We start from the raw sequence: 57,671 nt of genomic DNA, 5'->3' as shown, positions 1-57,671 counted from the left end.
CAAGCCGTACCGCTCGTGGTCGTCCAATCGTTAATATTTTACCGCTTGATAAAGGTGAACATATTACGGCTATTTTACCCGTACGCGAATACGAAGAAGATAAATACATTATTATGGCAACAGCGTCAGGTACGGTGAAGAAAACCGCTTTGACCGCTTATAAAAATCAACGTGCTAATGGTATTATTGCACTGAATTTACGTGATGATGATACTCTCATTGGCGTTGCCATTACTGACGGAACTAACGACATCATGTTGTTTTCTGACGCAGGTAAAGTGGTTCGTTTTAATGAAAAAAGACGTGACAGTGAAACAGGCGAAATAAAAATCGATCCTGAAACAGGTCTAGAGCAATGGGCATTAAAACCTATTGGTCGTACAGGTACTGGTGTTCGTGGTATTAAGTTAGAGGGTGAACAAAAAGTCGTTTCTTTAATTGTACCTACCAATGATGGTCCAATCATGACCATTACTGAAAATGGCTACGGTAAGCGTACGGCATTAGATGAGTATCCTGCGAAGAGTCGTGCAACTAAAGGTGTTGTTTCAATTAAAGTCAGCGAACGCAACGGCCCGGTTGTTGGCGCGGTGCAAGTTGAAGAACAAGACGAAATCATGCTGATCACAGATAATGGTACCCTAGTGCGTACTCGTGTTAGTGAAGTTAGTGTTATTGGTCGTAATACTCAAGGTGTTCGTATCATTCGTACCATTGAAGGTGAACATGTTGTGGCCTTACAACGTATCGATGAAATAGCAGAAGTTGAAGTATTTGAAGAAAACGAAGATGGTGAGCTAGTGCCAACTCAAGTCATAGAGGGTGAGCAAGTAAACACGCCTGAAACTGATATTGATACAGAGAGCGAAGGCGAGGAGCCAACACTTAATAATGACGATACTCCAGAGTAACTGTCGTTAATTTAAAAAAAGGCGGTTATAACCGCCTTTTTTTATGCGTAAAATTTAGCCATTTACTTAGCTTGATAATGGTTATATCAAATTCTATTTTTGAATTGATGCTACGTACCAAAAAGGTATGCTAGTAGCGGTGAAATTTCATGGTGGTTATCATAGTAATTTGATTAATTAAGTGAGCTACTTTTTCATTGTAATCATTAAAAATGAACAGGTAATTAATTGGGTAACATACCAATACGATTAAGTTATTACCTACTTGTGCTCGTTAAAATAGCCCAAGGCTGTGTTGTGTATATAAAGGTGAGTACTTTGGTTTAGTTTGGAAAAATAAACCTGTGCCTTGATTTTTGTCCTGCGCGCAACAAGATCATAAATTTAATGGAACTGGTATAATACCGTGAGATAATAGAACAACTTGCTATTGATGACCTAATGTCAGGCCAATTATAATTTAATAAGTTTAATAAATAAGGGTGTAGTGTTAAATGTCTAGTGTTTACAATTTTTGCGCAGGTCCTGCGATGTTACCTGTCGATGTAATGAATAAAGCGCAGAGTGAATTTTTAAATTTTGCCGATACCGGTAGCTCTGTGATGGAACTGAGCCATAGAAGTAAAGAGTTTCTTGTTGTTGCAGAACAAGCTGAAGCAAATTTACGTCAGCTGATGGCTATTCCTGAAAATTATAAAGTGCTTTTTTGTCACGGAGGAGGTCGTGGTCAGTTTTCTGCTGTGGCGTTAAACTTGTTGGGCGAGACTAAAAAAGCAGACTATATCGTCAGTGGCTCTTGGTCTAAATTAGCGGCAGAAGAAGCCAGTCATTACGGCAATATTAATGTATTTAATGCAATAGAATATATTGATGGCGTTCAACGTATTAAATCCAGTAGCGAATGGCCCATTAGTCCAGATGCCGCCTATGTGCATTATTGCCCCAATGAAACAGTAGACGGCATGGAAATTTTTGAGGTGCCAAATACCGGTAATATCCCCTTGGTTGCTGATATGTCATCAACTATTTTGTCACGTGAATTTGACGTCAGCAAATTTGGCTTGATTTACGCAGGTGCGCAAAAAAATATTGGCCCGTCGGGTTTAACTTTAGTTATCGTACGTGAAGATTTATTGGGTAAGGCGCATTTAGACACACCATCAATCTTGAACTATGAGATACAGGCTAAAAATGGCTCGATGTATAACACACCGCCCACTTATGCTTGGTACTTAGCGGGTCTTGTTTTTGACTGGTTATTAGCTAAAGGTGGTGTGAGTGCTATTGCTGAAATTAATCAGCATAAAGCGCAGTTACTTTATCAATATATTGATAAAAGTACTTTTTACAAAAACTCAATAGTGCCAGAAAATAGAAGTTTGATGAATATACCTTTTTGGTTAATGGATGACAGCTTATCTGCTGAATTTGTAAAACAAGCCGAAGCTCAGGGGTTAACTGCCCTGAAAGGCCACCGTATGGCTGGTGGAATGCGAGCGAGTATATATAACGCCATGCCAATAGAAGGCGTGCACGCATTGATTAACTTTATGGACAGCTTTGCTCAACAGCATTAAGTGTCAACATTCAATAATATAATGAATATAGCAGCCTAGTGAAACATTGGCCTAGGTTAAGCGGGAAGTTTCCGTAAAGGAAAGATTTAACTGGAATCATGATGTCAAACCTACAAATTAAAAAAAATAATACCTTAACAATAACGGCTAAACCTGGCCATAAAGTCAACGGAGATATTTTAGTACCGGGTGACAAGTCATGTTCTCATCGCTCTATAATGTTTGGCGCGCTTGCTGAAGGTACCACGCATATTAGTGGTTTTTTACCTGGTCAAGATTGCTTGGCAACGATGAATACATTTAAAGCTATGGGCATTAAAATTGAAGGCCCAGATAGCGAACACAATGTTACCGTACAGGGTAAAGGTTTACATGGTTTAAGCAAACCAGATGGATTATTAGATATTGGTAATTCAGGCACATCCATTAGACTACTTTCAGGTATTTTAGCAGGCCAACGGTTTGACACTCGTATGGCTGGCGATAATTCTTTAAACAAACGTCCAATGGGGCGAGTGATTACACCATTACAACTTATGGGTGCTAATATTACCGCCGCTAGTGACGGCACGCCCCCAGTTGTGTGCAGTGGTTTAGCCGTAGATGAAAAACTTAATGCGATTGACTATTTATTACCCATGGCTAGCGCACAAGTAAAATCTTGTGTGTTATTGGCTGGTATGTACGCAAATGGTACAACATCTGTGACTGAGCCTGGCATTACGCGCGATCATACAGAGCGCATGTTAACGGCATTTGGTTATCCGGTGAAGTCGATAGAAACTGAACAAGGTAAGAAAATATCCATTGAAGGTGGTCACAAGTTAACGGCCTGTGATATTAAAGTGCCGGGCGACATATCTTCCGCTACTTTTTTTATGGTAGCGGGTTTAATTGCTAAAGAAGGACAAATCACTATTCGTAATGTTGGGATGAATCCCACACGTATAGGTGCTATTAATATTTTACAGCAAATGAATGGAGAAATACTTGTTACAAATGAGCGGCTAGCAGGAGGTGAACCTGTTGCCGATCTTGTGGTATCATCTTCGCCGCTTAAAGGTATCGATATTGACGAACGTGATGTTCCACTTGCTATAGATGAATTTCCAGCAATATTTATTGCTGCGGCATGTGCAATAGGTATGACACGATTAAGAGGTGCTGAAGAATTACGTGTTAAAGAAAGTGATCGTATTCAAGCAATGGCAGATGGCTTAGTTGAGCTAGGTATTGATTGTACCATTTACCCTGATGGTATCGATATTACTGGTGGTCAGCTAACTTCAGGTACAGTTGAAAGTCATGACGATCATCGTATAGCCATGTCATTTGCTATTAGCTCCCTAAGAGCTACAGGTGAAATAACAATTTTAGAGTGTGACAATGTGGCGACCTCGTTTCCAAATTTTGTTGCATTAGCAAACCAAGTAGGATTGACGTTAATCCCAAGTAACTAACAGCTTATTGTGTTAGAAAAAGTCAGCTAGGAAGAATTGAATGAACCAACAAATCCCTGTAATTACAATTGATGGACCAAGTGGTGCGGGTAAAGGTACCGTTGCGCGTATTGTCGCTGAGCAACTAGGTTGGCACTTATTAGATAGTGGCGCCATTTATCGTGTATTAGCTGTAGCGGCTCAGCACCATAATATTAGCGTAGAAGACGAGCAGTCTTTATTACCAGTAGCAGCGAATCTTGATGTACAGTTTCAAACCTGTAATGAAGGTGAAGGTAAAGTCATTTTGGAAGGCGAAGATGTATCTAACGCCATTCGCACCGAAGAAATAGGCGCACTAGCATCGAAAGTTGCTGCGTTTCCTCGTGTACGTGAAGCTTTACTGCGACGCCAGCGTGCTTTTAAAGTTGGACCTGGTTTAGTTGCTGATGGTCGTGACATGGGTACTGTAGTGTTTATTGATGCGCCAGTTAAAGTCTTTTTGACCGCCAGCGCTGAAGAAAGGGCGCAAAGAAGATTTAATCAGTTGAAAGGAAAGGGCTTTGATGTTAAAATAACGCGCCTTTTGGAGGACATACGTCTGAGAGACGAGCGAGATCAAAACCGCAAGGTGGCGCCGCTTGTTGCTGCAGAAGGTGCGTTAATCATTGATTCTACTGAACTTTCTATTGAAGAGGTAGTTAGTAAAATCCTCTCATTCAGTAATGAAAAATTAATGCAAACTGAACATTAACCTATCGCCTACTGTAAGGATGCACTGGGCAACTATTTAATTACCCCATGAAACAATGACGTTGACTGGATTAATAACTGAGTTTATATACAAGTTATGACTGAAAATTTTGCACAACTATTTGAAGAAAGCTTAAAAACGATCGAAACACGTCCTGGTTCTATTATCAAAGGGACTGTAGTCGCCATCACAAAAGACAACGTTTTAGTTGACGCTGGCTTAAAATCTGAATCTGTTATTTCAATCGACCAATTCAAAAGCCTTACAGGCGAAGTAGAAGTATCTGTTGGTGATGAAGTTGATGTGTCGCTTAAAGCTACAGATGATGGTTTCGGTGAGACTATTCTTTCTCGTGATGACGCTAAACGTCATGAAGCATGGCAAGTGCTTGAAAAAGCATACGAAGAAAAAGAAACTATTATCGGTGTTATCAACGGTAAAGTTAAAGGTGGTTTCACAGTTGAAGTTAGCAATATCCGTGCTTTCTTACCTGGTTCACTAGTAGACGTACGTCCTATTCGTGACACTACTCATCTTGAAGGTAAAGATTTAGAATTTAAAGTTATTAAGCTTGATCAAAAGCGTAATAACGTAGTTGTATCTCGTCGTGCTGTTATCGAATCAGAAAGCAGTGTTGAACGTGATGAACTATTAGCTTCTCTTGCTGAAGGCATTGAAGTTAAAGGTATTGTTAAGAATCTTACTGACTACGGTGCATTCGTAGATTTAGGCGGCATTGACGGTCTACTTCACATCACAGATATGGCTTGGAAACGTGTTAAGCACCCAAGTGAAATCGTAAATGTTGGTGATGAAATTCAAGTTAAAGTATTGAAATTCGATCGTGAGCGTACTCGTGTATCTCTAGGTATGAAGCAGTTAGGCGAAGATCCATGGGTTGCTATCGCTAAGCGTTACCCTGAAGGTGCTAAGCTTACTGGTCGCGTAACTAACTTAACTGACTACGGTTGTTTTGTTGAGATTCAAGAAGGCGTTGAAGGTTTAGTTCACGTTTCTGAAATGGATTGGACTAACAAGAACATCCACCCATCTAAAGTTGTTAACTTAGGTGATACAGTTGAAGTTATGGTGCTTGAAATTGACGAAGAACGTCGTCGTATTTCTCTTGGCCTTAAACAATGTATCCCGAACCCTTGGGAAGAGTTCGCTAAGAACTTCAACAAAGGCGACAAAGTATCAGGTAAGATCAAGTCAATTACTGACTTTGGTATCTTTATTGGTCTTGACGGCGGCATTGATGGTCTTGTTCACTTATCTGATATTTCATGGGCTGGCGGTGAAGAAGCTGTTCGTGAATACAAGAAAGGTGATGAGATTTCAGCGGTAGTATTACAGGTTGATCCGGAACGTGAACGCATCTCTTTAGGTGTTAAACAAACTGAAGATGACCCGTTTAATCAATATCTTGCAGATAACAAAAAAGGTGCTATTGTTACAGGTAAGGTTATTGAAGTAGACGCTAAAGGCGCTAAGATTGAATTAGCCGAAGGCGTTGAAGGTTACCTTCGTGTTGCTGATATTTCACGTGAACGTATCGAAGATGCGACAACTGAATTATCTGTAGATGACAGCGTTGAAACTAAGTTTGTTGGTGTTGATCGTAAGAACCGCACTATCAGCTTATCAATCAAAGCTAAAGATCAAGCAGACGAACGTGAAGCTATGGATACATTGAACCAAGCACCAGAAGAAGAATCTGGTCTTAGTGCAATGGCTGAAGCGTTTAAAAACGCTAAGATATAATTCCTAGCAATACCAAGAGAAGAAGAGCTGCATTAAAGCAGTTCTTCTTTAATGTTTAAATCCGATGGCGCGAAGCTATAGTGAACACTGGAGGTCATATGACCAAGTCAGAACTCATTGAAAGATTAGCAGATAAATTAAATCATTTAGCTGCGAAAGATGTAGAACAAGCTATTAAAGAAATTCTTGAAATGATGGCGCACACTTTGTCAAAAGGTGAGCGTATTGAAATTAGAGGTTTTGGCAGCTTTTCGTTGCATTATCGCGCTCCTCGTGTGGGACGGAACCCAAAAACTGGCGAGTCTGTCGAGCTTGACGGAAAATATGTTCCACATTTTAAACCTGGTAAAGAATTACGTGAAAGAGTAAATCTTTCAATCGCGTAATTGCAGAATTTATGACTAAACGGCATGCTATCAGCATGCCTTTTTTTTGTGTTGTTTTGGACGAACTATTATGCGCCTTTATATTACTGTTATCCTTTTTCTTATCTTACTTGCCATTGCATTTGTTTTTGGTAGTCAAAATGATCAAGTACTGAGCTTAAATTATTTGATTGCAAAAACTAATCTTTCAGTTGCTGCAGCCGTCAGTTTATTTACCTCAATAGGTTTCGTGTTAGGATTATTATTTGCTTTGTTTTGGAAGCTACTTAGCATGATAAAATCTAGCAAAAGTAATCAACTGAATACGGAGAAGAAGTCTTAGTATGCTAGGATTATTATTCTTATTGTTGCCGGTTGCTATGGGCTATGGTTGGTTTATGGGACGCAATAGCGTTAAACAAAACGACCATTCAGCTACACAAGAACTTTCTATTAAATATTCTACTGGATTAAATTATTTATTTTCGAATCAACAAGATAAAGCTATTGATTATCTACTTGAAGCGTTAAAAGTTGAAGATGATACCGTAGAAGCTCACTTTGCCATGGCAAATTTATTTAGACGTCGCGGTGAACTTGATAGAGCACTGAAAGTACATGAACATTTAGTGCGCCAAAAACACTTACCTAATAGTGCTAAACAGCAAGCAGTATTTGAATTGGCAAAAGACTTTCTTAGCGCTGGATTATATGATCGCGCTGAAGCGATGTTTCATAAATTACTAAAATCAAAAATTTATGGTTTAAAATCGCTTAGCTCCTTGATGAAGATTTATCAATCAACCAAAGATTGGCAACAAGGTATTGCGCTTAAAAAAGCCATCGCAAAAACTCGTGACACAAAACTCTTACATACGTTAGCTAATTTTTATTGTGAACTCGCCACTCTAGCATTAGAAAAAGATGAATTTATTGAAGTTATTGAGCTATTAGACAATGCATTAAGCCATGATCCTAATTCATCTAGAGCAAATTGGCTGATGGCACAAATATATGAAAATCATCAACAATACAATGAAGCCTGCCAATGTTATAAGGCTATTTATGAGCAAGATAAAGAATTTTTCCCCGATGTAATAGATAAAATGTTTATTTGTTATCAAGCACTTGATGCTGAAGAAGAGTTTTTCCAATTTATCAGAAAGGTTTACGAAGAAACGGGTGCCACATCAGCACTTATCAAGTATTTATCACATATAGAGCAAGTTAAGGGTGTTAATCAGGCGAAAAAATTCATCTTAACAGCATTAAACCGCCGACCTACTATTCGTGGTTTTAAGTATTTTGTGAAAATGCAAATGAATAACGGCGAGTCTGAAAATACGTCTGAAAACCTTGAAGTGATCCGTGAGCTTGTTTCAGCTTATCTAAAGGTTAAGCACCGTTATAGTTGTAGAAGTTGTGGTTTTAATTCTAGCACCCATTATTGGTCATGTCCTTCATGCCATGATTGGGAGCAACTTAAACCTATACGGGGATTAGATGGCGAGTAATGCCACACTTTAGTGTTCGAATGTCAAAGTGTTAGAAGATTAAGCCTAAAATTTTTCACTTGCTGATGCAAATGATAAAACCTAATAATTAGCAATATTTACCTAGTAAGGAAAACAGCATGAGAGATGCAAAAGTCGTTGTGGCGTTAGATTTTGATAACAAAGATGAAGCATTATCTTTTGTAGATAAAATTCAGCCGAGTGATTGTCGATTAAAAGTAGGCAAAGAAATGTTTACTCATTTTGGCCCAGATTTTGTTAAAGAACTTGTTCAGCGTGATTTTGATGTGTTTCTTGATTTAAAATTTCATGATATCCCTAATACTGTTGCTAAAGCGGTTGTAGCTGCTGCTGATTTAGGGGTTTGGATGGTTAATGTACACGCTTCTGGTGGTCTTAAAATGATGGAAAAAGCCAAAGCAGCTTTATTGCCCTATGGAGATAAGGCACCCTTATTGATTGCGGTTACGGTTTTAACCAGCATGGGGCCAGAAGATCTCGCCGGAATAGGTATTACTAAGTCACCGGCTGAACATGTAATGGATCTAGCGTCGTTGACTAAAAAAGCGGGTTTAGACGGTGTGGTTTGTTCAGCAATGGAAGCCGAATCACTGAAGCAATTATTAGGTAAAGACTTTAAACTGGTAACACCAGGTATACGCCCAGCAGGGAGCAATGCCGATGATCAAAAACGTATTATGACACCTGAAAAAGCCATTGATGTTGGCGTCGACTATTTAGTGATTGGTCGACCGATCACTAAAGCTGAAAATCCACAGGCTGTATTACAAGAAATTAACCAATCAATTAGTTAGTTTCAACGATTAACTTTTTTTATTAGCCTATCTATTTGACAAATAAATATAAGACTTCTAAACCTAATAAGATGAATTATTATTTATGATAATTCATTTATATGGAAATTCATTTCATTAAAAGGAAGGTCTTATGAAAAAGCATATTTGTTATTCTCTTGTTATCTTATTTACGGTAATGTCATTGCCACTTCAAGCGCTAGTCTTCAACGAAACGCCAGCAGTTATTTCATCTCAAGAAATACAAGCTATTGATATTAATAAAGCGGGTATGGAAACTTTAGCTTTATTAAAAGGTGTGGGAGCGAAACGAGCAAAAGCAATCATCGCTTATCGAGAGTTAAATGGTGAATTTAAATCTCTTGATGATTTAAAAAATGTTAGAGGTGTAGGTCAGCGCACATTAGATCTTAATAAAGGAAGGATTAAATTGTAATGATTGATCATTGTGTATGAGTAATGAAATAATTAAGATTAGATAATATAGTGGTAAAGCTAGACAGTAAAAAGCCAGTCCGTTGACTGGCTTTTTACTATCTAGCTTAATCTTTACAACAAGCTATCTAGGGTTAATTCCATCATATCTTTGAAAGTTATTTCACGTTCATCAGCTGTAGTTTGCTCACCAGTTTTAATATGATCGCTCACGGTTAGTACTGTTAGTGCTTTTTTTCCGTACTCAGCAGCAACACCGTATAAACCGGCTGCTTCCATTTCAACAGCTAAAATACCGTACTTTTCCATTAGGGCAAACATTTCTGGTTGCGGTGTGTAAAATAAATCAGAGGTAAAAATATTACCTACACGAATTTTTTTACCTGTTTTTTCCGCTGTTTTTACCATGTTGTGTAATAAATCAAAGTCAGCGGTAACCGCGAAATCACAGCCATTTAAACGTGAACGATTAACATTTGAGTCTGTGCTTGCAGCCATACCGACAATGATGTCGCGTAGTTTTATATCATCACGAACTGCGCCACAAGAGCCAATGCGAATAATACTTTCAACGCCATAGTCTTTATACAATTCCGTCGCGTAGATAGAAATTGATGGTATGCCCATTCCTGAGCCCATGACTGAAACGGGTTTGTCTTTATAAGTACCTGTGTAACCAAACATATTACGTACACGGGTGACACATTTTGCATCATCAAGAAAATTTTCTGCTATATATTTTGCGCGTAGTGGGTCGCCCGGCATAAGTACCGTTTTAGCGAAGTCACCTGCGTTTGCTTCTATGTGTGCTGTTGCCATGAGAGTTAACCTTTGTTAGTGGTGTTTCAATCACAGTAAGTTTCTAGCCGTTGCTGATATCTGGTATCAATTCAGCCGCTATCAAGGGTGTTTTACTGATATGTCTTTTAAATGTTTAAAGTAGAATTCTAACTGAAAAAGCGCTCGATGATCCAGTGATAACCGATGCCGCCTAAATAAATGCCGAAAATCCCGGCAATACCCGATAAAACAGGGGGTGCAGGTATAGGCAATTTCAGTAATGAAAATATCAAGCCCACAACAATACCTGTGATTGTTGCAATAATAACTTCGTACACGTGTTCTCCTCGTTAATTAATTATTTTAACTTAAGATCTACAACAATAAGCTGGAGTTATTATTCAACACTTTTTTCTTTAACGCTGATTTCTCACTGTCTGATAAAAAGCTTGCTTTAAGCGAGTTTTCTTGCAGCTGCTTGATATCGTCATCATCAAAACCTAGTATGTCGCGAGCAATTTTATATTCATTTTTTAGCTCAATACCTTGTACCGCAGGGTCGTCTGTATTTAAACAAACCAATAATCCACGGGCTAGAAAATCTTTGATGGGATGCTGACTTAAATCTTTAATGGTTCCGGTTTGATAGTTTGAGGTTAAACAAGACTCAATAGCAATATCATGTTTTACCATATAATCCATAAGTTGCTCATCGCGATGACATGCAACACCATGACCAATGCGCTTAGCATGTAATTGGTTTATTGCTTGCCAAATACTTTCAGGCCCAGCTGCTTCACCCGCATGTATAGTGGCATTTAATTGTGCTTTTTGTACTTGATTAAAATGATCGACAAATAGTTCACCTGGAAAGTTGTATTCATCTCCAGCTAAATCAATCGCAATTAAATGTTGCTTATGAGCAAGCAGTGCGTCTAACTCTGCTTGGCATTTTTCAACGCCAAAGGTACGACTTAAAATACCAATAAGGTTGATTTTTACGTCGTAGACTTTACATGCTGCACTTACACCATCAACAACCGCGGCTACAACATCAGCAACCATAAGGTTGTTATTCATAGCCATGTAATAAGGTGAAAAGCGTAATTCAGCATAATGAATACCGGCGTTAAAAACATCTTCAACGTTTTCAAACGCTATGCGTTTACAATCGTCTAAAGTTTTAAGGACAGCAACGCCCCAATCAAGTTTACTGAGAAAAGCTAATAAATCGCTTTCACTGCCTTGTACTTGCACATGGGGAATAAAGGCTTCAAAGTCAGTTTCAGGTAAAATGATGTGATGCTCTTGTGCTAATGCCCAAATAGTTTTGGGGCGAATATTACCGTCTAAATGTCGGTGTAAATCAATTAATGGTAGCTGAGAATGCGTCATAGTTATTGGCAACCTAGATGAATGTGTTTGATAAAAAATACGACCAGAGTTTTCTACAATAAGCGTATTTATCTTGCTCTGATGTAAGATGATTTGATTATACCGTCTTTTTCGTATTTTATGTTGCTATTAGCGTGATAACACTGATAAATTAGCTAGGAGGCTAATCATCTAGGTGTCTAGACGTAAATATTGAGTAGCAATTATTCGCAGTATAAAGAGAAAAAATATGTTTGAGCAAACCGACGACGTCCGTATTAATAACATCAAAGAACTTTTACCTCCTATCGCATTACTTGAGCGATTTCCTTCTTCAGAACAAGCAACAAAGTCGGTTTTTGCTGGCAGAAAAGCCATAAGTGACATTTTTAATAACCAAGATGATCGTTTGCTTGTGGTTATCGGACCATGTTCGATACATGATCCCAAAGCGGCCTTGGAATATGGCGAGCGCTTAGTTAAATTGCGTAAAAAATATCAAGACACGCTAGAAATTGTTATGCGAGTTTATTTTGAAAAGCCAAGAACTACTGTTGGCTGGAAAGGACTTATTAACGACCCTTATATGGACAATAGTTTCCAACTTAATGATGGTTTGCGTATTGGCCGTAAGTTATTGCTTGATTTAAATAACTTGGGCTTACCTACCGCAGGTGAGTTTTTAGATATGATCACCCCGCAATATATGGCTGATTTTATGTGTTGGGGTGCCATTGGCGCACGCACGACAGAAAGCCAGGTTCATCGTGAATTAGCGTCAGGTTTATCATGCCCAGTTGGCTTTAAAAATGGTACCGATGGTACGATTAAAGTGGCTATTGATGCTATTGGCGCTGCTAGTGCCTCACATCATTTCCTTTCGGTAACAAAATATGGCCATTCTGCCATTGTTGAAACGACAGGTAATGAAGATTGTCATATAATTCTACGTGGTGGTAGAAGCACAAACTTTGATGCCGATAGTGTTAAAGCGGTTACCGAACAATTGGATAAGTCAGGGCTAAATACCAATATCATGATCGATTTCAGTCATGCTAACAGCAGCAAGAAGTTTGAAAATCAAATGTTAGTTTGTCGTGACGTTTGCCAACAAATGACTGCTGGTAATAAGCACATCTTTGGTGTGATGGTAGAAAGTCATTTAGTTGAAGGCCGTCAAGACTTAGCGCTTGGTGAAACGGGTACGTATGGCCAAAGCATCACAGATGCATGTATTGGCTGGCAAGATACTGAAACTTTGCTAGCTGAACTTGATCAAGCCGTTATTCAACGCCGCGCACTGTAGTAATGTTAATCAGCAATAGATAACAGAAAAATAGGCTATTAATCACGCCAGTCAGTTAATTTCTGACTGGCGTTTTTTGTTGTAGCCAATTGATGACATTAATTGGCAATCAGTGATAGTTAATTAAGTTAGTTAATTAAGTTAGTTAATTAAAGCCAAATAATTTAACACGCTGATGGCATATAGCCTTGTCATCATCGTGCTTATCGTTAAACTATAAATGTTCAAGATCTAAAAACTCATAAGCATAAAGAGGTTAAACCATGGCTGATAACAACACAGCAGAAGAAACTATATTTTCAAAAATTATTCGCCAGGAAATTCCAGCACCATTACTTTTTCAAGATGATCTTGTGTCGGCGTTTCGTGATATTACTCCGCAAGCTAAAAGTCATATTTTAATTGTGCCTAATAAGCTCATTCCAACGGTTAACGATATTGAAGCAGAAGACGAGCTAACTATTGGTCGTATGTTTACTGTAGCGAAGAAACTGGCACAAGCAGAGGGCATAGCAGAAAACGGTTATCGTTTGATCATGAACTGTAATCAACACGCTGGCCAGGAGGTTTATCACATTCATCTGCATTTAGTGGGGGGAGAACCGTTAGGTAAAATGTTAAACCCTAAGTAAATTAGCTGCTTAAATAAGTATGTTATGAGATAAATTTCATGATTTATTACCCATAGCTCAAGTCAAGATAAGGCAATATAAAATTTTTATTTATTTAGTTTTTACGCTGTACTTTTAAACAAATATTGTTAGTATGCATATCGAACCAAGGGGTGCCTGAAAATTATTACGATTTTAATGGCTGAGATGCGAAGCGAACCCTTAGAACCTGAACCGGATAGTACCGGCGTAGGAATGGTTAAGCTAATCGCATTACCGTTATGTAACATTATACTTTTTAGGCATTACTCGCTTGCTAACTATAATGTTACAGATTAATACCGAGTAGCTATTTCACTTCCCCATGCCGGATCCCATAACGTATTCCTAATCGAATTTATGAGATCATAATGACATTTATAAAATCACCTATTACTTTAGCTATTTTAACCAGCATCTTTGCTTCTACAACTTTTGCCGCTGACACCCCTGTGAACACTGCAGAGCAAACAATAGAAGTTATTACCATAGACGGTGACTTTCGCTCTACGTCACTACAAAAAACCGCCAGTTCTTTATCTGTTATCGCTAGTGATGAAATTAGCGCGCGTAATGCTCAGAACTTAGAAGAAATAATTGCCCGTACCCCCAACGTTAATTTCTCTAGTGGTACACAACGCGCTAGGTATTATCAAATTCGCGGTATTGGTGAGCGTAGCCAATTCAAAGAACCGATTAACCCCTCTGTTGGTTTAGTAATCGACGGTATAGACTTTTCCAGTATTGGCAGCATAGCGTCAACTTTTGATGTTGAACAAGTTGACGTTTATCGTGGTCCTCAAGGTACGCGCTTTGGCGCTAATGCTATGGCAGGCATGATAAATATCACTTCAAGTGCGCCTACCGATGTCTTTGAAGGTAAAGTCAGACTATCTGCTGGAAATTATGACAGTTATAGCGCTGGTTTGGTTTTATCCGGTCCAGCCACTGAAAAAGTAAATTACCGTTTAGCGGTTGAACAGTACCGTAGTGATGGTTTTATCGACAATGACTTTTTAAATCGTGATGACACTAACAACCGTGATGAATTAACCATGCGTGGTAAGTTAGCTATTGCGATAAGTAAAAATTTAAGCCTTGATATAACGGCATTTGTCGCTGATTTTGATAATGGCTATGATGCCTTTTCATTGGACAATACACGTCATACCTTATCAGACCAACCAGGCTTTGATCGCCAAGATACCAAAGCGTTAGCGACTAAATTTACCTATCAAGGCGTTAGCGATTTTACACTCGAGACTATCATCAGCTATGCTGACTCAACATTAGACTACGGCTATGATGAAGATTGGGCCTATGTGGGTATTCGCCCGGCTTGGGAATATAACTCAGAAGATCATTACTTTCGTGATAAAACATCAGCGACATTTGAGCTCAGAGCGCTTTCAGAGCAAGGAGGTGAGATTTTTAATGGCAGTACCGCTTGGGTAACAGGTATATACTTCAAGCAAGAAAAAGAAGATTTATTACGCCAATATACCTATCTGTCTGGTGATTTTAGCTCGTCTTTTGATAGCGATAACATTGCTGCATTCATACAATTTGATAGCCAACTGACTCAACAGTTAAGTCTAACAACTGGTTTAAGGTTGGAGCGGAGAAACTCAGATTATACCGATTCAGAGCAACTTAGTTTTGATCCAAGCGATACCATGGTAGGTGGTAAAGTGGTGTTGTCGTATCAAGCGGATAAAAATAATTTATTCTATGGCTCAGTGAATCGTGGTTACAAGGCCGGAGGCGCAAACACTGATGGCAGTTTACCCACTGAGCTGCGTGAGTTCACGGCTGAGTATTTGTGGAATTACGAATTAGGCTATAAAGTCAGTTTATTGGATAATCAAGCCTATGTTCGTAGCGCCGTATTTTACATGGACAGGGATGATATGCAGGTGCGCACGTCATTTTTACAAGAACGTGAAGATGGCAGTACCGACTTTGTTTCATACTTAGGTAACGCGGCAACCGGCACCAATGTAGGTCTTGAACTAGAGGCAGGGTGGCAGATCAGCCCTGAACTTGAAATTTATGGCGCTGTTGGGTTGTTAGATACTCAATACAATGGCTTCATTGATGCTGACGGCAATGATAAATCAGGTGACGAACAAGCACATGCCCCAAGCTACCAATTTAATCTTGGTTTGAATTATCAATTATCGAATAACTTACGGGTGAATATTTCTGTTGATGGTAAAGACAAGTTTTTATTTTCTGATAGTCATAAAGAAAAATCTGCAGCCATTGAAGTGGTTAATATGTCAATTAGTTATACAAAATATGACTGGCAAGTGAAGTTGTGGGCACGTAATTTGTTTGATGAAAGTTATGCTACGCGTGGTTTTTATTTTGGCAATGACCCAAGAGACGAATATACCGCAAAAGCTTATTATCAATTAGCTGAGCCAGCTGTATTTGGTGCAACATTTGATTATAATTTCTAATAAAATATAAGTAAATATTTGTGCTTAGCAACTTACCTCTGTCCGCTAGGTCTTAGCAAATAGTTTACATATCCATGAATGTTGTAGCATATTAGATAAAGTGTTTAATAGGCTACAACGCATTACTGATCAAAAAAGAAGAAAGTTATTTATGAAAATATCAATTGAAATTAGTTTATACCCGTTAGCGGAAGAAAAATTTAAAACAGAAATATGGGCGTTTATTAAACGTTTACGCTTAGTTCCAGGGCTCAAGGTAGTTACCAACGGCATGAGCACACAAGTATTTGGCGATTATGACTTAGCTACGGCGCATGTTATGGCAGAAATTAAGCATGTACATCAAACGCTAAATGCTGCGGTATTTATTTGCAAGTTTATAGGTGGCGATCGCTCTGTTGTAGAAGCCGAAACATAATGGTGAATTCAATCAGTGCAACCAGTGAAATTATTACTTATTTCACTACCTTGCCCTTATTAGAGTTGATCGCGGTTGTAGCATCATTACTGTATGTGATTTTAGCGGCAAAAGGTAGTATTTGGTGCTGGCCTGCCGCCATATTAAGTACTGTGTTATATACTGTTATTTTTTATGATGTTTATCTTTGGATGGACAGCGTGCTGCAGTTATATTATTTATTGATGGCTGTGTATGGTTGGCTTTGCTGGCATAAAAATAAGCCCTCAAACACCGATACTGATTCGAATAAGCTTTTGTATAGCCAATGGACTTTACAGCGCCATAGCAGTGTTATTTCGCTTTTAACGCTTGTGTCGTTAGTTTTAGGTTGGATAATGGCGACTTATACCCCAGCACACTTTCCATATCTTGATAGTGCAACCACAGTTTTTGCGGTGTTTGCTACTTATTTAATTACCCAAAAGGTATTAGAGAATTGGTTATATTTTATTGTGATTGATCTAGTATCGATATATCTCTATGTTGAAAAGGGCTTAATCCCAACAGCAGCACTATTTGGCAGCTTCGTGATCTTAGCGGCTTATGGTTACTGGCAATGGCGCAAACAATATAAGCTGCAATTTACCCAAGAGCACAACAACCTGTACATTAATAACTCTGTTGCCGGATAACTTGTAGGAAGCATTTTGAAATTTGATCAAGCAATAATAGACCCGCATCAACAATCGCTAGCACTAAAATTAAGCCATCTACCTTGTTTTAATCTCAAGGTAGATAATATTAGTGTCATTAATGCGGGATTAAGCCAGCCTTGTTTTCAAGTTAACCATGAAGATAAAACCTATTTTGCCAAGTATTTAATCGCTAATAGTATAGAGCCCTTAGCGAGCCAACTCGCGGCCAGAGATGGCATTTCTCCTAAGTTAATATATGTTGGACAAAACTGGTTAATTACTGAGTTTATAGAAGGTCAGGGCCTAGATAACAGCAACCAGAGTGAAGAAGAAAAGTTAGCCGTCACAATAGCGCTATTGGTGCGCTGTCATAATATTGCTCTGTCGAGTAGTAAGAGTGAAAGTAATCACAGTAATCATCAAAACTTGACACAAAAAATATCACTAACCGATAATCAGCGATCAAAAAAGTCTTACTTACAGAATCTGGATATATCCGCGACTATTAAGCAATTATTACAAAATATAGCTCTTAGCTCTACTCAACATCAGGCGCTAAAATTCTTAGTCAATGTCTTTCAACAAAACTTGGCCGAAACTCATGAAATATTGCAGTACACCAGGCAAGTTTTTTGTCATGGCGACGCTAATTATAGCAATATTATAGCGCTGAAAAATGAGACTGCAAACTCAGAAAATTTATATAAAATAATTGATTTTGAATGTGCATGTATCGCTCCAATAGCATACGACCTTGCGATGCTAATGGCCGTTAACAGCATTGATAGCAGTAAAGTTGAAATGATTACTTCGCTCTATCAGCAAGCATTAACGCGCTTAAATCAGCAACAAAAATTAACAAAAATTATCGACAATTTAACAGCAAGTAAACAGGAAAATAGTAACATTTCGTCACTACTAGTTACGTGTTACTTTGATTTTTCTCTTTTAATCAATGGCTTATGGTATTTGTCACAATATCAGGAGCATAAGTTAATAAAATACAAAATATTGTCAATAAAGCAATTAATGTTACTGGCAATTAGGCATCCACAGGTAAGTAGGCTCTTAGATGAAATGAGATAAGGCGTACAAATCTTAAGATTAGTGGTAGTGCTAGAGTTGTGTGCTTAGCGCATAATTGCATTAACCCCACTTACTGGTGTCTTGTGTGAATTGGAAAGAATTTGTAGAAAATAGAAATCGCTTATTTTGGTTGGTTCATACAGCTGGCTGGTGTGGTTTTGCCTTAGTACATTACTTAGGTTCATTACTGCACGATTTACGCGATATTTTTCTGATTATTATCTTATTGAATACCTATGCCGGTTGGCTATTTACGGTTCCGTTAAGGTATATTTATCGTCGTGTTTGGAACTTCACACCGTTAAAAATCGCCATTGTGGTGATATTAACGTCTTATTGTACCGGCGTATTATGGCAAGTAGTAAAAAATATTAATTATTGGGAGATATACAAGCACGGTTATCGCCCTGATTTTTGGCTTTATTACACAAAAAACAGTCTACTATCCTTCTTCATAATTTTAAGTTGGAGTGCTTTGTATTTTGGTACTAAATATTATCAAATGCTGCAAAAAGAAAAACAGAATGTATTACGTGCCAATGCGGTTGCCCATCAAGCACAGTTAAAAATGCTGCGTTATCAGCTTAACCCTCACTTTTTGTTTAATACCCTAAACGCGATATCAACGCTAATTTTGGTACAAGAAAACAAAATAGCCAATGGTATGGTTACTAAGTTAAGTGAGTTTTTACGTTACTCGCTGGACAAAGACCCTATGAAGCGAGTAACACTTGACAGCGAGTTGCAAGCCTTAAGGCTTTATTTAGACATTGAAAAAGTACGTTTTGAAGAACGCTTACAAGTCACATTTAATGTGGCTAGCGACTGTAACTTGGCCTTAGTACCGAGCATGATATTACAACCGTTAGCTGAGAACTCAATAAAATATGCTGTAGCAGTACAAGAGCAAGGCGGTGCAATTAACGTGTATGTGCATCGTTTTGGTAACGATTTACTGATTGAGTTGGCTGATAATGGCCCAGGTGCAGAAATTAACAATGGTAACTTATTTCGTGAAAATGGTGTTGGTTTGGTCAATACCCGAGAACGATTGCAAGCTTTATATCAGAATGATTTTTCGTTAGTTGTTGCCAACAATATACCCACTGGTGTTAAAATCAGTATACGAATTCCTTATGAAGTTGGCGGTCGAATATGAGCAAACAGCTCAACACTATAATTGTTGACGATGAACCTCTCGCTAGAAAAGGCTTAGCGGTTCGTCTGCAAGAACACAAAGACATCAACATTATTGCCCAATGTACTAACGGCAGAGAAGCATTAGAAGCCGTTAGAGCCTATCAACCCGACTTAATATTTCTTGATATTCAAATGCCGGGCTTAAATGGTTTTGAAGTCGTTGAAGCGATTATTGCACAGGGTTTGCATTTACCTATGGTGGTATTTGTTACCGCTTTTGACCAATACGCTATGCAGGCTTTTGAAGTACATGCGCAGGATTATCTACTTAAACCCGCTGACGAACAACGGCTTGCTCAAACCTTAGATAAAATACGTCAAAGTATCAGTAGTGAAGTTAATGCTCTTCATAAGTCAAAATTAGTACGTTTAGTAAGTGACGTTACCGGTAACGATTGTGAAAAAATTTTACAAGAGCTAGAAAATAACGAGCCGGTCAGTGTCTCTAGTTATTCTGATGTATTAGCGATAAAAGATGCTGGTGAAGTTAGCCGAGTGCCGGTAAAAGATATTTTATGGATTGACGCTGCTGGCGATTATATGTGTGTTCATACTGACGATAATACTCATATCCTTCGTAAAACCATGAAACAACTGGAAGCAGTGTTAGACCCCCGACGATTTCTCCGCAGCCACCGCTCTACCATAGTGAACAAAAGTTATATTAATAAGTTTTGCAGCCAGCTCAATGGTGAATACTATTTAGTCATGACAAACGGTAAAGAGTTAAAAGTTAGCCGCAGTTATAAAGAAAAGGTTAAAAAAGCCGTGGTTGCATAGTGAGCTTCCATTTATTAAAAACTCAATACTAACGCGATTGAGATAATTAATATAAGCGTTATGGTGTTGTCTGACTCAAACAAAGATATACTGCAGGTCTTAGTAATAAATAAAAGCACTTTAGGGATCAACCATATGTACATGATAGTTAAGCACACCCATCTGACTATAATTATGCTTACTTTTATCTTTTTCATGATTAATTTTGTCTTAACAATGAAAGGCTCTGATAAGGTCAATAATAAGCTGTTGAAGATTGGGCCACATATTTTATATACTCTTTTTGTTTGCACCTTTATTTACCTTGTTGCCGTTAATCCACTTAATTTGTACCCCTTTGTTAATGGTTGGGCATCATCAAAATTAGCTGGTTTTGTCATTTATGTACTTTCTATTACTTTGGCGCTTAAATGGGCAAAGTCTACTTTATGGCGTGTTGTAGGTTTTATTAGTGCCGTATTTTGGTTGGCCATGACGGCCAGACTAGGTTTTGCTGATCATCTTAAATCGAAAGCGATTAGCGAAGATGCTAATGCTTATATCGAGTTAGGACAATCTATGTTAACAGCGATTTGTTAAGCGCTTTAATGGGACAAGCACTCAGCTAAATACTATAAGCCGCTGTGAATGTTTTATTTAAGATATCACAAATAACAGTTGGCTTTTTTAGCAGCAATGCTAATTATAAACCAAAACCTACAGCTGTATAATAGTCGTTATTTCTGGAATTTTTTAAATGCACAGTATTGATCTTTTTGTAAAAAACTGGGGCAGCAAACAATCGATGACCCCAATCGATAGCGCTGATATAGCAGAACTCGAACAACGACTAGCGGCCATTCTCCCTAACAGCTATAAATACTTACTATCGAATTATGGCTTGGTGCACACACCGAATGTGTTAAGCAGAATATGTGATTTAGGTGTCGATATATCTGAGGTACAAGATTTTTTAAGTCTTGAAGACGTATATTCATTATCCAAGTTATATGAAATGAGTGGCATGCCCAAGGGCCATGTTTTGTTTGCCTCTGACTGTAAGGGCAACATGTTTTGTTTCAAACTGAGTGATTGTGAACGTCAGCACATAGATATACCCGTCTGGTTTTTTGACCACCAACTTCATACAGTGAAAAAAGTATCACCTAGCTTCAGTGAATGGCTAGGAGAGTTCAATAAACTGTAAGGAAACTCATTTCTCTGATCATCCCATTAGGCGAGTTATCTATCCTTGCTAATCCGTTTGAATATAAATGAACAGAGTCATGAAAAGGTAACACTACGGCCCGATTAGTGGGTTATCGTTATTTAGGGCTAGATAAGCTGATTAATCGTGGTGACATTACACAGGTTAATGTCAGTCATGCGAAAGATAATATTAAAGAATCAATGGTTAAACACCTAAGTATTACCCTTTAATGTGCGCAACCGCACAGTATTTAACCGTAAAAATGCGAAATTTATTCTTCAAACAATAATCATCAAGACTCTACTTATCGTATGATAAATTCGTTATTAGAGGAATTACAAGGTAGGTTGATGGCAATATCTAAGGCAATGTTAATAGACGGTGAATGGTTGTCGTGCTTGAGAAAATATCGCTAAATAATACTTGGCCACATCAAACTATATCAATACGATATTAACCTAGTATTAAACACTAGCCTATTTGATCCTATTTCCTAAATATTATTACCAGAAATAATTGAAATTTTTACACAAAGGTAAAGGTCGGTTTTCAGGCGGATTTGGCTTAATCTCGTGACGTAACAGTTCTGAAATTACAAGCTTAATCACCATCAAGCTAATAAAAATACACGAGCTTTACACCCGTGTTTTTTTATTACGCCGCTTTACGTAGTGTAAGGTTAAGCTGTTAGCTTAATTGCTTAATTAAACGTGTGGCTACTTCGCTTGAACTTGCTGGATTTTGACCACTGATAATACCGCTATCTTCAACAACGAATGATGCCCAATCGTCGCCTTTTTGGTAGTTAGCGCCTTGCTTAATTAGCTCGTCTTCAAGTAAAAAAGGTACAATCTCGGTTAATTGCACAGCGTCTTCCTCACTGTTAGTAAAACCTGTTATTTTTTTACCTTGCACGATTGCAGCGCCATTTTTATCTTTAACATTAAGCAATACTGACGTTGAATGACAAACCACAGCTACTGGCTTATTTTGCTCAATAAATGCTGAGATCAACGCAATTGATTTTTGGTTAGTGGTTAAATCCCACATTGGACCGTGACCACCTGGATAAAAAACAGCGGCGTAATCATTCGCATCAATCAGTTCTAACTTGGTTGTTGTTGCCAATACTGCTTGGTTTGTTTTGTCTTGCTCAAAACGACGAGTGGCATCAGTTTGAAAGTCAGCTTTGGCACTTGTTGGGTCTAACGGCGGTTGTCCACCTAAGGGTGAGGCTAATGTGACATTGAAGCCTGCGTCAATTAATTGATAATAAGGTGCAGCAAACTCTTCTAACCAGAAACCAGTTTTTTCACCTGTGTTACCTAGCTTGTCATGTGAAGTTATTACCATTAATACGTTAGTTGTATTTGTTACAGTCATTTAAATTTTCCTATGCTAGTTAATAAGGTGTTTATTGTTGAAAGTAGTTAATTTCAAAGTAAACTTTCTTTGAGTGCCTATTGATGCATCTCATTTGTGTATCAAGTATATGCTTAACTGCTTTTAATACAATGCAGATAAAGTTGACAACATTGTTTTAATTATTGATACAATATGTTGGGTGTAAGTTGTAGCAATCGATCAATTAATTGATCGGCTTCACATCTCAAATTCAACATAGTCAACTTTATGGTGGTGTGCAATGACATAGGTAAGTATTACTTGATAATATTATCCTGTATTGTAATGTTGGCTTATATCCATATAATTATCAATAGGATGGCTGGATTTTGACTCGTTATCTTTATTAACGATTGGTCAATTATTTTATCCATTGGGTACAGGGAAAAATATTTACTGAGTAAATTTTTAATAAAGGTGACTATTAATAAGGGGACTAAGTGGATATTTCTTTTGAGCAATTAAAAAGTATGGTGGTTTTTTCGCATGTGGTCGAGCAAGGCAGTTTTAGCGCGGCAGCAAAACATATTGGACTTTCTAGAGCGGTAGTGAGCTACCATATTAAAAAACTTGAGACTCAGCTTGGTATTACGCTTTTGAATCGTTCAACGCGCTCTATTGCCTTAACGCAAGCAGGTAATGATTATTATCAAAGGTGTCGTATTATTGCTCAGCAGGCTAGCGCCGCTAATCAACAAATTGAAAACGTTAAAAATGAACCTGAGGGCCTACTTAAGATCACCTGTCCGGTCAGTGTCGGCCTGCATACGATTGTGCCGGCATTAGATAAATTTCGTCATCTTTACCCGAAAATTGAACTCGACATCATGCTGACAGATGAAGTAGTCAATATTGTCAAAGAAGGGATTGATTTGGCTATTAGAGGAGCGCCTTTAGCAGATTCTGGCTTGCAAGCACGAAAGCTTGCTGTGTTAGCAACTTGCCTCTGTGGCTCACCAGGCTACTTTGAGCAATATGGTCGCCCCAATAAGCCAAGTGAATTAAGCCAACATAATTGGGTTGTTTATAAACTGGCCAGTAATAAGTTAACACTAGAAAAGTCAGGTCGGTCACATACCGTTGATATAAAAGGCACAATAACCACCAATAATGCTACGGCAAGAACTGCTTTTGTTTTGGGTGGCCATGGTTTAGGGCGGATTCCAACCTATGATGCTTGGCCAAAAATTAAAGCAGGGCGTTTGCAAGTGGTATTAGACGATTACCAGCTTAAAGCCATTGACGTTTATGGGGTATTTCCGCCTGGGGCTGCCACGTCAAAAAAATTGCGGCTTTTAATTGATTTTCTAAAACAGTTTTTTGATCAACAACAAGCAAGATTGCTCATTAAAGACCGTTAAGAAAAATCTGTCAGTTTACTCAAAAAAATTTGGCTCAGTAAATAACTTCAGCAAACAGGCTTAAAGAATGAAAGCTAAGTCAAATTTTAGTCATTTAACAAGAGCAAATAAATAGAAAATAATAACCTAACAAAGACGTTGCGCAGTTAAAGCTAAAATATTTTCCTGTGCTTGTATTAAACTTTTACTAACCCCTTGTTGGTGCATAATGGCTGTTTGTAAGGCTACCGCAGCAACAGTGTTATTCTGCTCTGCAATCATGATATTTGATTTTCCAGCTATTATGGCTTGTACAGCACCCACCCCTAATTTGGTTGCTAAAATTCGATCTTTGGCAACCGGTGAGCCACCCCGTTGAATATGGCCAAGAATACAGGCAGTGCAATCAATATGTGCTAAGTCTTGTAGCTGTCGAGCTAACACAGAGGCACCTCCTTGCCATACATTTTCAGCAATAACAATAATATAGCTGGCATGTCTATTGGCTTGAGCGAGTTTTATTTCTTGCGCTAATGTGAGTAGTTTTTCTTGCTCACCCATTGTTTGATTATTATGGGCAAAATTTTCAAATGAAATAACTTGTTCAGCAGCACAAGCAATACCAACATTAAAAGTAATATGACCACTATGACGGCCCATTAATTCAACAATAAAAATACGCTCAAATGCTTCTGCCGTATCGCGAATTTTATCTATTGCTTCTATAGCGGTATTGATAGCGGTTGAAAAACCTATAGTAAAGTCGCTACCGTCAATATCGTTATCAATGGTGGCAGGAATACCAATAACTTGACCAGACCACTCTTGCTGCAAGGCGATTAAGCCAGCAAATGAGCCATCACCACCAATAACAATCAAGGCGTCAATTTTTTCTTTTAACAGAGTGCTTGCTGCTTGCGCTATACCTAATGGTGTTTTCATCGCGGGGCAGCGCGCACTTTTTAAAATAGTACCACCTTTTTGAATAATATTTGCGACGTCTTTAACGCTAAGTGGCATTGACATATCGTCAATCAAGCCGTTAAAGCCGGCACAAAAACCAATCACTGCTATTTGGTAATGCTGTGCGGAAATCACAATAGCTCTAATAGCAGCATTCATACCTGGTGCGTCACCACCGCTGGTTAAAACAGCGATTCTCTTAACCGTTTTGATCTTATTTTTGTCATCAGTCGGCATAGCTTTCTTCTCGTTTTAAATGTCCGAAGAACGTATTTCAAATTAGCAGTGATTTACCTTAAGGTAAAATAGTTTTTCATTAAGGCGCGCATAGTTTATTCTAGGTCAATAACTGGGCTTAATTCAATTGCTGTAAGTTGTACGAGAAATATTAAATGAAGAAAATAAAACTAATACTAATTTGGTTATTAATTGCTGTGTTCTTATCTGGCTGTAGTTTCCGTTTTGTTTATAACCATTTAGACTGGTGGACTCATTGGTATCTTGATGACTATGTCACGCTAACTGAGCAACAACAGCAACGCTTCGATGATGAGTTTGAACAGTTGCATTTATGGCATCGCACCACACAGTTACCCGCTTATGTGCAGCAGCTTAAAGCCCTTAAAGTGGCGATTAACGAGCAAATAACTGAGCAGGACATCGCGGCTAACTTTGTAAAATTTACTGAGCATTGGCAAAACTTTTTAATCGCTACAGAGCCTAAGTTACAGCCATTGGTTGTTAGTTTGTCAACCGAGCAAACACAGCAGTTGTTACAAGCACTACAAGAAGCTCATCAAGAAAGGCTTGATGATGATGAAGCTTTATCTGAGCAGGACTGGTTGGAAGAACGCACGGATCAGCAAAAGAAGCAACTTAAAGACTGGTTTGGTAAGTTAAGCCCTGAGCAAAAATCGCAAGTAACGTCGCTGGGCAAAGGCTTTCAGCGCTCATTTGAACCGCGTATGCTTTACCGACAACGTTGGACCCAGCAGTTTGCTGACTTATTAAATGGCAACTTACCAGACCATCAATTTAAATTGGAGTTTTACAGTTTATTTGTTAATGGTCGTAGTTTACGAGATGAAAAATTTAATACCATTACGAGCGATAACAATCAGGTGTTCGCTAACATTTTTCTTTATATGGTGACAACGGCAACTAATAAGCAGCGTAAACGCATCAATAAAAAAATTGATAAAATACTTGGCGATTTAGAGTATTTAATTAATGATGATTAATGCGTTGGGTGCTTAAATACTAAATACAAATAGCGCGATAAAAAACAAAAAAAATAGGTAGCTTTTAGCTACCTATTTTTAGTTAACTACCGTTTACCACGGTCAGCTAGGTTAAACGCTATAAAACGATATTAAGCAAAGTGGCTTTTAGTTAAGGTTAGCACTTTTAAGGTGTTAGTTGCCCCAACAGTTTCCATTACATCGCCGTGCGTTAAGATCACTTTATCGCCCACAACCAATTCAGAACCTTTAACCACGGTAGACAATACATCTTCTGCCATTTTTTCAGCATTGTCAGCATCTGTAGAGTCAAACGAAACTGGATAAACACCACGGTAAATCGCTGTTTTAGTTAAGGTTTTAGCATGGCGTGATAACGAATAAATCGGTAAGCCAGAAGAAATTCGTGACATAATTTTTGTAGTATGACCCGATTCAGTTAATGCGATGATGGCTTTAACACCGACTAAATGATTAGCCGCGTACATAGCCGACATAGCGATGGTTTCAGACACTTCAGTAAAGGTCGTTTCCACGCGATGCTTTGAGGTAGTTACCGATCTTTCTTTCTCTGCGCCGATACAAACACTCGCCATTGCTTTTACCGTTTCAATCGGGTATTTACCCGCAGCGGTTTCAGCAGAAAGCATGACTGCATCTGTGCCATCAAGCACGGCATTAGCAACATCCATCACTTCAGCACGTGTAGGCATAGGTTGCTCAATCATGGTTTCCATCATTTGCGTTGCCGTGATAACTACGCGGTTTAACTGGCGACTACGGAGAATAATATGTTTTTGTTTACCTACTAAGGCCGCATCGCCAATTTCAACACCTAAATCACCACGGGCAACCATAACAACATCAGACGCTAGAATGATTCCGTCTAACACTTTGTCATCATTTACCGCTTCAGCACGTTCAATTTTTGACACTAAACGAGCGTCACAACCGGCTTCTTGTGCTAATAAACGCGCTTCGCGCATATCAGCGGCGTCACGTGGAAAAGATACCGCAAGAAAATCAACGTTAATTTTTGCTGCTAGTTTAATATCTTCTTTGTCTTTATCAGTAAGGGCAGGAGCAGTAAGACCACCGCCTTGACGGTTAATGCCTTTGTTGTTTGATAATGGACCACCAACAGTAACTTCAGTAAAAACTGACTCTCCTTTGGTTTCAAGCACGCGTAATTGTACACGGCCATCGTCGAGTAACAAAATATCACCTGGCACTACATCTTGAGGAAGTTTTTTGTAATCAATACCCACTTTCTCTTGGCAACCTTCGCCTTTCGCTAATGAGGCGTCTAATTCGAATTTCTCACCGATGACTAGTTGTATAGGGCCATTTTTAAATGTTGAAACTCGAATTTTAGGTCCCTGTAAGTCGCCTAATATACCAACATAAATTCCTAGCTCTTTCGATAATTCACGTACTGTATTTGCGCGGTCGATGTGATCTTGTGCAATACCGTGAGAGAAATTCAATCTAACAACGTTTACACCTGCAGCAAGTACTTCTTTCAATATGGCTCTATCGTCAGTTGCTGGACCTAAGGTCGCGACAATTTTGGTTCTTCTAGGCATGGTAATCCTTAAATTTATATAATATTTTGTGTATTTATCAACGATTGGCTATGTGTCAATAGCCACTAATTAGTCTTTACGTTCAAAGCGTGAGCTACGTAAACTGTCTTTAACTTTCTTCAAGTTGTCTCTAAATTTTGTCCCGCGACGCAAAGTAAAACCGGTCGCCAAACAATCAATTAAGGTTAGCTGGGCAATACGTGATGCCATTGGCATATATAAGTCAGTATCTTCAGCGACCTCAACTGATAGCACTATATTACATTCTTTGGCTAATGGTGATCCTGCTGTTGTTATTCCTATAACAGTAGCATCATTTTCACGTGCTAAACTTGCCACATCAACCAAAGACTTAGTTCTGCCGGTATGTGATATCACGACAACGACATCACCTTGGCAACTATTTATAGCACTCATACGTTGCATTAATATGTCATCAAAATAGACGACAGGGACATTAAAGCGAAAAAACTTATTTTGTGCGTCATGCGCGACGACCGCAGAAGCACCTAAACCAAAAAAAGAAATTTTATTGGCTTGGGTTAATAGGTCAACAGAGCGATTTATGGTGGAACTGTCTAAACTTTTACGCGCTAACTCTAGGTTAGCCATGGTAGATTCAAAAATTTTTGAAGTATATTCTTCAGCCGAATCATTTTCATCAACATGGCGATTGACGTAAGGTGTGCCATTAGCCAAACTTTGCGCTAAATGCAGTTTAAAGTCTGGATAGCCTTTAGTATCGAGTCGTCGACAAAAGCGATTTACCGTGGGCTCACTTATATTAGCTTGTTTCGCCAAGGCAGCAATACTGGCATGTATAACCGTTTCAGGTGATGATAATATAACTTCTGCCACTTTACGTTCAGATTTACTGAAAGTCTCTAACTCGTTGGCGATTTTTTCTAATATATTCATTACGCTTAAGCCTTCGCATGTTACTTAACTGGTTAATTACCGAGCAAATAAAGGGTAACTGTAATTTATTTTCTGTCTTGATAACAGAAAATATGAAAATTTGTTTCATATTTTCGACTAATATAAAACAAAAGTGCTGAATTTTGCAAACATTTAATCCATTTTCATACTAAAGTAGTCTTGAAGTAGCCGTTTTTAAATGAAATGGATGAAATGTAATAATATTACAAAAAAGAGCTTTACTGACGAGGCCATAGCAGATAAATTAGCCTCATATGTAGTTTAGTTACAGTAAAATAAATAATTGAGAATACACACTATGAAAAACATAGATTGCCCTTTAGCAAGCGAGATTGTTATTTTTGGTGCGTTGGGAGACTTATCTCGTCGCAAACTTTTACCTTCTTTATATCAGTTAGAACTTGCCGGCCTGTTGAGTGATAACACCCGAATTATTGCTGTTGCTCGAAATGAACTAACCCTTGAGCAATTTACTACACAAATAGATGAAAGCTTAAATGAGTTTATACCTGAAGCATTAGATGTCGCAGCCTTGACCAAGTTTTTAGCTAGGCTTGTTTATCAAAAGCTTGATTTTAAAGATCTTAAATCATACAAGCAATTAGCCGAAAGCTTATCACCTGCATCAGGTGTGAGAGTTTATTATTATTCTACACCGCCGGCTATTTATGGTGATATTAGTCAAGGTTTAAAAACGGCTAAGTTAATCAATGACGCAGACAGAGTTGTGATGGAAAAACCTATTGGCCATTGCTTAGAATCATCTAAAGTGATTAATGATCAGGTTTCTCGTTACTTCAATGAAAATCAAATTTACCGTATTGACCACTATTTAGGTAAGGAAACGGTATTAAATTTATTAGTGCTGCGTTTTGCCAATAGCCTTTTTACCAATAATTGGGATAGAAACTGTATTGACCATGTCCAAATTACCGTTGCAGAAAGTGTTGGTATTGAAGGGCGTTGGGGTTTTTATGATGAAGCAGGGCAAATGCGAGATATGGTGCAAAACCACTTATTGCAAGTACTGTCGTTAGTTGCCATGGAACCACCAGCTGAATTAAGTGCGGACTGTGTCCGTGATGAAAAGCTAAAAGTGATCAAAGCGCTTAAACCTATTACTCGACAAAATGTTAAAGATAAAACCGTGCGTGGCCAATATGCGGATGGTTATTTAAATGGTGTAGCTGTCCCTGGGTATTTGAACGAAGAGGGTGCAAAAGCCAATAGTAAAACAGAAACTTTTGTTGCGATTAAAGCCGAAATAGACAATTGGCGCTGGGCTGGCGTACCTTTTTACTTGCGAACAGGTAAACGTATGCCGCAAAAACACAGTGAAATTGTGGTCCATTTTAAACAACAAGCTCATAATATTTTCAGTGAGAGTTATGCCGATTTACCGTCAAATAAATTGACCATTCGTTTGCAACCTGACGAAGGTGTTGAACTTGAAATGATGAATAAAATTCCGGGTATCGCGTCGCAAATGCAAATTCACGAAAACAAACTTGATTTAAGTTTTTCTAAAGCTTACGACAACCAACGTGTTGTTGATGCCTATGAACGTTTATTGCTTGAAGTTATTAAAGGTGATCAATCTTTATTTGTTCGTCGTGATGAAGTTGAAGCGGCGTGGCAATGGGCTGATAGTATTATCGATGCATGGCAAGCAAACAATGAAGCACCTAAACCTTATGCTGCGGGTTCATGGGGACCGGTTTCATCAATTTCTTTAATCGCGCGCGATGATCGCCAGTGGGTAGAATAATGTACCAAATCAATGAATTCGAAGAACGTCAATTATTAGACGAAGCACTAGCAGATAAAGTTGCCGCGTTATTAACGGCTGCGCTGGAAAGTAAAGGTAAAGCGAGTATCGCGGTCTCTGGTGGCTCAACACCAAAAGGTTTTTTTCAAGCCTTATCAAAGAAAAAGCTAGCGTGGCAAGCTATAACTATTACCTTAGCGGATGAACGCTGGGTTGATATTGACTCAAGTGATAGTAATACTAAGTTAGTACATGAATACCTCATACAAAATGAAGCGGTAAAAGCTAAGTTTTTCTATTTAAAACAAGGTGAAATCCTTAGCGATGAAACCTTAACTGATTTAAACCTAGCAGCAAATCAGCAGTTATTGCCATTAGATGTACTCATTTTAGGTATGGGTGAAGATGGTCATACTGCCTCGTTATTTCCTTGCAGTGATGAAATAACGCAATGCTTGGCAAAGGATAGCCAAGCATTATTGAAAGTAACACCAAAAACGGCGCCACATCAGCGAATCAGTTTTAGTTTTGCTGCTTTAGCACAAAGTAAAAATACTTTTTTACACATTAGCGGTACCAGTAAAAAACAAGTATTGGCTAAAGCTATTGCTGGAGAAGTATGTAAAGAAATGCCAATCAGAGCTTTCTTACAAGCGCCAAACATTAATACACAAATTTATTGGGCCAAGTAATTATGAATAAAACAGTTATGAATAAAAGTATTGTACAGATCACACAACGTATCATAGATCGAAGTAAAGCAAGCCGTGCGGCTTACCTTGAAAAGATAGCGGGTGAAAAATCAACTACTGTACATCGCGCTAGTTTATCTTGTGGTAACTTAGCTCATGGTTTTGCTGCTTGTGGTAGCGATGACAAAGCGACATTACGTGGTCTTAGTCATTCAGACATTGCTATTATATCTGCTTATAACGATATGCTTTCAGCGCATCAACCGTACGAAACCTACCCAGCCATTATTAAAGCCGCGGTCAAAGAAACCGGCGGCGTAGCCCAATTTGCCGGTGGTGTACCTGCGATGTGTGACGGTGTTACACAAGGTCAGCCAGGTATGGATTTAAGTTTGATGAGCCGAGACGTTATTGCTATGTCGACTGCTGTTGCGCTGTCACATAATATGTTTGATGGCGCACTGATGATGGGTATTTGCGATAAAATAGTGCCTGGACTATTGATTGCTAGTATGACTTTTGGTCATTTACCTACTGTTTTTGTACCCGCAGGCCCAATGCCTTCTGGTTTGCCAAATAAAGACAAAGCGCGTGTTCGTCAGCAATATGCTCAAGGTGAAGTGGGTAAAGAAGAGTTATTAGAAGCAGAATCTGCGTCTTATCACACCGCTGGTACTTGTACATTTTTTGGTACGGCAAACTCTAACCAATTAGTGGTTGAAGTGATGGGTTTACATCTACCAGGCGCTTCGTTTATTGCACCCAATACGCAATTACGTGAAGAATTGACCAAAGCTGCAGCGCGCCAAGTTACGCGTTTAACTCAGCCATCGGGCAATTATATGCCAATAGGTAAAATGGTTGATGAGCGTTCAATTGTTAATGCTATTGTTGCCTTGTTAGCCACCGGTGGTTCAACGAACTTAACTATGCATATCATCGCCTTTGCCAAAGCAGCGGGTATTATTATTAATTTCCAAGACTTTAATGATTTATCTGACGCGGTGCCGCTATTAACCCGCATTTATCCCAATGGTCATGCTGACATTAATCAATTTCAAGAAGCGGGTGGCATGGCATTGTTATTCAAAGAGCTTATTGATGCTGGTTTGGTTCATGAAGACGTTGAGACCATCTGCGGTCGTGGCTTAACTCGTTATACCCAACGACCTGTATTGCAAGATGGAAAATTAGTCTGGATCGACGGCGCAACTAGCTCAGGCGATGACGAAATTATTGCCACTGCTGAAAAACCTTTTAGTAGCCATGGTGGTTTAAAAGTTATGAAAGGTAACTTAGGTATTTCAGTGTTGAAAACTTCATCACTGCGCGAAGGTAGCTTTGTGATTAAAGCACCTGCAGTTGTTTTTGAAGATCAACACGAACTTGATATTGCCTTTGATGCGGGTGAGTTAGAAAAAGACTTTATTGCTGTTGTTCGCTTTCAGGGGCCAAAAGCCCGTGGTATGCCTGAACTACATAAATTAACGCCACCATTGGGGGTTTTACAAGATAAAGGCTTCAAAGTTGCTTTAGTTACCGACGGTAGAATGTCTGGTGCTTCAGGTAAAGTACCGGCGGCTATTCATTTATGTCCAGAGGCATTAGATGGTGGCTTAATTTCAAAAATTAAAACCGGTGATATGATCTTACTTGATGGCGAAAGTGGCGAGTTAACTTTGTTAGTTGATGATGCTGAACTTGCAAAACGTAAAAATGCTATTTTTGAAGTTAATGGTCATCATCAAGGTATGGGGCGTGAATTATTTGGCTTTATGCGTCGTAACTTAAGCTCAGCTGAAACCGGTGCATGTTCACTGTTTGCTGATGATTTTCAAGGCGAGCGATAATCATGTCCGATAGTGAAATAAATATTATTGCTGATATTGGTGGTACCAATATGCGCGTGGCCTTAGTCGACGCGCAAGGGCATATTGCTAACATCACCATTTATGCTTGTGCCGATTACACCAGTTTAGCTGAGGTATTAACCGACTTTATTACAAAACAGCAATTAGTGGGTAAGAAAGTTAATGCTTGTTTAGCTATTGCTTGCCCAGTAGATAAAGATCTTATTGTTATGACTAATCTACCTTGGCAGTTTTCACAAACACAACTAAAAGCAGAGTTACAGTTTAACGAGTTGGTGCTAATTAACGACTTTACTGCGATAGCTCATGCAATTCCGCACTTAGATGCTGCGCAAAAGGTGCAAATAGGTGTTGGTGATGTTGTAGCAAACAAGCCCATTTCTATTTGTGGTGCTGGTACGGGTTTAGGTGTAGCTAATTTAATCGCCATAGATTCTGGTTGGCATAGTTTAAGTGGCGAGGGTGGCCATGTAGACTTTGCTCCCGTAGATCAACAAGAAGTTGCCATTTTACAATTTCTTTCAAAAAAATATCCCCGTGTTTCCTATGAGCAGGTATTGTCAGGACTAGGTATTGAACAAATATACCAAGCCTTGAGTTTTGAAAAAAATGGTGAGATAACAAAATTATCCGCAAAAGAAATCACTGAAAAAGCCTTGTCAGGCAGTTGTTCATTGGCCGTAGAAACCTTAGCGCAATTTTGTCGGATTTTAGGAAGTTTCGCTGGTAACCTAGCGTTAACCCTTGGTAGCTATGGTGGTGTTTATATTGCAGGTGGCATTGTTCCTCGTTTTATCGAATTTTTTGCTAGCAGTGAATTTAGGCAACGATTTGAACAGAAAGGGCGTCTATCAAGTTTTACTCAACCTATTCCAACATTTGTTGTCACTGAAAAACAACCTGGTTTACTTGGTGCATCAGCGTATCTTAACCAATTGATGTCAGAAAAAGCTAATGACATCATCCAAAAAAATAACATAACAAGGTATTAAGAGCAATTATGACATTATCAAATAATTGGCAAATACAGCCAAAAGATCTCTTTGCTATGGGCCCGATAGTGCCGGTTTTAGTGATAAAAGATGTTAAAGATGCGCTACCTATTGCAGAAGCATTGTTAGCAGCAGACATAAAAGTGCTAGAAGTCACCTTACGTACACCTGCGGCATTAGAAGTGATCAGCATCATAGCTAAACACTTACCTGAGGCCATTGTTGGTGCGGGCACGGTTACTAATCGAGATCTATTACAAAAGTCATATGAAGCTGGTGCAAAGTTTGCCATCAGCCCCGGACTAACAAAAGGTTTATTACAAGCAGGTAAAGAAGGTAATATCGCTTTAATTCCAGGTATTTCTTCTATTTCTGAATTAATGGATGGCATTGACTGTGGTTATGATCATCTTAAGTTCTTCCCTGCGGAAGCATCGGGTGGTGTTAAGGCATTGCAGTCAATTGGTGGACCATTTCCTGATATTAAATTTTGTCCAACCGGTGGTATTAACTTAAATAATGTTCGAGACTACTTAGCTTTACCCAATGTTTCATGTTGTGGTGGCTCTTGGCTAGTGTCTGATGAAATTATTAAACAAGGTAATTGGCAAGAAATTACGCGTTTAGCAAAGCAAGCACTAGCGCACGTAAAATAAGAGCTATTGGTGCTAACTAAGGGCTGAAAAGATAATTAATCTATCAGTAAAAACCAGGCATTGCCTGGTTTTTTTTTACTTAAAATACCAAACAAAAATAATAACAATATTGGACTTCACTGTTGTAGTTGGTTTGTAACTGATAAAACAACAAGAGATCGTTTTTGTTGTTTTATTACATATTAAAGATAATAATCGCACCACATAACACTAAGCCAGCTAGTGCTCAGCGATGAACCATGATGATTATTGCCACTAAATGAGATTAACCAACAAGTATCTTTTGTAATAAAGTCAGTTTTCGTAACTTTTAAGTCAGGAGCTTAGGAGGGGAAAAAACTAATAAAAAAGCCAGAATTAATCTGGCTTTTTTATTAGTTTATTAGCGGGCAAACAAGGACTTATTGTGTTGAAATATAGGTCGCTAAATCTAAAATTTTGTTTGAATAACCAATTTCATTATCATACCAAGAAACTACTTTCACAAAAGTATCTGTCAACGCTATACCTGCGGTAGCATCAAATATTGAGGTACATCTTTCGCCAATAAAGTCGTTAGACACTACCGCATCTTCAGTGTAGCCTAAAATACCTTTTAGCTCACCTTGTGATGCTGCTTTCATTGCGCTACAAATTTCTTGATAACTGGCTGGCTTTTCTAAGTTTACAGTTAAATCAACTACAGATACATTAGGTGTTGGTACGCGAAATGCCATACCCGTTAATTTACCATTCAATGCAGGGATAACTTTACCAACAGCTTTCGCCGCGCCTGTTGATGATGGAATAATGTTTTGTCCAGCACCACGACCACCGCGCCAATCTTTAGCTGACGGGCTATCAACTGTTTTTTGTGTTGCTGTGGTTGCATGCACTGTGGTCATTAAACCATCTTTGATACCCCAGTTATCATTTAATACTTTGGCGATAGGAGCTAAACAGTTTGTGGTACAAGACGCATTAGAAACGATGTCTTGTCCAGCATATTCAAGATGGTTAACACCCATAACAAACATTGGCGTATCGTCTTTTGACGGTGCAGAAAGTACCACCTTTTTAGCGCCGGCTGCAATGTGCTTACGCGCTGATTCATCTGTTAAAAACAAACCAGTTGATTCAACAACAACGTCAACCTCAGCTTCATTCCATTTTAGGTTTAGTGGGTCGCGTTCTGCGCTAACACGAACATTTTTGCCATTAACGACTAAGTGTCCATCAACAATATCAACAGTGCCGTTAAACCGGCCATGAGTAGAGTCATACTTAAGCATATAAGCGATGTAATCAACATCAATTAAATCATTAATAGCGACTACTTCAACATCTGCTCTGGCAAATGCTTCTCTAAACACGAATCGACCGATACGACCAAAGCCGTTGATCCCTACTCTAATTGTCATAATAAAACCCTAAAATAAAACTTTAAAAATTAATGTAGTAAAATTACACCATTTTATAAAGATTACAAGTTATAACTCGATATAAAGCAATAAATGTTGATTTAAACCTTGTTTTATTGCGTATTGTTACTAAAATGTCGGCTATTAAACATAGCCTTGCTATAAATACTTATTTATTGGCTCTTCCATAAGGTTATTATTTTTCTATGATGGCATAATGTCTCCATCTATAATTTTTTTGGACTTTTTATGATACAGAACAACAGTGCATGCGATATCGGCTTTATTGGTTTAGGTGTCATGGGCAAGAATTTAGTGCTTAATTTGGCTGATAACGGTTTTAGTATTGCCGCCTTCGATCTTGATATCAGTAAAGTTGAAGATGCCATTACTCAAGACAAGGCTGAAAGTGGCTCATCAACCGCACGTGTTATTGGTTGTTCGTCCTATACAGAATTACTTTCTCGCTTAAAGCCACCACACCTTATCGTACTATCAGTGCCAGCAGGCGCACCGGTTGATCAAGTGTGTGAAAACTTGATTGGTGCCGGTATTCAACCTGATGATATTGTTATTGATACAGGTAATAGCTTATGGGTTGATACCGTTGCACGCGAGAAAAAATACAAAAATAACTTTATTTTATTTTCTTCAGCTGTTTCAGGTGGTGAAGTGGGTGCGCGTTTTGGACCGGCATTAATGCCCAGTGGTTCACCCTACGCATGGGCAAGAATAAAACCTATTTGGCAAGCCATTGCTGCAAAGGTTGATGCAAAAACAGGTAAACCCATTGAACGCACTAAACCAGGTGAAGTTGTTACTGAAGGTGAACCCTGTGCTGCCTATATTGGTCCAGCGGGTGCTGGGCATTATGTGAAAATGGTCCATAACGGCATTGAGTATGCCGATATGCAAATTATATGTGAAGCATATCAAATGCTACGTGACGGCTTAGCATTAAGCAGTGATGAAATTGCTGATATTTTTGAAATGTGGAATGGTGGCCCATTAGAAAGTTATTTAATGGAAATATCGGTCGAGGTTTTACGTCATCGAGTTGGTGAAGAAAAAACACCGTTAGTTGATCTGATCTTAGACAAAGCAGGTCAAAAAGGTACTGGACTTTGGACTGCGGTAAGTAGTTTAGAATTAGGCACACCTGCGCCAACTATTACTCAAGCGGTTTTTGCTCGTTCTATTTCATCTTTTAAAGATTTGCGTGTTAAAGCTTCAGGCATATTGTCAGGTCCAGAAGTGGTGATACTTGTTGGTGAAGATAAACAGGCCTTTATTGAACAGTTACATGATGCTATATATAGCGCAAAAATATGTGCCTATGCACAAGGTTTTCAATTAATGAAACTTGCGGAGCAAGAGCATAATTGGCAACTTAACTTTGCTAGTATTGCCAAAATTTGGCGTGCGGGCTGTATTATTCGTGCGGCATTTTTACAGTCAATCACGCAAGCATTTGAGCGAAACCCTGACTTAGACAATCTACTTTTAGATGAGTTCTTTGCTGAGCAATTAAGTCAACATCAATTGAATTGGCGAAAGTCAGTGTCAAATTCTGCCTTGATGGGGATTCCAACCGGGGCAATTTCATCTGCACTGTCATATTATGACTCTATACGTTGTGCTGTGCTGCCGGCCAATTTATTACAAGCACAGCGTGACTTCTTTGGCGCTCATACTTTTGAACGTATCGATAAAGCCACTGGCAAAAAGTATCACGTTAATTGGTCAAGTGAAGCACGTAATATGCAGGAAATTAATTAAGTATAGCCGTGTATCAACCCGAGTAGGCTCTAGCTCTACTTGGGTAATCGTTAATTTGGCTAGCGCTTTATTCAAAAAACAGGCTTGCCAGTAATCGCCAAATTAGGTATGTGGCGCTTTAAACTTATTATCAATAATGTTATTTAAGGTTTTTTTCGCTACTTGGTCTAAAAACTCAGTGTTTAAGTTATTGTTTTTAAAGTAACTGACTAAAGTTTCATGGCTGATAGTGCTGTCTTTTGGACTATATAAATATAATATTTTTGACCAGATATAAGCTTGCTTATGCTCTTTTTTATGGGCAAAAATACTGGCGAGAGACTGAAATATCTCGGTATCTATAGTGGCATCGCTTGGGTAAAGCTCTAGTGCATGATAGAGCAGGTTTAAGGTTTTAGTGGCATCATGTTTCGCGTAATAGCTGGCTAAGTTGATTTGTCGATTAGGTTTCTCTAATAATTCACTGCCTTCTAAGGCAATAAATTTATTTAGTGAGTGCTCATTTAAGTAGCGCGACCAATGGAAAAATAACAGGTCAGGGTGTTCAGAACTTTGCGTAGCAAATGCTATCGCTTTAATTTTAGCCTGCGCCTTAACCACATTATTAATGCGAATGGTTTTCTTAACCTTTAACTTAATGTGCTCAATTTTAGATGCATGAAGCATGCATTTCTCATAGCCTTCGTAGGCAATTAACTGCTGATATTTGTTGCCATCGTTAGCATCATTTTTTTCTGCTAAGTTAGCAAAGCCAACCGCGACACGTTCTCGTTTACACCAAGTGTCTTCTTGAAATTCTTGACAAATTTTTGTATGTTGTTCACATAACTCAGCAAAATTAGGTCTGTTTTCACAGGCCATCAATGGGCAAAAAAGTAAAATTATCATTAATTTATCAAATTTCATCATTTTCTCTATTTATCCCAGAAAAATATTTGTAACTGGTGGCGAAATAATTCATGTTGGATTACAATATGCGCCGCATTCAGTAATTAGTTATTGCTAATTACCTCTTTACATTAATAATAACCCATCACTCAATTGACTGACATAAAAAGGTTTACGCAATGACTTCTCTTCTTGAAGAACAATATCTAGCTAGTTGGCAGGAACGTCAAACATTCGCTGAAAACATGCAGCCGATTATCGGACAATTATTTAGAAACGACGGTATAGAAATTTCTATTTACGGTCGCACATTAGTCAATGCTTCTGCCATCGATATCATTAAAGCACACAAATCAGTGGCTTTACATGAAGAAAATAAATTGCGTTTACGTGAAAGTTCTCCCTTTATTCAAGCTTTAGCTAATATGTCATTAGCACCTGCGCGTGTGGACGTAGGTAAATTAGCTTACCGTTATTTATTTAAAGGTGAAGCGAATGGCTTGTCAATTGAACAATTTTTAGAAAAAGAATTAGCCTCCATCGCTAAAGATACCGACGTACAAGAATCTAAAGACGTTGTACTTTACGGTTTTGGTCGTATTGGTCGTTTGTTAGCGCGTTTATTAATTGAACGTGCTGGCCCCAACGCTAAGCTTAAGTTACGCGCCATTGTTATTCGCCCAGGTAAAGAAGATGATTTAGAAAAACGTGCAAGCTTACTGCGTCGTGATTCAGTGCACGGTGCCTTTAACGGTAGTATTACCATTGATAAAGAAAATAACGTTATTAAAGCGAACGGTGCTTTTATTCAAATTATTTATGCTAAAGCACCATCAGAAATTGATTACACTGCTTATGGTATCAATAACGCTTTAGTGGTTGATAATACTGGGATTTGGAGTGATGAAGAGGGCTTAGGACAACATTTACAATCAAAAGGTGTTGCTAAAGTTTTACTAACCGCACCGGCTAAAGGTGAGATTAAAAACATCGTATACGGTGTAAACGAAGATATGATTTTAGCAGAAGACACCATGATTTCTGCAGCAAGTTGTACAACCAACGCGATTACGCCGGTACTTAAAGCACTCAATGATGAGTTTGGTATTCGCAATGGTCATGTTGAGACTGTACATTCATATACTAATGATCAGAACTTAATTGATAATTACCATCCAGCGCCGCGTCGTGGCCGTAGTGCGCCATTGAATATGGTGATCAGTACTACGGGTGCAGCTAAAGCGGTAGCAAAAGCATTACCTGAATTAAAAGGTTTGTTAACGGGTAATGCGATTCGCGTTCCTACGCCGAATGTTTCAATGGCTATTATGAACTTGAACTTGAAAAAAGAGACCAGTAAAGCGCAATTAAACGATTATTTACGTAACATCTCTTTAAACTCTAAATTACAAAATCAAGTTGATTACACCGCTTCGACTGAAATTGTATCCACTGATTTAGTCGGTTCACGTTACGCTGGTGTTGTTGATTCTCAAGCAACGATTGTTGATGGTGATCGCGCTGTACTATACGTATGGTATGACAATGAGTTTGGTTATAGCTGTCAGGTAGTGCGTGTGATGTTAGCAATGTCAGGTATTGATGTACCCACATTACCCTTCACATAACGAATGATAGATAACAAAATGTAAAGTTAGTTTATTCTAATCAGCGTTTACCTTGTAGGTAAGCGCTTTTTTTTGCCAATAAATATCAAGACTCTCCTTGGCTTAACACCTGTTTAATTAAGTGTTTTACTTTTTTATGAGGAAGAATGGCTAAATACAAGGCATAAAATTTGATAAATAGTTAGCTGCTTATAAATTTTTTAACATTATGGATTTTAATTTTAACAATTAAAATCAGGTAGATAATTAATTATCTCAGCGTTTTAAGCTCATTGGCTAGATAAGCCAAGTTAAATGCACCTAGCCGGTTTTGGCAAGCCTGCATACTTAGTGGCTTGTTTAGCAGGCCCTTCTTTAAACAAGCGATATAAATAACGACTGTTGGCCTTCTCTTCACCAAACTCTGCTTTCATCGCTTTGGTTAGAGCGCGAATGGCAGGTGAAGTATTGTAAGTTAGATAAAACTGCCTAACAAAGCGAATAACTTCCCAATGGGCTTCTAATAGCTCAATATCATCATTTTTTGCCAGTAATATGGCAACATTTTCGTTCCATTGTTTAAAATCGAGCAAATAGCCTTGTTTATCGGTGGCTAAGCTTTTGTTGTTATATATTATTCTCATGACCAGGTAATTGAATTGTCGTGTTTAAAAAGTAGTGCTACTACTTCGGCTAAGGTGATTGGTATAAATAAGCTATTATTAGGGCATTGTGCGCGAGCGTCAGCGTGTTGGCTTATAAAGTAAAGCGTTATGTCTTGCTGCTCGGTTAGTGTTCTAAGCAATAGGGTATGATTGAAATTATAACAACCGTCATCGATTAATAATATACTGTCTTGTGGCAAAATCATCTCAAGGCATTGTGTTAATGCATTGCTATTAAAGCCTGAGTTTCTAATAAGGTGTAGCATAGCCATGTTAAAACCTGTAAATCACGTTGTGCTGGTGTAAGCGTTGACTAAATTCTTGGTTTGATAATACTTGTATATTGTTAATATGAAAATGTGCGCTTAAGTTGCGCTCCGTTAATGACTGTTGGCAAACATAAATATTTTCAATATCGTAAAATTCAAGTGCTAAAAATGTTTTAAGGTAGTCTTTAATATCGATGGCTGAGGCATTCTGATCTCCGATCACCTGAAATACCCCATCACCTAAAAAGAACAGCGACGTGGCTTGCTCGTATGAGCCAAATATCAATGCGGCGTCTAGTGCCTCTTTACCGGCGGCATTCGAAAAAGGCGCTTGGGTATTTATAATGGCGATAGTTTTATCATGTGGTCTATTTTCTGACATTATAATTGCACCACACGTTCGGCTTTACTGGTCAACTCAACTAACTCACCTAAACCCGAAACTGTAAATGCTGAGTCTATATTTGAGCTTTCATGGTTATTTAGCTCGTCACTTAAACCACGTTTTTCTGCGGCACTAATACATAAATATAAGGGCACATTGTATTCGCTATTAAGTTGTTGCCATTGTGCTAGTGTTTGAAATTCATCACTGGGTATGGATAAATATTTAGCGGCATTTAACACACCGTCTTGATAGAAAAATACCCCAATGATACTTACACCACTATCAAACGCCGCTTTGACAAGATTAATTGCCGTTGTTGTTAAATTACTGTTGGGCGGGGTAGTCACCACTAAAGCTAACTTATTCTGCATGTTCTGCTTTTCGCCTTAATTAACGTTATTTAAATACAGCTAATAAAAAAGCCTCAATATAGAGGCTTTTTTATTTATACGTAGAGTATAAACAATTATTAATCATAGTTAATGATTTTTAACTGCTAATTAGTCATCGCTACCTAAAACCCCTAATAGGCTTAATAAGTGTACGAAAATATTATAAATATTCAAGTATAGCGAAACAGTTGCACGAATGTAGTTTGTTTCACCACCGTGAATAATGCGGCTTGTATCATATAAGATCAAACCAGACATGATCATAATAATTGCAGCACTAATAGCTAACGACAGCGCAGGAATTTGGAAAAATATATTTGCTACCATGGCAATAACTGCAACGATTAAACCAACCATTAAAAAGCCACCCATAAACGAGAAGTCTTTTTTGCTAGTTAACGCGTAGCCAGAAAGTGCAAAGAAAATTAATGCTGTGCCACCTAATGCTTGCATAATTAATGAAGCGCCGTTAGGCATTGCTGCATAATAGTTAAGCATTGGACCTAATGATGCACCCATTAAACCTGTAAAAGCAAAAATCCAAAAAATGCCACTCGCTTTATCGGCGTTTTTATTAACAACAAATAATAAACCAAATGAAACTAAGATCATTATTAGGGCCGCCATTTGAGGTAGGCCCATTGCCATAGAAATAGCAGCAGTTACGGCACTAAACGCCAAAGTCATCGAAAGTAACATATAGGTATTTTTCAATACCTTATTAATTTCAACCGCTGAACTTCGACTAGCATTTATACTAGTATTTGATTGCATAATATTTCCTCTAAGTATGCCAATTCTATTTTTTAGATATGGGCTATTGTTAAATAGTTCAAGGGTAAATTAAATATTTAACCTTTACTTCATCACTTCAGTGATAATTAATTATAAATACATTGACATATTATGGCACGGTGCATTTTGAAATACTATCTTTAACCCTGTTGAAACTTTACAATAATTTGCGAGCGTTTGTAACAGTCATTGCTATGATCGTTAACCATACCACAAGCCTGCATATGGGCATAACAAATGGTTGAACCAATAAACTTAAATCCCCGCTTTTTCAAATCTTTGCTCCAAGCATTAGACTCTTTAGAGGTAGCAGGGTAATCGTTTAATGTAGCCCAATTATTGACAATAGTTTTATGGTCTACAAAGCCCCACATATAGCGGCTAAAGCTGCCAAATTCTTTTTGAATGTCGATAAATATTTTAGCATTATTAATCACAGCATTAATTTTACCTCTGTGGCGAATAATAGCGCGGTTAACTACTAGCTCTTCAACTTTAGCATCGGTAAATAGGGCAAGAAGGTTAACGTCAAAGTTAGCGAAGGCGGCACGGTAACTATCGCGACGCTTTAAAATCGTATACCAACTTAAACCTGCCTGTGCTGATTCAAGCATTAAACATTCAAATAATTGTTGATCATCAAAAACAGGAACACCCCATTCATTATCATGATAGGCAACATAATCGGGTTTTGTTGTATCTAACCACGGACATCGACAAAGGTTTTCTTCACTCATAAGTTTTCCTTAAACATGAAATCTACTGAATTTGCTTAAATAAATGACAAATCGTTGATTTTTTTAGCAAACAAACTGTTTTATAGAATAAATCCTTTACAAGACAATTTCGAGCCTTTACTATGCGTCTCGTTCTCAAGCAGTAATGCTTTTGAACATTGGAGAGATGGCTGAGTGGTCGAAAGCACTGGTCTTGAAAACCAGCAAGGGTTTATAGCCCTTCTAGGGTTCAAATCCCTATCTCTCCGCCAAATTATAAAAAACCGCCAATCGAAAGATTAGCGGTTTTTTTTCATCTAGAATTTAGTGAACTATAATAACCTAGGATTTATAGCGCCAATCCTTCTAGGGTTCAAATCCCAATCTCTCCGCCAAATTTTATAGATAAGCCCCTGTTATCAAAGGGCTTTTTTATATCTTATACTTTCTGAACCGTCAAGAAAACCGTCAAATACTCACGTTACTATAAAAAACGACCTCATATAAAATTAATCGAACCTGATCGTAGATCAGAACCCCATAATTTTATTTAAGGTTGCAGGTGAAGCGCGTTAGCAAGCTTTTTCAAGAAACAAGTCACTCTCTATCTTAATGGTGCTCAGAATGGTATTCCAAATGCGATGTAATGGTTTGGCCTCGGCAACTATGTACGGTATGAACTCTAACTATTCTTACGGCGCAAGTGTAACATATATCCTCTAACGGCAGATGTCTTACATAATAAGCGGGTATATCTTACATTATAAATATTGTGCAAATGTTAAATTAAGCAATGAAGTAATTGTTTTAATGGAATTAATGCAAATGATTTGTATTTGAACTTTCTAGAATATAAAGGAATAACATGAAAAACACATTATTAACCTCCGCAACATTTACATCCTCATTAATCTTTTCTGGTATTACATACGCTGATGAATCAACCTAGAAGGACTCTAATTTTGCTTCAATATAATTCACATCATTTTTTGAGAAAAACCTTAACGCAATCTCTATTAATTACTTCGCTGGCGGCCTGTGGTGGTGGCTCAGATGGTGGTGGAGAAAAACCAGCGCCTTCTCCTACTAATAAAACACCTATAGCTAACGCAGGAGAAGACAAAACTGTTGATGAAGGAAGTAGTGTTACTTTATTAGGTAGTGGTACTGATTCAGATGGCACTATTTCAAGTTATAGCTGGACTCAAACATCAGGTGAGTCTGTAACGATTGATAATGCCTCTAGTAGTTCAGCAAGCTTTGATATAACAACTAATACTCAAGTCACATTAACTTTTCAGTTAACCGTAACAGACAATGATGGAGCAACAGGTAAAGATACCGTTAGCTTTATAGTAAACTCTGTTAATGAAGCGCCTATATTGTCACAGATTGAAAACAAAGCTACTTACCAAGACACAGCCATAGAAATAGCGCTAACTGCTAGTGATTCAAATGGAGATACGCTTAGCTATAGTACTTCACTGTCAAATAATGCTAATTTTGAAGTAAATATTTCAGATGATATTTTGCATATCACTCCTATCAATCAATATGTTGGCGATGAGGTGATTGCAGTAAATGTGTCAGATGGTGAGCTAGAAGATAGTACTGAGTTTACCTTACAGGTTCTTCAAGTATCTATTCCTCCTTTAACACAAATACCATCAGATGAAATTTCAACGCCACCACCAATGCCAGTATTCTAAGGAAAGAACCATGAAAAAATATTTATTATTATTACTAGTTGCTGCGTCTTCATTAACTCAAGCAGCAACATTTAATGTATCAACTACTCCAGAGCTGAGAATTGCATTATCAACAGCAGCAACAAACGGTGAAGATGACACTATTAACCTTGCTGATGGAACTTATAAAACCACTGATGATGGAGAAGGTACATTTATTTATTTAAGTAATGAGTCCAATTCATTGATTATTCAAGGTTCCTCAGCCGATAATGCAATCTTAAGTGGAAATTATCAAACAGGTATTATCAACTTTAAATCGACTCAAACTGTGGCAAAAATCAACTTAACAAACATTTCTTTTTTAAATGGAAAAAATATTGAGGGCGGTGGCATTTACTCTACATTACACTTGAATATAAAAGGCTCTGCCTTTGCAGTTAATTCATCTGAAATAGGCTCTGCAATATATGGTAAAAATTTAACAATACAAAGTACTCAATTTATTAAGAACTCTTTTAATGGAATTCCAGTTCCAGGTGAACGCTTAGGAGGGAGTACTGTTTACTCAGCAAATACCTATATTGATGATTCAACCTTTGATTCCAACAATACACAGAATGTAGTATCTGCAAATAATAGTGGTCCCGATGATAGCCTTAGAAATATAAAAGTAACAAACTCGAATTTTAATAATAATGGAGATACAAGTGATAGTTCTCCTATATTATTTAATCCGTCTTGGGGACTTTATGGCTCCTCTTCTATATTAAGTACGAATTGGGGGATTACTGTTAACAATAGTATATTTATTAATAACAACATTAAAAAGAGCATAAGGTCTGGAAATGCTTATTATAATCAAAAATCATCAATAAAAAATTCAATATTTGTTAATTCTGGCACAGCAGTTTTACTGAGTAAAAAAAATACAATAGAAAATTCATTGTTTAACAATAGTAACCTTTACTTGTCATATATAGATAATAATATATATAACACAATAATATTATCCTCAAGTATCAATGGCTCACGTGTCAGTGGAGAGCCAATTATAAACATTGAAAACTCCTATTTAGATTTAAATGATGTTGCTATAACTGTGGTTACTGAATCAATTATTTTTAATAATGTAACGCTAGGTTTTGTAAGTGAAATTAATGATAATTACAACCTTACAGGTGTATCAGATTTAATAGATGTAGGTACAGCAGTTATAGATGATATCGACTTACTAATAACGGATTTAAATGGAAATGATAGGATTTCAGGCGGCAATATAGACATAGGGCCTTATGAATTTAGTTCCACAAAGCCAACTATAAATTTTGTAACATATACAGGGACAGCTAAAGAGCAAAGTGAGCTTACATTTACTACAGATTACACATTGGCCGATGGTAGGGGTGTAATTGATGTTTCATATGACTATTTGAATGATGAAAACTATACCTCTTTAAATACCTATACCTACAATACAGCAGGAACTTATACGGTTAACGTAAAAGTAACTGATAGTGAAGGCGAGTTTTCTACTTCAAGTCTAGGTGTAGCTATTAGTGAGCTACCTTGGAATGAAATGACTTACGAACAAAGGCTTATCAAAGCGGTTTCTCCTGAATATTATGAACTACTTATTTCTGAAATTGATATTGAAAAATCTAAATCTTTCTCATCAGGTAAGCATTATGTTCAAAATAACCTTACTGAGTTCAGTTTAGTTACTGAAGCCGCTCAAGCAATAGCAGTAGCGGCCTCAAATACGTCTGGTATCACCACAGGTAAGCAGTATGTACAAAATAACCTTGCTGAGTTCAGTTTAGTTACTGAAGCAGCTCAAGCAACTGCAGTAGCAGCAGTAGCAGCAGCAGCAGCAACAACTGGTATAACTGATGGTGAAAATAATGTAATCAATAATCCAGTAACTTATGGTCTTAATATAGTTGTAGGTTTATCTAAAGAAGGTCTTGCTCAGTTACCTTCTGGTTGGAAGATGATCTCTATACCTGAAGATGTTACTGATTTAGGTATTTTCAATGATGCTAAAATTGTGTGGTTCTTTAACAACGAGACTCAAGCATGGACTGGCTACAGCTCAAACACTAATACGGCTCAACAACTGGAAGACAAGAATATCGGGATTATTACTAGCTTAAGTGCTGGTGATGGTGTTTTTATCGAGATGTAGTTTTACCATTAGATGCTAGGTTCTTAAACAACTTAGCATCTAATTTTTAATTTACGTGAATTATTTTTCTTTAAAACAGTATTAAGCCAATTCTGATTTCTTTCAGGGCGATTATCTTCTGTAATCCAAGTACGCTTTACTTTAATATGAGGTAAAGTACTTACCAAAGTAGCTAGCTTTACTTCATTAACATCAGTAAATAAACGACCACCTTCTTCTCTCTGTGAGTCACCATACTTAAACGATAAGGTGCTAAAAGTAGTAAGTAAGTCGCTCTCAGGTACGTGTAGAGGGAAGCACAACACCATATAGCATCATACTTATCAATATGAAAAGCATCTATTACATTATTGAAACCAAGCTTAATCGTTTGGCCTATTAACTTCTCATGGCTTAAACTGCCATTATTATAACTACTACAAGCACTTAAAAACGCACTAGATTTTGACGTTATTGTGTTGTAGGTGTTCACATAGCTGATGGCTAAAAGGGGCTGCTAATTGCTCCATTTTAACTAAGTCATTAGGTACAGCATGAAGCTCATATAGAGACTTAGCTAAAGCAAATTTGTAAGAAGCTACATTTCGACCAAACAGTATGATAGCTCGCCAGTAATTATCTAACGTTGGTTCAACTTCGTAAAATTCCATTTTATGCAGCTCTTAAATACTTTGAGTTATAATAACGAATATATCGTCAACGTATAGTAAAAAATAAATATTGAGCTTAGTTAACCAACAGCGAGGCCAGAGTATTATCAGGTGAGTTCGAAGGGTGCAATTAATCGACTAGGTAAGATGATAGCCTTAATGGTTACTCAGTCATTAGCAGATGCTAAAGACGGTGTCCCTCAAGTCATGTGATTATTTGGATTAGATCCTACAAAATTAATAATAGAACATTATAAAACAACAACTAAGTACGATTTATAGACATCAGCTATCGGTTGCTCTTTAAGTCAACTGCTCACTATTAGTTAGTGGGCAGTTTTATCATTAAGCTTTTAAGGCGTTCTTGAAGGTATATGGTTAAACTAAAGATCAACTTGTACGTATCACAAAGATACCTAAAACCTATATCTTAAACGCATCCCATACGACTTAGTTGATTTAATAGAATTCCAATATTTGATGTAATCAGCGGACAGGTATAAGTCTCTTTTAATTTGCCAGTCAAGAAAGAGTGAAGATGTATTTAAGACTAGATCGGACTTTTGTTTATTAAAACTAATACTATTCTGAACATGTAATTTTATGCCGCCAATCAAATATACGTATGCTCCTAATTGTGGTGTTGTATACAAGTAGGTTGAGTTGCTGTCACTGCCAATACCTAGTGCAGTTTCAAAATATGCTCCGATGTCTTGGTTAAATTCATAAGTAAACCCAAGTTTTCCTTCTATAAAGGCGTTTAACTTTCCAGTAAGCTTGACATCATTATGTCTCTCTAATCCAAATCGAAAACCCGTTGAATACCCTTTTAATGTATTATCAAAAGGGATCATAGAATGCATAGAGTAGACAATAAAATTATCAAGTTTAATATTGTTAGATTCCGGATTATACAATATATCAAGTGATGCAAGTGTAAGTGTTGTTTCCCCAAAAACGTGCTTCTTGTTATCGCCTTGATGACTTGCCACAGGAAATAGATTAATTGACAGCCAGTCTTTTTTATTTTCACTTCGCCAACCAACAGCAACTTGTCCATCAGGTGACGCAGCAGTAGGCATTTTATAATCACTTACTTCAAGCTGAAAATTGGGCGATTTTGTCGTTAATTGCTCAATTTTTATATTGTTTCTCTCATAAACGTCGTTATTAATTAAATTTTTTCTCACGGAAAACTTATTGTAAGCTTTGTAAAATGCTATGGTCAGCAACTTGTCTCTTTCCGAAGAAATTGTTTTCAAATCAATATTTGCACTATGGACAGACTGTATTGCTTTGGTTATTACTTCTTGTGGTAAGTTATCAATTAATGCACGTAGTTCCCATTCTTCTGATGGGATAAGATTGGTCTTCTCTACTAAATTATTTTCTTCGACGAAATGAACAACGTCTAGAGGTGTTAGCCATGATTGTAATGTCGGAATTGTCTCTGGTACGGAGCTAGCAATTAATAACTGAGTAACTGTGGCACAATTATAAGTATGAAAGAAGTATGATAAATCAGTACTGCCGAGTTCCCAAGTAATATCCCGAATAAGCTGCTTTTGAATATCTGATAATGAAAGTTTATACTCCCAAATGTTTCTTAGTTCAATGTTTAAATAGTTATTTACAAAATCAGAGTAAGGGGCTATTTGAAAAATACCTTTTTTTCCCGTGACTAAACTATCGTAAAGGATTTTAGGAACATTAAAACCTTTTAGTTCAGTGAAAAAAGTGATGCCGTGGCTTACGTTTAAACCTTTATCATTGATACCATCCATCCTTAGCATAATGTGACCCAGCATCGAACTGGCATTCTTTACGTTTTCTGAAGCGTATATTAAATAAATATCAGCAATGGGTACTTTGTGTAAATACTCTTGATAACTATCACAATGGCTTAAATCTAATGTCTCATTAAAATCCAAAAATTCTTGTAAAAAATTTATTCTAGCAGGGTAGTTGCATTCACTTTGTTTGTCATTAAGAATCAATTCAAGGGTTAACGCCATTTCTTTTTCTACTGAAAAATTGTTAGCACTTAGGTAGCGTTCATAGTTAGAATTGATTGGTTGCCCGTTTTTTACGTGGAGAATCGCTTGCCAAATCGGATGTTCAAAAAGTACAAGTTTTTTAGACTGTTCAACCAATTCGCTGGTATCTTTAGTAGGTGATGTAACGTTTGATGATAAAGCATATACGCTAAAATGGCATATAAAAAAGGAAGCGAATAGGCTTCCTTTAAATAATAAGTGATACATAGTTTAGTTGCAGCTAATAGTCACTGAATCTTGATATTTCCACATTTTAGCTGTCCCATAATCAGTACTAGAACCCAAAACACCACCACTAAGAAGATTTACGAAGAACGTAGTCTCCACTTCTTTGTTTAAGGCAGTATTACTTGTACAAGCCGCATCTTTAGTGATTAAAATTTTATCTTTATTTTCTTTTTCTACAATTACTATACCAGGTACAGCCTGAATGTTCCCATCAACTTCGACATCAATTTTTTTACCATTACTAGTAGAAACATTCATTTTATGAGTATCATCTGTGAGAATTGTGGAACAGCCAGATGCGAATATAGTCGCAATAGCTAAAGTAAATATAACCTTTAATTTCATCTTATAGAGTCCTTTATTAAATACATCCCTGAGACAGTTCATCCCTGAGTCGGCAGAATTTTACCGAAGTAAAATTTAAAAAGCAACCTTGGGAGTATTTTCCTTTCCATATAGAAAATACTATTTCTTTCAATATGTTAAAGTACTGTTAATAGGTGGCGTACGCCCAAAAAAATATGATTGCTCGCCAGTAATTATCTAACGTTGGTTCAACTTCGTAAAATTTCATTTTATGCAGTTCTTAAATGTTTTAAGTTATAACAAATGATTGAATAGGTGCGGTTTTAGATCTTTTTCACGGTTTAAATTTTTTAGTTAAGCTTTAGCATTACTTAAAAGTTTTATGGCTTTAAATTATCCTGTATTAACCCTAAAGGCCGAACCAAGATATAAAACTACTCCCTTGTCAGCTTCATATTTGTAATAGAGACTTAACAATACCTGTTATTAACTTTTTAAAACTAGCGGTTGATTTATCTTATGGTGATTACCTGTTTCATGGGTACCGCTTTAGTTTTTCAAAACTCAGGAGAGAGCACTGTAGGCTTGATGCTGTTCTGTTAGAGCCTCAGCAGCTAGGTCATATGAGGGCAATAAGGTCAAAGCCTCTTATAATCATACTATGCGGCTTGAAGAATGAAGGGAGTTGATTGAGTAATTGTCTAATTACCTAGTTAAATTGACAGGATAAGTTTGAAGTTTTTTTCTTTCATTTTTTACTGGTAATTAACTTAATTATTGCACAATGAAACCATTTTCGTATGATGCTAGTCTGTCGATTAATAGATTAATAATGCATTACGACTTTGATGACTTTCAGGATGAATATGACCTGATAAGACAGAGTCACACCAACAGCTTTGATCACGATCAGTATGGTGAATACTACGTCCAAACAGTGAAAGCTTTTATGACCTAGATGTTTTCTCTCTGGAATACGCTAAGTCTCTATTTCATGGGTTGGGCGACCGAGCTAGGTATAAAGGTTTTTAACCGAGTTGGCAAAAATTCCCATCAGAGGATTATTTTGATGATGAGGGGAAAAGTATACAATTTTCCATGGATAATCCTCACGACCTGTATCATCCGAACAATCAAACTATACTTAATCCTGCAACAATGCCAGATACGCCAATAGAACCTGAGGAATTTGTAGAGAAGGTGGTAGTTCAGTTAGCATCTAAAAGCGTTCTAATATCTAAGGATATGCCTGAGCTTTTGGAGCATATGTGCCGACTGTTTAACTTTTCTATTCGTCCCAATATAGAGCTTCCTAAAACTGTTAGAAATCTTGTCTTTCCTGCTCAGACAGGTACTGGAAAGTCGGTATCAGTGCAAGTTTATGTATCAATGCTGGAAAATTATTCTGTAATAATTGTTGTGGCTAAAGTCGAGGAGGCGATTATAGGCGATGAAAAGGATTTGAATGAAGGAGATCAGGTTCAATTAACTATATCTCAAGGAAAGAAAGGTCCAGAAGCAAATCAAGTTCTAGTTCTTGGTAATAAATAAACTAACAAAGCACTCAAAAGGGCAAAAAATAGTTGGTTTTTGCTCCTTCGTCGCTTATTTTAACCAACTATCATTTGCCTCTTAGTGAGGCGTTAGTTGCATCAGCATGTGAGGCATACCATGGAAGGAATATTAAACGTTTTATTACCATCAATCGTAATAGTTTTAATTATACATTTACTAAAATTGGTGTCGTTATTTCGATTCGTACTATTACTTTTTTTAGCTATTGCATCTACATTCTTTGTGGACTTCTTTTATTGTGAAATCCTTAACTCTAGTTGTTCATCTGATCCATTGGTCGGGTTAGGTTATATAATTCACTCAACTTTAGTGGTGACTGTTTCATTTGTTCTTGAAATTGTTCGGACAAATTTGTTAATTCATCTAAAAAGTAAATACAGCTAACAAGTCGTTAAAGCAGAACAAATAACAGTTGGCTTTTACTCCTGCGTCGCTTATTTTAGGCAACAATTATTTGCCCCTTAACGAGGCGTTATATACCAAGGAGATTAGGTGCTTAAATCGATTCATCATGCTGCTATAATTTGCTCAGATTATAAAAAATCTAAGAGATTTTATGTTTCAATTCTTGGACTAGAGGTTATAGCTGAGAATTATCGGGAAGAGCGAGATTCATTTAAACTCGATCTAAAATTACCAGATGGTGGTCAAATAGAATTATTTTCTTTCCCTAATTCACCGGATAGACCCAGTTTCCCTGAAGCTCTAGGTTTAAGGCATTTGGCATTTAATGTAGAGTCTGTTGAATCGGTTAGAAATTACCTTTTGTCTCAAAGCGTGGATGTTGAGCCGATTAGGCTAGATGAATATACTAATAAAAAGTTTACCTTTTTTAGTGACCCTGATGGTCTACCATTAGAGCTATATGAGCAAGTTGGCATATAACAAGCTAATTAATAAGGACAGAAAACAGTTTGCTGCTTTCGTCCCTCAACATTTTAGCCAACAATTTTTTGCCCATTATTAGGGCGTTAGGTTTAGCTTCAACTATTATCTCAAAATAGGACGTGGAAATTTGAGCTCTCAAGATCTGAAAATTTATACCACTTGTTTGAGTATCGTTATTTTAATATTTATAATTGATATCAACTTACCTTTAGGTGTCGCAGGGGGAGTCCCATACATCACAGTTATACTGATTACTCTTTGGGCTACAAAGCAAAGTCCAATCATCTACTTCGCTGTTCTTTGTTCAATAATGGTTGCTCTAGGGTACTACTTCTCTCCTGCTGGTGGTGAAGAGTGGAAGGTCTTCTTTAACCGTGCTTTGGCTATCTTCGCGGTATGGGTAACAGCTATTTTAGTATTCAAATGGAAAGCTCACAGCAAAGAAATTGTTGACATTAAAAATAATGCAGCCAAAGAAAAAGAAGAGATTTATTTGGCTACAATTCACAGTTCGCAGCACATAATCAACAACTTGCTAAATCAACTTCAATATATTAAATGCATCATTGAGGCTCAACCAGAATTTAACAAAGAAGATGTAGAATTATTTGACGAAATATTAGAAGAAGGTTCTTTACTAATGAGTAAGCTCTCATCAGTCAAAAAAATTAGCAAAGATGCAATTAAAGTCGCTGTTCATCCAGACAATTAAAACCTAACAAATTAAGTAAGTGGGACGCAGTAAACTGCGCCCTTCTTAAGGCGTTACCGATACAAAACCTAATGTCGCGAATGTAGTAAAAGTGATATTAATCCGCGTGTAAAGTTAACCATCTTAATTTTGGATTCAAAAAAACTAAGAAAGAAAGCACATGATAAACTGGTGCTTTCTTTCTGTTTAGGTTGACAAAATAGCCGGGGTTATACAAAGTCAATGCATTCACTAATTGCCAACTTTGGTTTGGATTTTTATTGTTACGTATTAAAAATTTAAAGTTTTTTCAAAGTTGAAAGGATGCAGTTTAAATCCCTATCTCACTAACAAAATATAAAAGACTGCTAATTGAAAAATTAGCAGTTTTTTTCTTCTATCTATAAGGGTTATATGATTTTATAGAATTTCTAGCGTTCAATACTTTTATAGATACTACACGCTGAAGGGTAGACCTATGTGTAGCCTTTCTCTAATATTTGTCTTTATAGTTAACAGCACTTTGGTTAATTACAGTAGTTTACTGGTGCAAAGTATTATTGTTACTCTGTTACTCACTTTTGCGCTAATAGTATTTAAACATAAGATTGATTATTTGTTAGATATAAATACAGTTGGCTTTTTATCCTTTGCCGCTTATCTAGCCCATTCTATTATTACCCAGTGAATCCTGGTATGGCTCTACATTTCACTTGAAGCGCTTAATGTAGATTTTGTGCTAACCATTGCAGGTCTGGCGAACAAGCTTTACAACAATAATTTAAAGCGGAACAATACATAATAATGAAAATATTTTTACTTACACATGAGCGCGAATTACATAGGGCAACTAATACCGGCGCTCTTGCACTAGAAAGTGCTAATGAAATTGTTGAACGTATACTCTGGCAAAGAGTAACCCCTAATAAAGACCTTACTCGACTCATAGAAAATAATGAGGCGGTATTATTATATTCGAAGGCAGAATCATCGTCTGCTGTATCAAGACCAACAATTGAAGAGTATGAAAATATTATTATTATTGATGGCACATGGCAGGAAGCAAAAAAAATCTTCAACCAGAGCTCGTATTTAAAAAATGCGCCAAAATGTACTTTAAAAACGGTAAATGATTCGTTATATAAACTTAGGGCCAATCAACCTAAAGGTGGCCTATGTACCATCGAATGCATAATCGAAGTATTAAGGCTTAAAGGACAACATAAAATGGCAACAGAATTATCATTAAAATTTGAGCAATTTAATGGCTAAAAACTTAAACAGAAGATTAAATTACAGATTACGGACTGCGTTTACGCTATTTTCAATCCAATCAACAAGCTATATAAGAAAACTCACCTAACCTACTGTAAGGAAATTTTTTATTCCAAATAAAGCCAGGTTGGCTTAAACCTTGTTCTTAATTTTACAACTAGTGTGTTCTAGTTAAATTGGGATGTTAAATTTATTGCAGCGAAACTAGATCAATTTGAACGTTATAGTGATCAATCAATTGAAAATTCGGTTGAATCTGATGCTTTGCATGGTAACGGTAATAATAAGTGTTTAAGATACCCCCATCATCATACAAATTGCTTGTTTTATTCGCTTTAAAAAGCCAGTTACCCTGTTGCATTCAATCCTAATAGCCGGCTATTAGTAAATCATGCGCCTTGTAGTTAACATTTTTAACCCTACTAAAATCTACGCACTTTGCATGGTCATAACATTCGGCATTTGCCACTCATCATTGATTATTTAACGCGGAATTTACATGAATTTAGAACAAGCTTTATTGGAAATAGGTAATGCACATGACAACGAACTACCTGTTGCCGCGCTCGACGTAGCTAAAACGAATTGGTCAGCATTTTATGCTGAATTAGAGCAGGTAATAGATCAATTTGTCGCAGATGATAGTTCGCTAACCGATGAGCAGAATGCCGTTTTATTTTTTGGCACCTTATTATTAGCAGAGTTAAAATATTCTCCCGCGCTATCAAAGTGCTTGCAACTTTTTTCGTGCAGTGACGCTTTTTTAACGCCTATTGAAGGGGTATTTGGTGATGCGATTACTGAATTAACATCAACCTTATTTTATAATGTCGCCAATGGTAATACACAAGCTTTGTCTGACTATATTGTTGCTAGTCATCAAGCGATGTATGGTAAAGCTTCTGCTATGGAAGCGGTATTTGCTCAATACGAAGTGGGCACTATTGATCAGGCTGAATTAAGTGAACATATCACGCTATGGTTAGCCGCATTTTTGGCTTTACCCAGTTCAATCAGCAGTTTTTTAATTAGCGCATTAGCTGATTATTGTATCGAATATCAACTTGATGATCTTAAAGGTCAGTTTTTTGACTTATGTGATAAAGACGTATTTGATGAATACCGCTTTAAACAAGATGAAGTAAAAGCATGGAAAAGCCTTAATGCGCGTAAGTTGATTGAGTCTGGCATCATTCAAACAGAGTTTAATCTTGTTGATACCTTAAATTCCTGGGCTGAAGGTGATGGCTCAGATGATGAGGTATTCGACAATCCTTCAATCGATAGCCTTTCAAACGACAACCTTGATGTATTTGATTCGTTAATGGGCGAGGGTGGTTTGTTGTCTAATATCTTGTACGACGAAAATACAATTTTAGAAAACAGTGTGCCCGTAAGTTCATTAGCAAAAGCTAATCGCAATGATCCTTGCCCGTGTGGCAGCCAGAAGAAATATAAGAAGTGTTGTTTACAGTAAAATAGTAAGCTGGAATAGCCAAAATAAGATTGCTGAATAACATCAGCAATCACACCATCATCAGGTATTTAATCAAAGGTATTTAAAAAGCAGTATGGCAGAGCAATTAAATCATCCCGAACTAACGGTTACCCAGCTTCATTTAACTGAAGATCATACCTCAGATGCCACAAAACCTGATGCAATAAAAGAGTGTACAAAGGTTGCTGAGAAAAACAGTGATGAAATCGATAAAACTGTGCCTAAAATTGTGCTTGCTACCCTCAATGCTAAATACTTTCACACCAGTTTTGGTTTACGTTATCTTTACGCTAATTTAAAAGAATTACAGGATTACTGTGAAATAAAAGAGTTTATTATACAAACTCGCGCTATTGATATTGTTGAACAAATATTAGTGTCAAAGCCTGATATTGTTGGGTTTGGGGTCTATATATGGAACATTGTTGAAACCACCGATGTGGTTAGCTTATTAAAAGTTATCGCACCTGACATTAAGATTATTTTAGGTGGGCCTGAAGTAAGTTATGAAACTGAGCAGCAAGCCATTGTTGCCAATGCTGATTATGTATTAACAGGTCCGGCTGATTTAAGTTTTTATCAACTGTGTAAAGACATTATAAATAACTCGCCACCCGATAAAAAAATAGTTCACTCAAAACCCGTTGAATTAAATGAGCTAGCATCACCTTATCAGTATTATACCGATGAAGATTTAACCCATCGTCTGCTATATGTTGAAGCCTCGCGTGGTTGTCCGTTTAAGTGTGAATTTTGTTTATCGTCTTTAGATAAAAC

General features: G+C 37.5%; 56 protein-coding genes, 1 tRNA gene and 1 riboswitch (1 of these 58 running past the window's edge). Of the genes, 38 read left to right on the top strand and 19 right to left on the bottom strand.

Annotated features, from left to right (window positions below; translation table 11 throughout):
• The 10 genes from gyrA to H4J46_RS05660 all read left to right on the top strand — a co-directional run.
• A protein-coding gene (gene gyrA / locus H4J46_RS05705) for a DNA topoisomerase (ATP-hydrolyzing) subunit A (RefSeq protein ID WP_182232577.1) crosses the window boundary here: on the top strand, positions 1-911 show its 3' portion. Its footprint begins 1,828 nt before the window's first position; the window shows 911 of its 2,739 coding nt (coding positions 1,829-2,739); the start codon falls outside the window, past its left edge; the stop codon is at positions 909-911.
• 494 nt (positions 912-1,405) lie between these two features.
• On the top strand, positions 1,406-2,488 hold the full coding sequence (serC, locus tag H4J46_RS05700; protein ID WP_182232576.1) for a 3-phosphoserine/phosphohydroxythreonine transaminase: 1,083 nt from the start codon (positions 1,406-1,408) through the stop codon (positions 2,486-2,488).
• Between the two features lie 101 nt (positions 2,489-2,589).
• Complete coding sequence (aroA, locus tag H4J46_RS05695; RefSeq protein WP_259365698.1) at positions 2,590-3,948, top strand: 3-phosphoshikimate 1-carboxyvinyltransferase; 1,359 nt, start codon at positions 2,590-2,592, stop codon at positions 3,946-3,948.
• Positions 3,949-3,988: 40 nt separating this feature from the next.
• Complete coding sequence (gene cmk / locus H4J46_RS05690) at positions 3,989-4,681, top strand: (d)CMP kinase (protein WP_182232574.1); 693 nt, start codon at positions 3,989-3,991, stop codon at positions 4,679-4,681.
• A 96-nt stretch (positions 4,682-4,777) separates the two neighbouring features.
• A complete protein-coding gene (gene rpsA, locus H4J46_RS05685) occupies positions 4,778-6,445 on the top strand; it encodes a 30S ribosomal protein S1 (protein ID WP_146879902.1) in 1,668 nt (555 codons plus the stop codon).
• A gap of 98 nt (positions 6,446-6,543) precedes the next feature.
• Complete coding sequence (gene ihfB, locus H4J46_RS05680) at positions 6,544-6,831, top strand: integration host factor subunit beta (protein WP_077286743.1); 288 nt, start codon at positions 6,544-6,546, stop codon at positions 6,829-6,831.
• Between the two features lie 70 nt (positions 6,832-6,901).
• Complete coding sequence (locus H4J46_RS05675) at positions 6,902-7,153, top strand: lipopolysaccharide assembly protein LapA domain-containing protein (RefSeq protein ID WP_182232573.1); 252 nt, start codon at positions 6,902-6,904, stop codon at positions 7,151-7,153.
• 1 nt (position 7,154) lies between these two features.
• A complete protein-coding gene (gene lapB / locus H4J46_RS05670) occupies positions 7,155-8,324 on the top strand; it encodes a lipopolysaccharide assembly protein LapB (RefSeq protein WP_182232572.1) in 1,170 nt (389 codons plus the stop codon).
• Between the two features lie 119 nt (positions 8,325-8,443).
• The gene (gene pyrF, locus H4J46_RS05665; RefSeq protein WP_182232571.1) at positions 8,444-9,139 is read left to right on the top strand and encodes an orotidine-5'-phosphate decarboxylase; all 696 of its coding nucleotides are present in this window, start codon (positions 8,444-8,446) and stop codon (positions 9,137-9,139) included.
• Between the two features lie 133 nt (positions 9,140-9,272).
• On the top strand, positions 9,273-9,575 hold the full coding sequence (locus tag H4J46_RS05660; RefSeq protein ID WP_182232570.1) for a helix-hairpin-helix domain-containing protein: 303 nt from the start codon (positions 9,273-9,275) through the stop codon (positions 9,573-9,575).
• 113 nt (positions 9,576-9,688) lie between these two features.
• On the opposite strand, the gene deoD is transcribed toward H4J46_RS05660, so the two are convergent.
• The 3 genes from deoD to add all read right to left on the bottom strand — a co-directional run bounded on the left by deoD (position 9,689) and on the right by add (position 11,749).
• Positions 9,689-10,393, bottom strand: coding sequence for a purine-nucleoside phosphorylase (gene deoD / locus H4J46_RS05655; protein ID WP_182232569.1), 705 nt, complete (start codon positions 10,391-10,393; stop codon positions 9,689-9,691).
• A gap of 128 nt (positions 10,394-10,521) precedes the next feature.
• The gene (locus tag H4J46_RS05650; RefSeq protein ID WP_182137886.1) at positions 10,522-10,692 is read right to left on the bottom strand and encodes a XapX domain-containing protein; all 171 of its coding nucleotides are present in this window, start codon (positions 10,690-10,692) and stop codon (positions 10,522-10,524) included.
• Between the two features lie 37 nt (positions 10,693-10,729).
• Positions 10,730-11,749 (bottom strand): adenosine deaminase, encoded by a 1,020-nt coding sequence (gene add, locus H4J46_RS05645; RefSeq protein WP_182232568.1) that lies wholly within the window; start codon positions 11,747-11,749, stop codon positions 10,730-10,732.
• Between the two features lie 229 nt (positions 11,750-11,978).
• On the opposite strand from add, the gene aroG reads away from it, so the two are divergent.
• From aroG to H4J46_RS05595, 10 genes are all read left to right on the top strand, one after another.
• Positions 11,979-13,034, top strand: a complete 1,056-nt coding sequence (gene aroG / locus H4J46_RS05640; protein ID WP_182232567.1) for a 3-deoxy-7-phosphoheptulonate synthase AroG — start codon at positions 11,979-11,981, stop codon at positions 13,032-13,034.
• Positions 13,035-13,297: 263 nt separating this feature from the next.
• Complete coding sequence (locus H4J46_RS05635; protein WP_182232566.1) at positions 13,298-13,666, top strand: HIT domain-containing protein; 369 nt, start codon at positions 13,298-13,300, stop codon at positions 13,664-13,666.
• A gap of 138 nt (positions 13,667-13,804) precedes the next feature.
• A riboswitch (TPP riboswitch) is annotated at positions 13,805-13,918 on the top strand.
• 137 nt (positions 13,919-14,055) lie between these two features.
• Positions 14,056-16,149, top strand: a complete 2,094-nt coding sequence (locus H4J46_RS05630; RefSeq protein WP_182232565.1) for a TonB-dependent receptor — start codon at positions 14,056-14,058, stop codon at positions 16,147-16,149.
• Between the two features lie 151 nt (positions 16,150-16,300).
• Positions 16,301-16,567, top strand: a complete 267-nt coding sequence (locus H4J46_RS05625) for a hypothetical protein (RefSeq protein WP_182137891.1) — start codon at positions 16,301-16,303, stop codon at positions 16,565-16,567.
• On the top strand, positions 16,567-17,241 hold the full coding sequence (gene pnuC / locus H4J46_RS05620; RefSeq protein WP_182232564.1) for a nicotinamide riboside transporter PnuC: 675 nt from the start codon (positions 16,567-16,569) through the stop codon (positions 17,239-17,241). The genes H4J46_RS05625 and pnuC overlap by 1 nt, the downstream gene beginning before the upstream one ends.
• A 15-nt stretch (positions 17,242-17,256) precedes the next feature.
• Positions 17,257-18,330, top strand: coding sequence for a phosphotransferase (locus tag H4J46_RS05615; protein ID WP_182232563.1), 1,074 nt, complete (start codon positions 17,257-17,259; stop codon positions 18,328-18,330).
• Between the two features lie 85 nt (positions 18,331-18,415).
• Positions 18,416-19,489, top strand: coding sequence for a sensor histidine kinase (locus H4J46_RS05610; RefSeq protein WP_182232562.1), 1,074 nt, complete (start codon positions 18,416-18,418; stop codon positions 19,487-19,489).
• Positions 19,486-20,310, top strand: coding sequence for a LytTR family DNA-binding domain-containing protein (locus H4J46_RS05605; protein WP_182232561.1), 825 nt, complete (start codon positions 19,486-19,488; stop codon positions 20,308-20,310). Before H4J46_RS05610 ends, H4J46_RS05605 begins: the two co-directional genes overlap by 4 nt.
• Positions 20,311-20,445: 135 nt before the next feature.
• Positions 20,446-20,889, top strand: a complete 444-nt coding sequence (locus tag H4J46_RS05600; protein ID WP_182189329.1) for a SirB2 family protein — start codon at positions 20,446-20,448, stop codon at positions 20,887-20,889.
• Between the two features lie 157 nt (positions 20,890-21,046).
• Positions 21,047-21,496: an SMI1/KNR4 family protein gene (locus H4J46_RS05595; protein ID WP_182232560.1), complete on the top strand. Its 450-nt coding sequence runs from the start codon at positions 21,047-21,049 to the stop codon at positions 21,494-21,496.
• A 690-nt stretch (positions 21,497-22,186) separates the two neighbouring features.
• Here H4J46_RS05595 and H4J46_RS05590 read toward each other — a convergent pair.
• On the bottom strand, positions 22,187-22,882 hold the full coding sequence (locus H4J46_RS05590; protein WP_182232559.1) for a type 1 glutamine amidotransferase domain-containing protein: 696 nt from the start codon (positions 22,880-22,882) through the stop codon (positions 22,187-22,189).
• Between the two features lie 461 nt (positions 22,883-23,343).
• Between H4J46_RS05590 and H4J46_RS05585 the strand changes: the two genes are divergently transcribed.
• Complete coding sequence (locus H4J46_RS05585) at positions 23,344-24,264, top strand: LysR family transcriptional regulator (RefSeq protein ID WP_182232558.1); 921 nt, start codon at positions 23,344-23,346, stop codon at positions 24,262-24,264.
• 126 nt (positions 24,265-24,390) lie between these two features.
• Here the strand turns inward: H4J46_RS05585 and H4J46_RS05580 are convergent, their stop codons facing one another.
• A complete protein-coding gene (locus H4J46_RS05580; RefSeq protein WP_182232557.1) occupies positions 24,391-25,443 on the bottom strand; it encodes an ATP-dependent 6-phosphofructokinase in 1,053 nt (350 codons plus the stop codon).
• 155 nt (positions 25,444-25,598) lie between these two features.
• On the opposite strand from H4J46_RS05580, the gene H4J46_RS05575 reads away from it, so the two are divergent.
• On the top strand, positions 25,599-26,447 hold the full coding sequence (locus H4J46_RS05575) for a DUF6279 family lipoprotein (protein ID WP_182232556.1): 849 nt from the start codon (positions 25,599-25,601) through the stop codon (positions 26,445-26,447).
• Positions 26,448-26,578: 131 nt separating this feature from the next.
• On the opposite strand, the gene pyk is transcribed toward H4J46_RS05575, so the two are convergent.
• Positions 26,579-28,033, bottom strand: coding sequence for a pyruvate kinase (gene pyk / locus H4J46_RS05570; protein ID WP_182232555.1), 1,455 nt, complete (start codon positions 28,031-28,033; stop codon positions 26,579-26,581).
• 69 nt (positions 28,034-28,102) lie between these two features.
• Entirely contained in the window at positions 28,103-28,951 is an 849-nt protein-coding gene (locus H4J46_RS05565) for a MurR/RpiR family transcriptional regulator (protein WP_182232554.1), read from the bottom strand.
• A gap of 319 nt (positions 28,952-29,270) precedes the next feature.
• On the opposite strand from H4J46_RS05565, the gene zwf reads away from it, so the two are divergent.
• The 5 genes from zwf to H4J46_RS05540 are packed head-to-tail and all read left to right on the top strand — an operon-like array spanning position 29,271 to position 34,951.
• Positions 29,271-30,740 carry a glucose-6-phosphate dehydrogenase gene (gene zwf / locus H4J46_RS05560; protein WP_182232553.1) on the top strand — a complete coding sequence of 490 codons (1,470 nt, stop codon included), beginning with the start codon at positions 29,271-29,273 and terminating at the stop codon, positions 30,738-30,740.
• A complete protein-coding gene (gene pgl, locus H4J46_RS05555) occupies positions 30,740-31,432 on the top strand; it encodes a 6-phosphogluconolactonase (RefSeq protein WP_182232552.1) in 693 nt (230 codons plus the stop codon). Before zwf ends, pgl begins: the two co-directional genes overlap by 1 nt.
• 17 nt (positions 31,433-31,449) lie before the next feature.
• Entirely contained in the window at positions 31,450-33,282 is a 1,833-nt protein-coding gene (gene edd / locus H4J46_RS05550; protein WP_182232701.1) for a phosphogluconate dehydratase, read from the top strand.
• Between the two features lie 2 nt (positions 33,283-33,284).
• The gene (locus H4J46_RS05545) at positions 33,285-34,295 is read left to right on the top strand and encodes a glucokinase (RefSeq protein WP_182232551.1); all 1,011 of its coding nucleotides are present in this window, start codon (positions 33,285-33,287) and stop codon (positions 34,293-34,295) included.
• 8 nt (positions 34,296-34,303) lie between these two features.
• The gene (locus H4J46_RS05540) at positions 34,304-34,951 is read left to right on the top strand and encodes a bifunctional 4-hydroxy-2-oxoglutarate aldolase/2-dehydro-3-deoxy-phosphogluconate aldolase (RefSeq protein WP_182232550.1); all 648 of its coding nucleotides are present in this window, start codon (positions 34,304-34,306) and stop codon (positions 34,949-34,951) included.
• Positions 34,952-35,352: 401 nt separating this feature from the next.
• Here H4J46_RS05540 and gap read toward each other — a convergent pair whose 3' ends face one another.
• Positions 35,353-36,351, bottom strand: a complete 999-nt coding sequence (gene gap, locus H4J46_RS05535; protein ID WP_182232549.1) for a type I glyceraldehyde-3-phosphate dehydrogenase — start codon at positions 36,349-36,351, stop codon at positions 35,353-35,355.
• Positions 36,352-36,600: 249 nt separating this feature from the next.
• Here gap and gndA point away from each other — a divergent pair, with 249 nt between their 5' ends.
• A complete protein-coding gene (gene gndA / locus H4J46_RS05530; protein WP_182232548.1) occupies positions 36,601-38,130 on the top strand; it encodes an NADP-dependent phosphogluconate dehydrogenase in 1,530 nt (509 codons plus the stop codon).
• A gap of 102 nt (positions 38,131-38,232) precedes the next feature.
• Here the strand turns inward: gndA and H4J46_RS05525 are convergent, their stop codons facing one another.
• Entirely contained in the window at positions 38,233-39,039 is an 807-nt protein-coding gene (locus tag H4J46_RS05525) for a DUF2989 domain-containing protein (protein ID WP_182232547.1), read from the bottom strand.
• A 158-nt stretch (positions 39,040-39,197) separates the two neighbouring features.
• On the opposite strand from H4J46_RS05525, the gene H4J46_RS05520 reads away from it, so the two are divergent.
• Complete coding sequence (locus H4J46_RS05520; protein ID WP_182232546.1) at positions 39,198-40,646, top strand: glyceraldehyde-3-phosphate dehydrogenase; 1,449 nt, start codon at positions 39,198-39,200, stop codon at positions 40,644-40,646.
• Positions 40,647-40,936: 290 nt separating this feature from the next.
• On the opposite strand, the gene H4J46_RS05515 is transcribed toward H4J46_RS05520, so the two are convergent.
• The 6 genes from H4J46_RS05515 to H4J46_RS05490 all read right to left on the bottom strand — a co-directional run bounded on the left by H4J46_RS05515 (position 40,937) and on the right by H4J46_RS05490 (position 43,871).
• Positions 40,937-41,269: a TusE/DsrC/DsvC family sulfur relay protein gene (locus tag H4J46_RS05515; protein WP_182232545.1), complete on the bottom strand. Its 333-nt coding sequence runs from the start codon at positions 41,267-41,269 to the stop codon at positions 40,937-40,939.
• The gene (gene tusB / locus H4J46_RS05510) at positions 41,266-41,562 is read right to left on the bottom strand and encodes a sulfurtransferase complex subunit TusB (RefSeq protein WP_182232544.1); all 297 of its coding nucleotides are present in this window, start codon (positions 41,560-41,562) and stop codon (positions 41,266-41,268) included. Before tusB ends, H4J46_RS05515 begins: the two co-directional genes overlap by 4 nt.
• Position 41,563: 1 nt before the next feature.
• On the bottom strand, positions 41,564-41,941 hold the full coding sequence (gene tusC / locus H4J46_RS05505) for a sulfurtransferase complex subunit TusC (RefSeq protein WP_182232543.1): 378 nt from the start codon (positions 41,939-41,941) through the stop codon (positions 41,564-41,566).
• Complete coding sequence (tusD, locus tag H4J46_RS05500) at positions 41,941-42,318, bottom strand: sulfurtransferase complex subunit TusD (protein WP_182232542.1); 378 nt, start codon at positions 42,316-42,318, stop codon at positions 41,941-41,943. Before tusD ends, tusC begins: the two co-directional genes overlap by 1 nt.
• Positions 42,319-42,447: 129 nt before the next feature.
• Entirely contained in the window at positions 42,448-43,113 is a 666-nt protein-coding gene (locus H4J46_RS05495; protein ID WP_182232541.1) for a Bax inhibitor-1/YccA family protein, read from the bottom strand.
• A 161-nt stretch (positions 43,114-43,274) separates the two neighbouring features.
• Positions 43,275-43,871 carry a DNA-3-methyladenine glycosylase I gene (locus H4J46_RS05490; RefSeq protein ID WP_182232540.1) on the bottom strand — a complete coding sequence of 199 codons (597 nt, stop codon included), beginning with the start codon at positions 43,869-43,871 and terminating at the stop codon, positions 43,275-43,277.
• Positions 43,872-44,031: 160 nt separating this feature from the next.
• Between H4J46_RS05490 and H4J46_RS05485 the strand changes: the two genes are divergently transcribed.
• The 3 genes from H4J46_RS05485 to H4J46_RS05475 all read left to right on the top strand — a co-directional run bounded on the left by H4J46_RS05485 (position 44,032) and on the right by H4J46_RS05475 (position 47,726).
• Positions 44,032-44,122 (top strand) — tRNA-Ser (locus H4J46_RS05485).
• Positions 44,123-44,812: 690 nt separating this feature from the next.
• Positions 44,813-45,559 carry a PKD domain-containing protein gene (locus H4J46_RS05480; RefSeq protein WP_182232539.1) on the top strand — a complete coding sequence of 249 codons (747 nt, stop codon included), beginning with the start codon at positions 44,813-44,815 and terminating at the stop codon, positions 45,557-45,559.
• Between the two features lie 10 nt (positions 45,560-45,569).
• On the top strand, positions 45,570-47,726 hold the full coding sequence (locus H4J46_RS05475) for a hypothetical protein (protein ID WP_182232538.1): 2,157 nt from the start codon (positions 45,570-45,572) through the stop codon (positions 47,724-47,726).
• A gap of 32 nt (positions 47,727-47,758) precedes the next feature.
• On the opposite strand, the gene H4J46_RS05470 is transcribed toward H4J46_RS05475, so the two are convergent.
• The 4 genes from H4J46_RS05470 to H4J46_RS05455 form a co-directional block, all read right to left on the bottom strand.
• Positions 47,759-48,034: a hypothetical protein gene (locus H4J46_RS05470; protein WP_182232537.1), complete on the bottom strand. Its 276-nt coding sequence runs from the start codon at positions 48,032-48,034 to the stop codon at positions 47,759-47,761.
• 129 nt (positions 48,035-48,163) lie between these two features.
• Positions 48,164-48,376: a hypothetical protein gene (locus H4J46_RS05465; protein WP_182232536.1), complete on the bottom strand. Its 213-nt coding sequence runs from the start codon at positions 48,374-48,376 to the stop codon at positions 48,164-48,166.
• 416 nt (positions 48,377-48,792) lie between these two features.
• Positions 48,793-50,529, bottom strand: coding sequence for a DUF4105 domain-containing protein (locus H4J46_RS05460; RefSeq protein ID WP_182232535.1), 1,737 nt, complete (start codon positions 50,527-50,529; stop codon positions 48,793-48,795).
• A 114-nt stretch (positions 50,530-50,643) separates the two neighbouring features.
• Entirely contained in the window at positions 50,644-51,006 is a 363-nt protein-coding gene (locus tag H4J46_RS05455; RefSeq protein WP_182232534.1) for an adenosine deaminase, read from the bottom strand.
• A 1,059-nt stretch (positions 51,007-52,065) separates the two neighbouring features.
• Between H4J46_RS05455 and H4J46_RS05450 the strand changes: the two genes are divergently transcribed.
• The 6 genes from H4J46_RS05450 to H4J46_RS05425 form a co-directional block, all read left to right on the top strand.
• Positions 52,066-52,518 (top strand): cold shock domain-containing protein, encoded by a 453-nt coding sequence (locus H4J46_RS05450; RefSeq protein ID WP_182232533.1) that lies wholly within the window; start codon positions 52,066-52,068, stop codon positions 52,516-52,518.
• A gap of 516 nt (positions 52,519-53,034) precedes the next feature.
• A complete protein-coding gene (locus H4J46_RS05445; protein WP_182232532.1) occupies positions 53,035-53,427 on the top strand; it encodes a VOC family protein in 393 nt (130 codons plus the stop codon).
• 130 nt (positions 53,428-53,557) lie between these two features.
• Positions 53,558-54,142 carry a hypothetical protein gene (locus H4J46_RS05440; RefSeq protein WP_182232531.1) on the top strand — a complete coding sequence of 195 codons (585 nt, stop codon included), beginning with the start codon at positions 53,558-53,560 and terminating at the stop codon, positions 54,140-54,142.
• A 783-nt stretch (positions 54,143-54,925) separates the two neighbouring features.
• Positions 54,926-55,393, top strand: coding sequence for a tRNA-uridine aminocarboxypropyltransferase (locus tag H4J46_RS05435; protein ID WP_182232530.1), 468 nt, complete (start codon positions 54,926-54,928; stop codon positions 55,391-55,393).
• A gap of 502 nt (positions 55,394-55,895) precedes the next feature.
• Positions 55,896-56,873 carry a DUF1186 domain-containing protein gene (locus tag H4J46_RS05430; RefSeq protein ID WP_182232529.1) on the top strand — a complete coding sequence of 326 codons (978 nt, stop codon included), beginning with the start codon at positions 55,896-55,898 and terminating at the stop codon, positions 56,871-56,873.
• 94 nt (positions 56,874-56,967) lie between these two features.
• On the top strand, positions 56,968-57,671 hold a 704-nt coding region (locus tag H4J46_RS05425), incomplete at its 3' end, for a radical SAM protein (RefSeq protein ID WP_182232528.1).

The organism is Colwellia sp. MB02u-6 (assembly GCF_014077095.1).
In the GTDB taxonomy this organism is placed as follows: Bacteria; Pseudomonadota; Gammaproteobacteria; order Enterobacterales; family Alteromonadaceae; genus Cognaticolwellia.
Note: the sequence above shows the minus strand (reverse complement) of the source record. Positions and strands in the feature narration are given on the sequence as shown.

Coding starts and splice junctions, on each gene's coding strand:
- H4J46_RS05520 (WP_182232546.1), top strand. CDS start 39,198: ATGACTTCTCTTCTTGAAGAACAATATCTAGCTAGTTGGCAGGAACGT.
- pgl (WP_182232552.1), top strand. CDS start 30,740: ATGTACCAAATCAATGAATTCGAAGAACGTCAATTATTAGACGAAGCA.
- pyrF (WP_182232571.1), top strand. CDS start 8,444: ATGAGAGATGCAAAAGTCGTTGTGGCGTTAGATTTTGATAACAAAGAT.
- H4J46_RS05630 (WP_182232565.1), top strand. CDS start 14,056: ATGACATTTATAAAATCACCTATTACTTTAGCTATTTTAACCAGCATC.
- gndA (WP_182232548.1), top strand. CDS start 36,601: ATGATACAGAACAACAGTGCATGCGATATCGGCTTTATTGGTTTAGGT.
- edd (WP_182232701.1), top strand. CDS start 31,450: ATGAATAAAAGTATTGTACAGATCACACAACGTATCATAGATCGAAGT.
- H4J46_RS05515 (WP_182232545.1), bottom strand. CDS start 41,269: ATGAGAATAATATATAACAACAAAAGCTTAGCCACCGATAAACAAGGC.
- rpsA (WP_146879902.1), top strand. CDS start 4,778: ATGACTGAAAATTTTGCACAACTATTTGAAGAAAGCTTAAAAACGATC.
- zwf (WP_182232553.1), top strand. CDS start 29,271: ATGAAAAACATAGATTGCCCTTTAGCAAGCGAGATTGTTATTTTTGGT.
- H4J46_RS05605 (WP_182232561.1), top strand. CDS start 19,486: ATGAGCAAACAGCTCAACACTATAATTGTTGACGATGAACCTCTCGCT.
- H4J46_RS05540 (WP_182232550.1), top strand. CDS start 34,304: ATGACATTATCAAATAATTGGCAAATACAGCCAAAAGATCTCTTTGCT.
- add (WP_182232568.1), bottom strand. CDS start 11,749: ATGACGCATTCTCAGCTACCATTAATTGATTTACACCGACATTTAGAC.
- aroG (WP_182232567.1), top strand. CDS start 11,979: ATGTTTGAGCAAACCGACGACGTCCGTATTAATAACATCAAAGAACTT.
- tusC (WP_182232543.1), bottom strand. CDS start 41,941: ATGTCAGAAAATAGACCACATGATAAAACTATCGCCATTATAAATACC.
- ihfB (WP_077286743.1), top strand. CDS start 6,544: ATGACCAAGTCAGAACTCATTGAAAGATTAGCAGATAAATTAAATCAT.
- H4J46_RS05490 (WP_182232540.1), bottom strand. CDS start 43,871: ATGAGTGAAGAAAACCTTTGTCGATGTCCGTGGTTAGATACAACAAAA.
- H4J46_RS05545 (WP_182232551.1), top strand. CDS start 33,285: ATGTCCGATAGTGAAATAAATATTATTGCTGATATTGGTGGTACCAAT.
- serC (WP_182232576.1), top strand. CDS start 1,406: ATGTCTAGTGTTTACAATTTTTGCGCAGGTCCTGCGATGTTACCTGTC.
- deoD (WP_182232569.1), bottom strand. CDS start 10,393: ATGGCAACAGCACACATAGAAGCAAACGCAGGTGACTTCGCTAAAACG.
- H4J46_RS05635 (WP_182232566.1), top strand. CDS start 13,298: ATGGCTGATAACAACACAGCAGAAGAAACTATATTTTCAAAAATTATT.
- H4J46_RS05590 (WP_182232559.1), bottom strand. CDS start 22,882: ATGACTGTAACAAATACAACTAACGTATTAATGGTAATAACTTCACAT.
- H4J46_RS05580 (WP_182232557.1), bottom strand. CDS start 25,443: ATGCCGACTGATGACAAAAATAAGATCAAAACGGTTAAGAGAATCGCT.
- H4J46_RS05625 (WP_182137891.1), top strand. CDS start 16,301: ATGAAAATATCAATTGAAATTAGTTTATACCCGTTAGCGGAAGAAAAA.
- H4J46_RS05660 (WP_182232570.1), top strand. CDS start 9,273: ATGAAAAAGCATATTTGTTATTCTCTTGTTATCTTATTTACGGTAATG.
- aroA (WP_259365698.1), top strand. CDS start 2,590: ATGTCAAACCTACAAATTAAAAAAAATAATACCTTAACAATAACGGCT.
- H4J46_RS05465 (WP_182232536.1), bottom strand. CDS start 48,376: ATGGAATTTTACGAAGTTGAACCAACGTTAGATAATTACTGGCGAGCT.
- cmk (WP_182232574.1), top strand. CDS start 3,989: ATGAACCAACAAATCCCTGTAATTACAATTGATGGACCAAGTGGTGCG.
- H4J46_RS05450 (WP_182232533.1), top strand. CDS start 52,066: ATGGATAATCCTCACGACCTGTATCATCCGAACAATCAAACTATACTT.
- H4J46_RS05475 (WP_182232538.1), top strand. CDS start 45,570: ATGAAAAAATATTTATTATTATTACTAGTTGCTGCGTCTTCATTAACT.
- H4J46_RS05525 (WP_182232547.1), bottom strand. CDS start 39,039: ATGATGAAATTTGATAAATTAATGATAATTTTACTTTTTTGCCCATTG.
- H4J46_RS05575 (WP_182232556.1), top strand. CDS start 25,599: ATGAAGAAAATAAAACTAATACTAATTTGGTTATTAATTGCTGTGTTC.
- H4J46_RS05595 (WP_182232560.1), top strand. CDS start 21,047: ATGCACAGTATTGATCTTTTTGTAAAAAACTGGGGCAGCAAACAATCG.
- H4J46_RS05600 (WP_182189329.1), top strand. CDS start 20,446: ATGTACATGATAGTTAAGCACACCCATCTGACTATAATTATGCTTACT.
- H4J46_RS05430 (WP_182232529.1), top strand. CDS start 55,896: ATGAATTTAGAACAAGCTTTATTGGAAATAGGTAATGCACATGACAAC.
- lapB (WP_182232572.1), top strand. CDS start 7,155: ATGCTAGGATTATTATTCTTATTGTTGCCGGTTGCTATGGGCTATGGT.
- H4J46_RS05495 (WP_182232541.1), bottom strand. CDS start 43,113: ATGCAATCAAATACTAGTATAAATGCTAGTCGAAGTTCAGCGGTTGAA.
- tusD (WP_182232542.1), bottom strand. CDS start 42,318: ATGCAGAATAAGTTAGCTTTAGTGGTGACTACCCCGCCCAACAGTAAT.
- H4J46_RS05435 (WP_182232530.1), top strand. CDS start 54,926: ATGAAAATATTTTTACTTACACATGAGCGCGAATTACATAGGGCAACT.
- pnuC (WP_182232564.1), top strand. CDS start 16,567: ATGGTGAATTCAATCAGTGCAACCAGTGAAATTATTACTTATTTCACT.
- tusB (WP_182232544.1), bottom strand. CDS start 41,562: ATGGCTATGCTACACCTTATTAGAAACTCAGGCTTTAATAGCAATGCA.
- gap (WP_182232549.1), bottom strand. CDS start 36,351: ATGACAATTAGAGTAGGGATCAACGGCTTTGGTCGTATCGGTCGATTC.
- pyk (WP_182232555.1), bottom strand. CDS start 28,033: ATGCCTAGAAGAACCAAAATTGTCGCGACCTTAGGTCCAGCAACTGAC.
- H4J46_RS05675 (WP_182232573.1), top strand. CDS start 6,902: ATGCGCCTTTATATTACTGTTATCCTTTTTCTTATCTTACTTGCCATT.
- H4J46_RS05565 (WP_182232554.1), bottom strand. CDS start 28,951: ATGAATATATTAGAAAAAATCGCCAACGAGTTAGAGACTTTCAGTAAA.
- H4J46_RS05455 (WP_182232534.1), bottom strand. CDS start 51,006: ATGAAATTAAAGGTTATATTTACTTTAGCTATTGCGACTATATTCGCA.
- H4J46_RS05470 (WP_182232537.1), bottom strand. CDS start 48,034: ATGGTGTTGTGCTTCCCTCTACACGTACCTGAGAGCGACTTACTTACT.